General features: G+C 65.9%; 56 protein-coding genes and 1 tRNA gene (1 of these 57 running past the window's edge). 31 read left to right on the top strand and 26 right to left on the bottom strand.

The genetic code is table 11. From position 1 onward, the window contains the following. Positions 1–160: 160 nt before the first annotated feature. The 6 genes from trmB to JWQ81_RS27045 form a co-directional block, all read right to left on the bottom strand. Positions 161–871, bottom strand: coding sequence for a tRNA (guanosine(46)-N7)-methyltransferase TrmB (gene trmB, locus JWQ81_RS27020; protein ID WP_297545943.1), 711 nt, complete (start codon positions 869–871; stop codon positions 161–163). Positions 872–920: 49 nt separating this feature from the next. Further along, positions 921–1,415, bottom strand: coding sequence for a hypothetical protein (locus JWQ81_RS27025; protein WP_297545811.1), 495 nt, complete (start codon positions 1,413–1,415; stop codon positions 921–923). Between the two features lie 295 nt (positions 1,416–1,710). Further along, complete coding sequence (locus JWQ81_RS27030) at positions 1,711–2,457, bottom strand: hypothetical protein (RefSeq protein ID WP_297545813.1); 747 nt, start codon at positions 2,455–2,457, stop codon at positions 1,711–1,713. Beyond that, complete coding sequence (locus JWQ81_RS27035; protein ID WP_297545815.1) at positions 2,454–3,374, bottom strand: ATP-binding cassette domain-containing protein; 921 nt, start codon at positions 3,372–3,374, stop codon at positions 2,454–2,456. The genes JWQ81_RS27030 and JWQ81_RS27035 overlap by 4 nt, the downstream gene beginning before the upstream one ends. Positions 3,375–3,506: 132 nt before the next feature. Beyond that, positions 3,507–4,274 carry an ABC transporter permease gene (locus tag JWQ81_RS27040; RefSeq protein ID WP_297545817.1) on the bottom strand — a complete coding sequence of 256 codons (768 nt, stop codon included), beginning with the start codon at positions 4,272–4,274 and terminating at the stop codon, positions 3,507–3,509. Positions 4,275–4,307: 33 nt separating this feature from the next. Continuing rightward, on the bottom strand, positions 4,308–5,252 hold the full coding sequence (locus JWQ81_RS27045) for an ABC transporter ATP-binding protein (protein WP_297545819.1): 945 nt from the start codon (positions 5,250–5,252) through the stop codon (positions 4,308–4,310). A 284-nt stretch (positions 5,253–5,536) separates the two neighbouring features. Between JWQ81_RS27045 and JWQ81_RS27050 the strand changes: the two genes are divergently transcribed. The 3 genes from JWQ81_RS27050 to JWQ81_RS27060 all read left to right on the top strand — a co-directional run bounded on the left by JWQ81_RS27050 (position 5,537) and on the right by JWQ81_RS27060 (position 8,174). Then, positions 5,537–6,112, top strand: a complete 576-nt coding sequence (locus JWQ81_RS27050; protein WP_297545821.1) for a TetR/AcrR family transcriptional regulator — start codon at positions 5,537–5,539, stop codon at positions 6,110–6,112. Continuing rightward, the gene (locus JWQ81_RS27055; RefSeq protein WP_297545823.1) at positions 6,112–7,047 is read left to right on the top strand and encodes an SDR family oxidoreductase; all 936 of its coding nucleotides are present in this window, start codon (positions 6,112–6,114) and stop codon (positions 7,045–7,047) included. Before JWQ81_RS27050 ends, JWQ81_RS27055 begins: the two co-directional genes overlap by 1 nt. A gap of 212 nt (positions 7,048–7,259) precedes the next feature. After that, on the top strand, positions 7,260–8,174 hold the full coding sequence (locus JWQ81_RS27060; RefSeq protein ID WP_297545825.1) for a DUF559 domain-containing protein: 915 nt from the start codon (positions 7,260–7,262) through the stop codon (positions 8,172–8,174). 38 nt (positions 8,175–8,212) lie between these two features. Here the strand turns inward: JWQ81_RS27060 and JWQ81_RS27065 are convergent, their stop codons facing one another. Both JWQ81_RS27065 and JWQ81_RS27070 read right to left on the bottom strand, forming a co-directional pair. Continuing rightward, positions 8,213–8,869 (bottom strand): response regulator transcription factor, encoded by a 657-nt coding sequence (locus tag JWQ81_RS27065; protein ID WP_297545827.1) that lies wholly within the window; start codon positions 8,867–8,869, stop codon positions 8,213–8,215. Continuing rightward, positions 8,866–10,005, bottom strand: a complete 1,140-nt coding sequence (locus JWQ81_RS27070) for a sensor histidine kinase (RefSeq protein WP_297545944.1) — start codon at positions 10,003–10,005, stop codon at positions 8,866–8,868. The genes JWQ81_RS27065 and JWQ81_RS27070 overlap by 4 nt, the downstream gene beginning before the upstream one ends. Before the next feature lie 173 nt (positions 10,006–10,178). Here JWQ81_RS27070 and JWQ81_RS27075 point away from each other — a divergent pair, with 173 nt between their 5' ends. The 11 genes from JWQ81_RS27075 (at position 10,179) to JWQ81_RS27125 (ending at position 22,499) form a co-directional block, all read left to right on the top strand. Then, positions 10,179–11,756 carry a dynamin family protein gene (locus JWQ81_RS27075; RefSeq protein ID WP_297545829.1) on the top strand — a complete coding sequence of 526 codons (1,578 nt, stop codon included), beginning with the start codon at positions 10,179–10,181 and terminating at the stop codon, positions 11,754–11,756. 39 nt (positions 11,757–11,795) lie between these two features. Then, complete coding sequence (locus JWQ81_RS27080; RefSeq protein ID WP_297545831.1) at positions 11,796–12,374, top strand: hypothetical protein; 579 nt, start codon at positions 11,796–11,798, stop codon at positions 12,372–12,374. Positions 12,375–12,458: 84 nt separating this feature from the next. Beyond that, a complete protein-coding gene (gene grpE, locus JWQ81_RS27085; protein WP_297545945.1) occupies positions 12,459–12,977 on the top strand; it encodes a nucleotide exchange factor GrpE in 519 nt (172 codons plus the stop codon). Continuing rightward, a complete protein-coding gene (locus tag JWQ81_RS27090) occupies positions 12,974–14,803 on the top strand; it encodes a dynamin family protein (RefSeq protein ID WP_297545833.1) in 1,830 nt (609 codons plus the stop codon). Before grpE ends, JWQ81_RS27090 begins: the two co-directional genes overlap by 4 nt. A gap of 112 nt (positions 14,804–14,915) precedes the next feature. Continuing rightward, entirely contained in the window at positions 14,916–15,629 is a 714-nt protein-coding gene (locus JWQ81_RS27095) for a hypothetical protein (protein ID WP_297545835.1), read from the top strand. A 356-nt stretch (positions 15,630–15,985) separates the two neighbouring features. Further along, a complete protein-coding gene (locus JWQ81_RS27100) occupies positions 15,986–17,809 on the top strand; it encodes a phosphoenolpyruvate carboxykinase (GTP) (protein ID WP_297545837.1) in 1,824 nt (607 codons plus the stop codon). Between the two features lie 139 nt (positions 17,810–17,948). Then, positions 17,949–18,824, top strand: coding sequence for an LLM class F420-dependent oxidoreductase (locus JWQ81_RS27105; RefSeq protein WP_297545839.1), 876 nt, complete (start codon positions 17,949–17,951; stop codon positions 18,822–18,824). A gap of 70 nt (positions 18,825–18,894) precedes the next feature. Further along, entirely contained in the window at positions 18,895–19,830 is a 936-nt protein-coding gene (locus JWQ81_RS27110) for a catalase family peroxidase (protein ID WP_297545841.1), read from the top strand. A 56-nt stretch (positions 19,831–19,886) separates the two neighbouring features. Beyond that, positions 19,887–20,507, top strand: coding sequence for an ATP-binding cassette domain-containing protein (locus JWQ81_RS27115; protein ID WP_297545843.1), 621 nt, complete (start codon positions 19,887–19,889; stop codon positions 20,505–20,507). After that, positions 20,504–21,862: a hypothetical protein gene (locus JWQ81_RS27120; RefSeq protein ID WP_297545845.1), complete on the top strand. Its 1,359-nt coding sequence runs from the start codon at positions 20,504–20,506 to the stop codon at positions 21,860–21,862. The genes JWQ81_RS27115 and JWQ81_RS27120 overlap by 4 nt, the downstream gene beginning before the upstream one ends. Before the next feature lie 61 nt (positions 21,863–21,923). Next, on the top strand, positions 21,924–22,499 hold the full coding sequence (locus JWQ81_RS27125) for an EndoU domain-containing protein (protein ID WP_297545847.1): 576 nt from the start codon (positions 21,924–21,926) through the stop codon (positions 22,497–22,499). A gap of 52 nt (positions 22,500–22,551) precedes the next feature. Here JWQ81_RS27125 and JWQ81_RS27130 read toward each other — a convergent pair whose 3' ends face one another. After that, entirely contained in the window at positions 22,552–22,815 is a 264-nt protein-coding gene (locus JWQ81_RS27130) for a helix-turn-helix transcriptional regulator (protein ID WP_297545849.1), read from the bottom strand. A 155-nt stretch (positions 22,816–22,970) separates the two neighbouring features. Next, complete coding sequence (locus tag JWQ81_RS27135) at positions 22,971–24,575, bottom strand: alpha/beta hydrolase (protein ID WP_297545851.1); 1,605 nt, start codon at positions 24,573–24,575, stop codon at positions 22,971–22,973. A 214-nt stretch (positions 24,576–24,789) separates the two neighbouring features. Between JWQ81_RS27135 and JWQ81_RS27140 the strand changes: the two genes are divergently transcribed. The 5 genes from JWQ81_RS27140 (at position 24,790) to JWQ81_RS27160 (ending at position 29,261) form a co-directional block, all read left to right on the top strand. Further along, positions 24,790–25,068: a DUF3311 domain-containing protein gene (locus JWQ81_RS27140; protein WP_297545853.1), complete on the top strand. Its 279-nt coding sequence runs from the start codon at positions 24,790–24,792 to the stop codon at positions 25,066–25,068. Then, entirely contained in the window at positions 25,065–26,771 is a 1,707-nt protein-coding gene (gene mctP, locus JWQ81_RS27145) for a monocarboxylate uptake permease MctP (RefSeq protein ID WP_297545855.1), read from the top strand. The genes JWQ81_RS27140 and mctP overlap by 4 nt, the downstream gene beginning before the upstream one ends. 37 nt (positions 26,772–26,808) lie before the next feature. Further along, the gene (locus JWQ81_RS27150; protein ID WP_297545857.1) at positions 26,809–27,390 is read left to right on the top strand and encodes a peroxidase-related enzyme; all 582 of its coding nucleotides are present in this window, start codon (positions 26,809–26,811) and stop codon (positions 27,388–27,390) included. A 130-nt stretch (positions 27,391–27,520) separates the two neighbouring features. Then, positions 27,521–27,593 (top strand) — tRNA-OTHER (locus JWQ81_RS27155). Between the two features lie 84 nt (positions 27,594–27,677). After that, positions 27,678–29,261, top strand: a complete 1,584-nt coding sequence (locus JWQ81_RS27160; protein WP_297545859.1) for a TROVE domain-containing protein — start codon at positions 27,678–27,680, stop codon at positions 29,259–29,261. 44 nt (positions 29,262–29,305) lie between these two features. Here the strand turns inward: JWQ81_RS27160 and JWQ81_RS27165 are convergent, their stop codons facing one another. The 5 genes from JWQ81_RS27165 to JWQ81_RS27185 all read right to left on the bottom strand — a co-directional run bounded on the left by JWQ81_RS27165 (position 29,306) and on the right by JWQ81_RS27185 (position 32,805). Continuing rightward, positions 29,306–29,662, bottom strand: a complete 357-nt coding sequence (locus tag JWQ81_RS27165) for a VOC family protein (RefSeq protein WP_297545861.1) — start codon at positions 29,660–29,662, stop codon at positions 29,306–29,308. A 10-nt stretch (positions 29,663–29,672) separates the two neighbouring features. Further along, positions 29,673–29,969 carry a hypothetical protein gene (locus JWQ81_RS27170; RefSeq protein WP_297545862.1) on the bottom strand — a complete coding sequence of 99 codons (297 nt, stop codon included), beginning with the start codon at positions 29,967–29,969 and terminating at the stop codon, positions 29,673–29,675. 4 nt (positions 29,970–29,973) lie between these two features. Beyond that, positions 29,974–30,906, bottom strand: a complete 933-nt coding sequence (locus JWQ81_RS27175) for a helix-turn-helix domain-containing GNAT family N-acetyltransferase (protein WP_297545864.1) — start codon at positions 30,904–30,906, stop codon at positions 29,974–29,976. Between the two features lie 256 nt (positions 30,907–31,162). Further along, the gene (locus JWQ81_RS27180; protein ID WP_297545866.1) at positions 31,163–31,312 is read right to left on the bottom strand and encodes a hypothetical protein; all 150 of its coding nucleotides are present in this window, start codon (positions 31,310–31,312) and stop codon (positions 31,163–31,165) included. 296 nt (positions 31,313–31,608) lie between these two features. Continuing rightward, positions 31,609–32,805 carry an ATP-binding protein gene (locus JWQ81_RS27185; protein WP_297545868.1) on the bottom strand — a complete coding sequence of 399 codons (1,197 nt, stop codon included), beginning with the start codon at positions 32,803–32,805 and terminating at the stop codon, positions 31,609–31,611. A gap of 227 nt (positions 32,806–33,032) precedes the next feature. Between JWQ81_RS27185 and JWQ81_RS27190 the strand changes: the two genes are divergently transcribed. Then, positions 33,033–33,545, top strand: coding sequence for a DoxX family protein (locus tag JWQ81_RS27190; protein ID WP_297545870.1), 513 nt, complete (start codon positions 33,033–33,035; stop codon positions 33,543–33,545). Between the two features lie 57 nt (positions 33,546–33,602). Here the strand turns inward: JWQ81_RS27190 and JWQ81_RS27195 are convergent, their stop codons facing one another. The 3 genes from JWQ81_RS27195 to JWQ81_RS27205 all read right to left on the bottom strand — a co-directional run bounded on the left by JWQ81_RS27195 (position 33,603) and on the right by JWQ81_RS27205 (position 36,754). Next, on the bottom strand, positions 33,603–34,406 hold the full coding sequence (locus tag JWQ81_RS27195) for an ABC transporter permease (protein ID WP_297545873.1): 804 nt from the start codon (positions 34,404–34,406) through the stop codon (positions 33,603–33,605). Then, on the bottom strand, positions 34,403–35,368 hold the full coding sequence (locus tag JWQ81_RS27200) for an ATP-binding cassette domain-containing protein (RefSeq protein WP_297545875.1): 966 nt from the start codon (positions 35,366–35,368) through the stop codon (positions 34,403–34,405). Before JWQ81_RS27200 ends, JWQ81_RS27195 begins: the two co-directional genes overlap by 4 nt. A gap of 96 nt (positions 35,369–35,464) precedes the next feature. Further along, positions 35,465–36,754 carry an acetyl-CoA C-acetyltransferase gene (locus tag JWQ81_RS27205; protein ID WP_297545876.1) on the bottom strand — a complete coding sequence of 430 codons (1,290 nt, stop codon included), beginning with the start codon at positions 36,752–36,754 and terminating at the stop codon, positions 35,465–35,467. 111 nt (positions 36,755–36,865) lie between these two features. Between JWQ81_RS27205 and JWQ81_RS27210 the strand changes: the two genes are divergently transcribed. Next, on the top strand, positions 36,866–38,206 hold the full coding sequence (locus tag JWQ81_RS27210; RefSeq protein ID WP_297545878.1) for a 3-oxoacyl-ACP reductase: 1,341 nt from the start codon (positions 36,866–36,868) through the stop codon (positions 38,204–38,206). 4 nt (positions 38,207–38,210) lie between these two features. Beyond that, positions 38,211–39,077, top strand: a complete 867-nt coding sequence (locus JWQ81_RS27215) for a MaoC/PaaZ C-terminal domain-containing protein (protein WP_297545880.1) — start codon at positions 38,211–38,213, stop codon at positions 39,075–39,077. On the opposite strand, the gene JWQ81_RS27220 is transcribed toward JWQ81_RS27215, so the two are convergent. Continuing rightward, positions 39,060–39,725, bottom strand: a complete 666-nt coding sequence (locus tag JWQ81_RS27220; RefSeq protein WP_297545882.1) for a TetR/AcrR family transcriptional regulator — start codon at positions 39,723–39,725, stop codon at positions 39,060–39,062. The two genes, JWQ81_RS27215 and JWQ81_RS27220, sit on opposite strands and share 18 nt — an antisense overlap. Positions 39,726–39,853: 128 nt before the next feature. On the opposite strand from JWQ81_RS27220, the gene JWQ81_RS27225 reads away from it, so the two are divergent. Both JWQ81_RS27225 and JWQ81_RS27230 read left to right on the top strand, forming a co-directional pair. Then, positions 39,854–40,525 (top strand): SCP2 sterol-binding domain-containing protein, encoded by a 672-nt coding sequence (locus JWQ81_RS27225; protein ID WP_297545884.1) that lies wholly within the window; start codon positions 39,854–39,856, stop codon positions 40,523–40,525. A gap of 127 nt (positions 40,526–40,652) precedes the next feature. After that, entirely contained in the window at positions 40,653–41,198 is a 546-nt protein-coding gene (locus JWQ81_RS27230; protein WP_297545946.1) for an SCP2 sterol-binding domain-containing protein, read from the top strand. 60 nt (positions 41,199–41,258) lie between these two features. On the opposite strand, the gene JWQ81_RS27235 is transcribed toward JWQ81_RS27230, so the two are convergent. Next, on the bottom strand, positions 41,259–41,477 hold the full coding sequence (locus JWQ81_RS27235) for a hypothetical protein (RefSeq protein WP_297545900.1): 219 nt from the start codon (positions 41,475–41,477) through the stop codon (positions 41,259–41,261). Positions 41,478–41,825: 348 nt separating this feature from the next. Then, positions 41,826–42,476, bottom strand: coding sequence for a hypothetical protein (locus JWQ81_RS27240; protein WP_297545902.1), 651 nt, complete (start codon positions 42,474–42,476; stop codon positions 41,826–41,828). 477 nt (positions 42,477–42,953) lie between these two features. Between JWQ81_RS27240 and JWQ81_RS27245 the strand changes: the two genes are divergently transcribed. The 4 genes from JWQ81_RS27245 to JWQ81_RS27260 all read left to right on the top strand — a co-directional run bounded on the left by JWQ81_RS27245 (position 42,954) and on the right by JWQ81_RS27260 (position 47,916). Beyond that, a complete protein-coding gene (locus JWQ81_RS27245) occupies positions 42,954–43,598 on the top strand; it encodes a hypothetical protein (RefSeq protein ID WP_297545904.1) in 645 nt (214 codons plus the stop codon). A gap of 48 nt (positions 43,599–43,646) precedes the next feature. Beyond that, positions 43,647–45,086, top strand: a complete 1,440-nt coding sequence (locus JWQ81_RS27250) for a transcriptional regulator (protein WP_297545906.1) — start codon at positions 43,647–43,649, stop codon at positions 45,084–45,086. Positions 45,087–45,341: 255 nt separating this feature from the next. Beyond that, on the top strand, positions 45,342–46,913 hold the full coding sequence (locus JWQ81_RS27255; protein WP_297545947.1) for a DEAD/DEAH box helicase: 1,572 nt from the start codon (positions 45,342–45,344) through the stop codon (positions 46,911–46,913). 49 nt (positions 46,914–46,962) lie between these two features. Then, a complete protein-coding gene (locus JWQ81_RS27260; RefSeq protein WP_297545908.1) occupies positions 46,963–47,916 on the top strand; it encodes a NaeI family type II restriction endonuclease in 954 nt (317 codons plus the stop codon). Position 47,917: 1 nt separating this feature from the next. Here JWQ81_RS27260 and dcm read toward each other — a convergent pair whose 3' ends face one another. Further along, positions 47,918–49,195 (bottom strand): DNA cytosine methyltransferase, encoded by a 1,278-nt coding sequence (gene dcm, locus JWQ81_RS27265; protein WP_297545910.1) that lies wholly within the window; start codon positions 49,193–49,195, stop codon positions 47,918–47,920. An 83-nt stretch (positions 49,196–49,278) separates the two neighbouring features. Here dcm and JWQ81_RS27270 point away from each other — a divergent pair, with 83 nt between their 5' ends. After that, the gene (locus tag JWQ81_RS27270) at positions 49,279–49,743 is read left to right on the top strand and encodes a very short patch repair endonuclease (protein WP_297545912.1); all 465 of its coding nucleotides are present in this window, start codon (positions 49,279–49,281) and stop codon (positions 49,741–49,743) included. 170 nt (positions 49,744–49,913) lie between these two features. Here JWQ81_RS27270 and JWQ81_RS27275 read toward each other — a convergent pair whose 3' ends face one another. Next, positions 49,914–50,378, bottom strand: coding sequence for an FxsA family protein (locus tag JWQ81_RS27275; RefSeq protein WP_297545914.1), 465 nt, complete (start codon positions 50,376–50,378; stop codon positions 49,914–49,916). Positions 50,379–50,512: 134 nt separating this feature from the next. Between JWQ81_RS27275 and JWQ81_RS27280 the strand changes: the two genes are divergently transcribed. Continuing rightward, on the top strand, positions 50,513–52,264 hold the full coding sequence (locus tag JWQ81_RS27280) for an AAA family ATPase (protein WP_297545916.1): 1,752 nt from the start codon (positions 50,513–50,515) through the stop codon (positions 52,262–52,264). A 3-nt stretch (positions 52,265–52,267) separates the two neighbouring features. Then, positions 52,268–53,119, top strand: coding sequence for a hypothetical protein (locus JWQ81_RS27285; protein WP_297545917.1), 852 nt, complete (start codon positions 52,268–52,270; stop codon positions 53,117–53,119). 216 nt (positions 53,120–53,335) lie between these two features. On the opposite strand, the gene JWQ81_RS27290 is transcribed toward JWQ81_RS27285, so the two are convergent. The 3 genes from JWQ81_RS27290 to JWQ81_RS27300 all read right to left on the bottom strand — a co-directional run. Then, positions 53,336–55,273, bottom strand: coding sequence for an ABC transporter ATP-binding protein (locus JWQ81_RS27290; protein WP_297545949.1), 1,938 nt, complete (start codon positions 55,271–55,273; stop codon positions 53,336–53,338). Positions 55,274–55,302: 29 nt separating this feature from the next. Continuing rightward, positions 55,303–55,896, bottom strand: a complete 594-nt coding sequence (locus tag JWQ81_RS27295) for a TetR/AcrR family transcriptional regulator (protein ID WP_297545918.1) — start codon at positions 55,894–55,896, stop codon at positions 55,303–55,305. Between the two features lie 152 nt (positions 55,897–56,048). After that, on the bottom strand, positions 56,049–56,075 hold the 3' portion of the coding sequence (locus JWQ81_RS27300; RefSeq protein ID WP_297545919.1) for a dihydrolipoamide acetyltransferase family protein. The gene runs 1,329 nt beyond the window's last position; 27 of the gene's 1,356 nt are visible here — the last part of the coding sequence; its start codon lies off the right edge, out of view; the stop codon is at positions 56,049–56,051.

Raw genomic sequence — 56,075 nt, forward strand, 5'->3', positions numbered from 1 at the left:
CTACCAACCCCTCACCCCGAGACGTCCTGGGCCGGCCCAAGGGCCGACCCAGGACACACCGGTATGAGAAACTGTTCACGATGTCGTGGGACACATGTGTTCACGAAGTCCTGAGACAGCACAGCCGCTTAGAGCCGGCCGCAACGCTCACGAGCCCTGGTCAGCCCACGCGCTCGAAGATGAGGTCGTGCGAGACGCGGCCGTCCACATCGGCACGGTTCTCGAACTTGGTCACCGGGCGCCACTCGGGCCGTGGGGCCCAGCCGCCGGGCTCGTCGGCGAACTGGTTGCGCAGCGTCGGCTCGGCGGAGGCGACTTCGAGCATCTGATCGGCGTACTCCTCCCAGTCCGTCGCCATGTGGAAGGTGCCGCCGGGCGCGAGCCGCGACGCGACGAGTGCGACGAAGTCCGGCTGTACGATCCGGCGTTTGTGGTGCTTCTTTTTCGGCCACGGATCGGGAAAGTAGAGCCGCACCCCGGCCAGCGACCCGGGCTCGATGTGCTTGGTCAGCAGGATGACGGCGTCGCCGTGCAGCAGCCGCAGGTTCTTCAGCCCGAGGGTTTCCGCGCGGAGCATCAACTGCCCGAGACCGGCGTCGTACACCTCGGCGGCGACGTAGTTGGTCTCGGGCGCGGCGGCGGCGAGCTGCGACGTCGTCTCGCCCATTCCGGACCCGATTTCGAGCATGACCGGCGCGGACCGGCCGAACCAGGCGTCGAAGTCGACTGGCCCGGCCTCAAGCGAACCGACCTTCCGGCCGAGCTGCGGCCAGAGCTGCTTCCAGGCGCGCTGCTGGCCGACGGTCATCCGGCCACCGCGGTGCACGTAGCTGACCACACTGCGCAGGCGTGGCTGGTCCTCGTTTTCCAACACTCTCAACTTCCCGGTGAAGCATATGGTCAGGAAGTCGAACCTTACTTCAGCGGATCGCTTCGAACTCTCCCAGCCGCGACCGCAGCCCCGCGAGGCCGGCGACGGCGATCGGCTCGGGCGTGGTCCGGCTGTGTGCCGGGAGCAGGTCGATCCAGCCGGTGTGCCGGTCGGTGTTCAGCACCGTGGTCGGGATGGCGTGCCCGGACTTGCCGTTCTCGGACGGCATGAACTCCCAGTAGCCGGATTCGCCGTCCGCGGCCCATGGCACGTACTCCCAGCCGGGACGCGGGCCCAGCAGCTGGGCGATGCGGTCCTCGATGCGGAAGCCGTCGCGGCGTGAGTCCAGTTTTCCGGCCGACATCGCCCGGAGCCACCACGGCGCCGGGACGGGATCACCGCTGCCGCTCGACGCCCTGAACAGCGCGAGAACGTGATCTTCGGGCGCTCGATGCACCCAAGCCCGGCGGATTTCGGCGGGCCTGGTCGCGAATCCTGCGACTCGCGGTAGTTCGATCGCCTGCGACCATTCAAGGCCGAGCATGGGCTCCAACCGGGGCTGGTTCGAGGCCGTGCGGGCGGCGGGTATGGAACTTTCGACTCCTCGGCCGGCATCCACCGTCAAGAGTCACCTCCGTCTGAGCTCCGCTCCGGGAGCTATCGTCCGTGACTGCGGTTCTGACTACCCCTCTACCCAATAATGCCTGGTGAAAACGGTGAAGCTGCCTCCTGTGAGAGAAGCCACAAGCTCTTAACGTGGTCTTAATCCCCCGTCGTGAGCTAGTACACAAATTCACATCGGCGTGATCTTCACTTTTGTTACTTCGGGCAAAACGGACTCAGGCGTCCCGGCGCTGGGTCAGCAGCAAACCCGCTCCGAACAGCACGAAGCAGATGGCGGCGAAATACAGCACGTAACCGACCGGGCCCAGCGGTAGCGTCCCGAGGCTGAGCGCGTTGGTCACCAGGCTCCCGCCGACGAACTGCTGTCCGGCGAACATCGGCATCCAGACGTAGAGGTGGTGCCCGATGCCAGGGATGAGGACGGTCAGCCCCTCGACCAGCTGCGTCCACACCAGCGTCACGGCGAGGGCGGCCGCCGTGCTCCGCAGCAGCATCCCGACTCCGACCCCGAGGACTCCGGTCAGCAGGAACACCACGCCTTCACCGGCGACGGACCGCCAGTCGGCCGCGGTGGCCAGCGTCAGGTTGGCCTCCGGTTTGACCAGCATGCCCACGCCCCAGGAGCCAAAGCCGACCACCAGGCCGACCAGCCCGCACCACACCCCGACGACGGTGACCTTCGCCAGCAGCGCGGGCGCTCGCTTCGGCACCGCCTGGAAAGTGGTGCGCATGGTTCCCCAGTTGAACTCCGACGTGGCCGCCAGCACCGCGAACACCAGCATCACGGTGCGGCCGAGCGAGCCGGCGCCCTGGGTGTCGCCGACCGTGACGTCGGCCTGTTCCCCGTTAAGGCCGACCAGCGCGATGGTGAAGGCGAGCGACGCCACGATCGCGAGCCCGGTGCAGATCCACGGCGTTCGGGTGCTGAACAGTTTGATGCGTTCCGCCCGGAGGAGACTCATCGAGCGACCTCCTGGTTCTGGTTGCCGGTGTATTGGACGGCATTGCCGGTCAGCTGCAGGAAGGCCGTCTCGAGCGAGCCGCTGTCCGGCTTCAGCTCGTACAGCGTCGCGCCCGCCGCGAAGGCGAGTTCGCCCAGCGCGTCACTGTCCATATCGGACACAATGAGCGCGTCTCGGTCCTCGCTGAACTGGGCGTCACGGCTGGTGAGCGCGTCGCGCAGCTTCGGCAGATGCGGGCTGCGCACGCGGACCGTCTTCTTCGTTGCCCGCGCGATGAAGTCCTCGGTGGTGCCCTGGTAGATCAGCTCGCCGCGGCCGATCACCAGGAGGTCCTGCGCGGTCTGCGCCATCTCCGGGAGCAGGTGGGACGAGACGAACACCGTGCGGCCGTCCGCGGCCAGCCCGTGCATGAGCTGCCGGATCCACTGGATGCCTTCGGGGTCGAGGCCGTTGACCGGCTCGTCGAACAACAGCACCCGCGGGTCACCGAGTAGGGCGCCGGCGATGCCGAGGCGCTGCAGCATGCCGAGGGAGAACCCACCGGCCTTTTTCTTCGCGACGGTCGTCAGGCCGACCAGGGCCAGTACCTCGTCGACTCGGGCGTCCGGCAGGTTGTTGGTCGCCGCGATCCAGCGGAGGTGGCTACGAGCCGAGCGGCCAGGGTTGCGCCAGGTCGCGTCCAGCAGCGCGCCGACCGTCTCAAGTGGACGGTTGAGCTGCCGGTACGGCTTGCCGTCGATCTCGACGTGTCCGGAGGTGGGCGTGTCGAGGCCGAGGATCATCCGCATCGTCGTCGACTTGCCCGCGCCGTTCGGGCCGAGGAAGCCCGTCACCCGGCCGGGGTTGACCGTGAACGTCAGGTTGTTCACGGCCAGTGTGTCGCCGTACCGTTTGGTGAGCCCCTCAGCTTCGATCATGGTAGCCATCCTGCCAGCACTCGCGCACGAAAAGAGGCCCGGGCCGCCCCCCGACAGGCGTCCCGGACCGCTCTCCCCCATTTCCCCTACCGGCTCACGCCGCACCCCGATCGGCGGCGCTCACCGGAATCTTCAGGCGTCCCGCTTCTTCGCCACGGTGATCGCGATGAACAGCATCACCAGCGAGAAGCCGGCGAAGTAGGCCAGCGCCCAGCCCGGGCTCAGCGGTGAGTCGGACAGCGGCGGACCAGCGTCGGCACCGCGCACGCCGTTGGATGCGCCGTTCCCGGTAAGGAACTTCTCGGCCACGTTGAACGGCAGCCACTGGTGGATCTTGGGGCCGACGGTCGGGATGATGCTGATGAGGCCTTCCACGGCCAGCGAGTAGATCAGGATCAGCGAGAGCGCACCCGCGCTGTGCCGGATCAGGATGCCGACGGCCACCGCGATAACCGCGGCGAAGGCGAAGACGACCCCGATACCGGCGACGTTGGTCCAGTCCGCGGCGCTGTTCAGCGCCAGGTCGGCGCCGGGCTTCATCAGCTTCGAGATGCCCAAAGCACCGAAGGCGGCCAGCTCGCCGATGACGAGCGCGACCAGCGCGACCAGCGTGGTCTTGGCCACCAGCGCGGAGCCGCGGTGCGGGACGGCTTGGAAGGTCGTCTTGATGGTGTTGTAGCGGTATTCGGTGGTCACCGCGAGAGTCGCGAGGACCATGATCACCGCCATCGCGAAGGTGTGGCCGAACTCGGTGCCGGACACGGAGATGGTGTCGATCTGGTTGGACGTGCCGGTGAACAGCGCGCCGAAACCGATCGAGATCACCAACGTGATCAGCGCACACCACCACGGTGACCTCGTGGTGAACAGCTTGATGCGTTCAACTGCGAGCAGAGTCATCGTCTTCTCTTATCCTCGAATGGTCGCTGGTGGTCAGTTGGTGGGCTGCGCGAGCGGGAGCTCGGCCACGGAGTTGCCGGTGTGATATTCGACCGAGTCGCCGGTGATCTGCATGAACGCCTGCTCCAGCGAACCCACGTGCGGGCTCAGCTCGTGCAGCACGATCCCGTTGGCGGCAGCCAGTTCGCCGATCTTGTCACTGTCCATACCGGACACGATGAGCGCGGCTTCCTTGACGGCGTCGACCACCGAGGCACTCGCGGTCTGCAGCGCGGCACGCAGTTGCGGCAGTTGCGGCGACCGCACCTTGACCGTGTTCTCGGCCGCCCTCGACACGAAGTCGGTGGTGGAGCTCTGCGAGATCAACTGTCCCCTGCCGATGACGATCAGCTGCGTCGCCGTCAGCGCCATCTCCGAGAGGAGGTGGGAGGAGACGAACACCGTGCGGCCGTCGTCGGCCAGCTTGTGCATGAAGTTCCGGATCCAGAGGATGCCCTCCGGGTCGAGGCCGTTGACCGGCTCGTCGAACAGCAGCACCTCGGGGTCGCCGAGCAGCGCGGCGGCGATGCCGAGGCGCTGCGACATGCCGAGCGAGAACCCGCCGGCGCGCTTGGTGGCCACCGAGGTGAGGCCGACGGTGTCGAGGACCTCGTCGACACGGCGTGTCGGGATCTTGTTGGACTTCGCCATCCAGGCGAGGTGCGCCCGTGCGGAGCGGTTGGGGTGCACCCATTTCGCGTCCAGCAGCGCGCCGACTGTGCGCAGCGGCTGCTTGAGGTCGTGGTAGAGCTTGCCCCCGATGGTGACCTTGCCCGCGGTCGGATTGTCCAACCCGAGAATCATTCGCATAGTTGTCGACTTGCCCGCGCCGTTCGGCCCGAGAAAGCCCGTCACCTGGCCGGTCTCGACGCTGAACGACAGGTTGTTCACTGCCAGCGTCTTGCCGTAGTGCTTGGTGAGGCCGGTTGCCTCGATCATGTCTTCTCCTCGTCGTGCGGCTTCCCTCAGTGAATCCGCCGTGGTGAAGCTGGTCTCTGGTCCGCCGCGAAGCGTGTAATCGCTCGACCCCTCGACTCGCGGCTGACTCATCATGGCTGATGCGGGGCCTGGGCGCGTCATCCTCAAGGCCGAATCCGCACCCGACTTCAGACGTAGTTTGACGTGTTTCGTCACTTGCCGCGATCGGTGACAACCCTGAGGTAACCCTGATTCACCCTCGGGGTTCCTTGCGTCCATTAATGAACCGTGGTTCGATAACTCGGGTGGCCCGCCCTCGAAGCATCAGCGACGAACGTGTCCTGGCCGCCGCCGGAGCGGTGATCGCCGAGGTCGGGCCGGGGTTCACGCTCGCGCAGGTTGCGGCCGAGGCCGGGATCTCGGTGGGGACCGCCGCGCAGCGGTTCGGCTCGAAAAGCGGTCTCTTGCAAGCGCTCAGCATCGCGGTTACCCAGGACACGGTCGACCGGATGCGGGCCGCGGGGACCGGGGTCGACGGTCTGCGCGCGGCGCTCGTCGCCGTCTACGACGGGCTCGGTGACGCGGAGGCCGCCGCGAACAACCTCGGACAGCTGGGGGTCGACATCGGTGATCCGGTGCTGCGCAAGTTGCTTGGTGAGCACTTCACCGCCGTGGAAGCCGAGATTCGTTATCTGATCACGGGTTGCACCGCCGAACTGCCCGGGGCACCGGGGCCGGTGCGGGCCGCGCGGACGCTGCTGGACGTCGTCAATGGGGTGGCGCTGGACTGGTCGATCCGGCCGCGTGGACGGCTTGTCGACCGGCTGGAACAGGACATCGACGCGGTGCTGGTGGGCTGGCGCCGGGAACGGGAGGGGTAATGGCCGGAGAACTCGCCGGAGAACTCGCTGGGAAGGTAGCGGTCGTGACCGGCGCGACCAGGGGCTGCGGCCGGGCGATCGCGGTCGAGCTGGGGAGGCTGGGAGCGACGGTGTTCGTCACCGGGCGGACCACGCGCGCGACGGCGTCGCCGATGAACCGCGCGGAGACCATCGAGGAGTCGGCGGAACTGGTGGACGCCGCCGGCGGACGCGGGATCGCGGTGCGGTGTGATTTCACCTCGGTGCCGGACGTGGACGCCCTGCGGGCTCGGATCGAGTCCGAAGTAGACGGTCGGCTCGACATTCTTGTCGACGATGTCTGGGGCGGGGACCCGTTTGTCGATTTCGAGGCGTCGTACTGGGAGTCCGATTTGGACAACGCGCTGACGCTCGTGCGCAACGCCGTCGACACGCATCTGATCGCGCTGCACCGCCTGCTACCGCTCGTGGTGCGCCGTGAAGGCGGGCTCGTCATCGAGGTCACCGACGGTGACAACGACGACTACGTCGGCGCGGGGATCCCGTATTACCTGGCCAAGTGCAGCGTGCGCGCGATCGGCCGCGGTTTGGGCGCGGAGCTCGCGAAGTACGGCTGCACCGGGCTGACGGTGACGCCGGGATTCCTCCGTTCGGAAGCGATGCTGGAGCTCTTCGGCGTCACGGAAGCGACCTGGCGCGACGCCGTCGCCGCCGACGGTGGGCCCGACTTCGCCGTATCGGAATCCCCGAGCTATCTCGGCCGCGGGGTGGCCGCGCTCGCGTCGGACCCGAAGGTCGCCCGCTTCGCCGGGAAGGCGCTGGCCTCGTGGACGCTGATGCACGAGTACGGCTTCACCGACGTCGACGGCACGCGCCCGGACTTCGGCCGCTGGTTCGCCGAAGTGCACCTCGCCGGCCTCGATCCCGCCACCACCTCCCCCACCCCCTATCGATAACCCCCACCCGCAACTCGCCGTCGACTTGCTGTCTCTTAGTTTTCGAGACACCGCAACTCGCCGTCGACTTGCGATAGCTCAGAAATCGAGACATCGCAAGTCGCCGTCGAGTTGTGGTGGACAACTCGGCGTTTTCGGGGGGCTTGTGGATAGCTGACGGTTTGTTGATCTTGGAACCCTCTTCGCGGGACCCGGTTGTGCATTCTTGGATCATGATCCAACTCGACGTCATTGAGCCCGGAGACATCTCGGGGCCGTTTCTCGGCAGCCACGCCGTCAGTGAAGGTGTCCTGTCGGCGGCTCAACTCCGCTCGCCCATGTTCCGACGACTGTTTCAGAACGTGTACCTGCCAACCGGCATCCCGCTGACGCACGAGGTGAAAGCACGCGCGGCGGCTTTGATAGTTCCGGTCGACGCCGTCTTGACGGGGTGTTCGGCTGCCGCTGTGCGCGGTTTCGCCTTCGCCACGCCGGAGGATCAGGTCGAGTTTGTTGTGCCGGAGAAGGCGAAATTCCTGTGTCAGCGCGGTATGAACATCTGCCGTACGACGATCGGTGAGATCGACAGCGAATCCTGGGGAGACAACCGTATTGCCACTGACCTCAGGATGACGCTCGACATCTTGACGAATACTCGGCTTCGTCGATCGTTACCCCGGGTCGTCGGTTTCCTCGATGCCATTCTCCGTGCCGGGAAGGTTGATGTGGACGTTCTTCGTGTCCAAGTGGATTCACGTCACGACCATGGCATTGTTCGGGCCCGCCAGGCGGTTGGGCTGTCCGATCCTCGGGCGGAGTCCGTTCCCGAGTCCGAGGTTCGCGTTTGGTTGACGCTCAATGGCATGCAGCCGGAGCCGCAAGTAAACGTCTTTCACCGTGGGAAGTTCCTCGGCCGGCTGGATCTGGCTTTCCCGGAATGTAAGCTCGCCGTCGAATACGACGGTGCTTGGCACCAGGAAGACGACCAGCCCCTGCTCGACGCTCGACGAAGGGCTGCCTTCCTTGCTGCCGGTTGGGACTTTGTCGTCATCACCAAAGATCAGCTCTACGAGGATCCACAAGGCATGGTCGAGGCGGTTCGCCGTCGACTTGACATCGCAACTCGCCGTCGACTTGCGGTCTCTTAGTTTTCGAGGCATCGCAACTCGCCGTCGACTTGCGAGGGTTAGGCGAGGCCGGGGCGGGTTAGGCCGGTTTCGTAGGCGAGGACGACGGCTTGCACGCGGTCCCGCAGCCCGAGCTTCGACAGGATCCGCCCGACATGCGTCTTCACCGTCGCCTCGGACAGAAACAGCGTCTCCGCGATCTCGACGTTCGACAGTCCCTTCGCGATCAGCACCAGCACCTCGCGCTCGCGATCGGTCAGGACGTTGAGGGTCGACACGTCGCGAAGCGGCTTCCCACCCGCGCCGACGAACCGGTCGAGCAGCCTGCGGGTCACCGACGGCGACACCACGGCGTCCCCGCTCGCGACCGCACGCAGGGCCGACACCAGGTGGCTCGGCTGCGTGTCCTTCAGCAGGAATCCGCTCGCCCCGCCCTGCAACGCCGAGTACACGTACTCATCGAGGTCGAACGTCGTCATGACGAGCACCCGCGCGGTGCCCGCGTCGACAATGCGCTTTGTCGCCTCGACGCCGTCGAGCACCGGCATCCGGACGTCCATCAGCACGACGTCCGGCCGCAGCTCCTCGGCGAGTTTGATCGCCTCCTCGCCGTTGGCGGCTTCACCGACGACGTCGATGTCCTCTTGCGCACCGAGCACCATGCGGAATCCGACACGCATCAGCTCCTGGTCGTCGACGACGACAACACGAATCACTGCGCCAACCTAACCGGCAGCTTGGCGAGTACGCGCCAGCCGCCACCCGGAGCCGGTCCGACGTCGAGGGTGCCGCCGAAAACGTGGGCGCGCTCGCGCATACCGATCAATCCGTTCCCGCCGGAAACCCTGGTCAGACCGCGTTTCGGCACCAGCTCCCGGCCGGCTCCATCGTCGGTGACTTCGATCAGCACGGCGTCGGCGTCCCGCCGCAGCCGGACGGACGCGGACGCCCCACGCCCCGCGTGCTTGAGCGTGTTCGTCAGCGATTCCTGCACGATCCGGTAGACCCCGAGCGACACCCCGATCGGCAGCTCGCCGAGGTCCTCGTCGATCTCGAGCCGCACCTCGACCCCGGCCGTCCGGACGCGCTCGGCGAGCTCGCCCACCGAAGCCGCGTTGGGCTGTGGAACGCGCGGCTCCCCGCCGGGGTCGTCGTTGCGCAGCACGTCGAGCAGGCTGCGCAGCTCGGCGAGCGCGCCGCGGCCGGTGTCGGAAATAGTCCGCACCGCGCGTTCGGCGAGTTCTGGGTCGGACCGGATCGCGTAGGACGCTCCGTCGGCCTGGACGACCATGACGCTCACCGCGTGCGCCACGACGTCGTGCAGCTCCCGCGCGATGCGGCTGCGTTCGTCGTTGACGGCGATCTTGGTGGCTTGGTCGCGTTCGGTCTCCAGCAGGTGCAACCTGGCCTCCACTTCGACGTCGTACGCGCGCCGCGCGCCGACAAACTCGCCGAGCACCCAGCACAAGGCCAGCCCGAGCGCGATGACGATCGCGCTGAGCACGATCTCGTTCTCCGGGCCGAGGACGACCTGGATCCCCGTTTCGACCACCAGCACCAGCAGGAACCCGAGCCCGTTGCGCCGCCCGGAGTAGACCAGCACCGTGTAGAGCGCGATGATCTCGGCGAACGAGCTGGCGAAGCCGACGGTCAGGATGGCGTGCGGGATGCTGATCGCCAGCAGCAGGTACGCCGTCAGCACCGGTCGTCGGCGGCGCCACACCAGCGGCGCCACGGTGGCGATGTCCAGCGGGACGATGACGAACCACGGCGTGGAATGCCCGCTGTCGCCGAGGGAGAACAGCAGGTCGAAGAGTCCGAGTAGGACGGCGATCAAGCTGTCCCCAGCCATGGGGTGTGCCCGCATCCACAGGCTGAGCCGTCTCACCACCTCACAGTAGGTCGTCACCCGGCGTCCGCGCGTCGTCCGGCGGTAGCACCTTCGGTGCGACCAGAGGATGACTGGCATGGCACGATTCGTGGAGGCGTGAAATACGCGTACGCATTCGAGGGGGCACGACGGCTGTGACTTCGGGGACTTCGGCGACCGATCAGGGGCGGCTGGCGGGTCCGCTGTCGCAGTCGGTCGCCAACCTGTGCCTCCGCCTGCAGCCGCAGGTGTCCCCGCGCACGGCCGCGGGCTTCGCCGAAGTGCTGCGCCGGCTGGGCGGTCCGCTGCAGGTCGCCGTCGCCGGGCGGATCAAGTCCGGGAAGTCGACGCTGGTCAACGCCCTGATCGGACGCCGGGTCGCGCCGACGGACGTCGGTGAGTGCACCCGCCTGGTCACCCGGTTCCAGTACGGCACGGTCGACCGGGTCGAGGTCGTCTTCAACGACGGCCACAAGCAGGTGCTGCCGTTCGCCGCGGACGGGATGATCCCGGCAGAGCTCGGCGTGAACATCGAAGAGGTCTCCCACATCGAGGCTTACCTGACCAACGCCGTGCTCCAGGGCATGACCGTGATCGACACGCCCGGCCTCGGCTCGCTCGACGCCGCATCGGTCTCCCGGACCGAGGAGTTGCTCGGCGCGGCGAAGCACCGCAAGGACCCGGACAGCGACGACCCGGAGAGCGAAGACGACCTCGACGACACATCGCGCAGCGCCGTCGCGGGTGCCGAAGCCGTGCTCTACGTCGTGACCCAGGGCGTCCGGGCGGACGACCAGCAGGCGCTAGCCGCGTTCACCGCCGCGACGGCGAGCCGCGAAGCGGGCCCGGTGAACGCCATCGCGGTGCTGAACAAGGCCGACACGATCGCGCCCGAGTCCGTGCCCGGCTCCGACGGCGACATCTGGAAGGCTGCGACCCTGCTCGCCGGCAAGCAGGCGTCGACCCTCAAACCCCGCGTCGCCGACGTCCTGCCGGTGATCGGCCTGATCGCCGAGTCGGCGGAGTCGGGCGGGTTCACCTCCGCCGACGCCGAAGCGCTCAAGAAACTGTCGACAATGGACGACTCGATCCTCGAAATGATGTTGATCTCCGCGGACATCTTCACCACCTGGGAATGCGAAGTGCCGTCGGGCACCCGCCAGCGGCTGCTGGAGAAGCTGGACCTTTTCGGCATCAGCCAGGCGGTGAAGACGATCAGGGCGGAGCCCGAGATCACCGCCGGCTCGCTGCGGCGGGTGCTGCTCGACGCCTCCGGGCTGGCCGCGGTCCGCGCCCGGCTCGACATCGTGTTCGCGGCCCGCGCGGACGGCATCAAGGCCGCTGCCGCGCTCGCTTCGGTGACGGCGTTGGCCCACGCGTCCGGCGATCCCGGCGAGCGCCAGCGCGTGCACGACGCGATCGAGGTCCTGCTGGCGAAGCCCGAGGCACACCAGTTGCGGCTGCTCGAAGCGCTCACGCTGGTGGCATCGGGGGCGGTCGACATGCCGGAGGACCTGACCGAGGAAGTCCTCCGGGTCGGCAGCAACGCCGACATCGGCGCGCAGCTGGGCAAGCCGGGCGGAAGCCGGGCCGAACTCGCCCCGTTCGCGCTCGAACGGGCCGGCTGGTGGCGTTCGTTCGCCTCGTTCGGCGCAACGCCGGCGCAAAGCCGTGTCGCCCATGTAGTCCATCGGGCTTATTTCTTGATCTGGCAGCAGATCAGGGAAGTTTGACCACTCTTTCGCCGCGCCCGTTCTGGTTATTCTGGACCCATGCGGTTCAAGGGCGGGGTGGCGTGGGAAGTGCGCTGGGGTCGCGAGCTCGAAGTCGACACCGCGCTCTACATCCGTGATGCCCTCGCGCTGCCGGTCGAGCCCGATCAGTGGCTGCCGCCGGTCGAGCCCGCCGTCCCGGTCAGCGTTCCGCCAGGGGTCGACCGGGCCGGTGTCCAGCGGGAATGGCCGGCCTGGTGGGCCGAGGTGCTCGAGTTCGCCCGGTTCCAGCGTGACGTCGAGCCCGCCCGGCTCCTCGGCGCGCGACCCAGTCAGGCACTGGTCGAGGGATCCGCGCTGCACACCGCCATCGCCGCGTTCCAAGGGCAGGCCGCCCGGCATTCCGACGGCGCGCATCCACCCCGGCTCTCGATGAACATCACCGACCTGGTGCGGGAGTTCGAGGGCATCCGCGGCCGTCGGGCGAACCCGTTCAAACTCGTCGTCACCGAAGTGTCGGTGGCCGGGCACGTCTGGCGTCGCCTCGCTGAAGATCACGTCCTCGTGTCGGTCCGCTTCGCCGATGACGAAGGCGTATTCGGTACCGCCTTGCGGAGGCTGCTTCGCGAGCTTGTTTGAGCATTTCGCCCCCCGATTCCGGCCCACTCGATCACACTGGTGGAATTCAGGCAGCGGAAACAGGAGGTTTCCGGCGGGGACGGGGTGGTAGCGGTGGCTTCCTGGAGGCAAGGCGACGTCGAGGAGCCGGAGAACCCGGACGACGTGCCGACCGGGCAGATCGCGGCCGCCAGCATCGCTCAGTTCATCAAGGAGACAGACGGAACCGCGACCGAGCCCGTCGCGTCGGAACCCACTGTGGAACCCCTAGTGGCTGTCTCCGTTCCGGCAAACCCCGAGGCCGACTCCGAGCAGGGTGAGCTGGACAAGGCCCTTGCCGACAGGCGGGCGCTGATCCACCTCTGCCTCTACGCCCTCGACCGGGCCCGCAGCACCGGGGTCGTCGAGCGCCTCGAACACGGCCTCGCCGAGATCGGCGTGCGCGCGCTGCGTCCCGATGGTGACCGGTTCGATCCCGCCGTGCACGAGGCCGGCGGCGCGATGCCGACGGACGACCCGGCGCGCGACGGCACGGTCGCCGAGACCGAGGTCGTCGGCTTCGCCGATCAGGACAAGCTGCTGCGCGCGCCGATCGTGATCGTCTACACGAAGCGCTCCGCGTGAGCGCCCCCACCGGCGTTCCCAGCCTGCCCGCGCAGGTCAAGAACGCGCGTGAGCAGCTGCTCACGGTGTTGCGCGACGCCGATCCGGACGCCGCCAAATGGGTCGACGACGTCCGGCGCGCCCGGCCGAAGAAGCCGTCCGTGGTGGTCGTCGGCGAGACCAACCGGGGTAAGAGTTCGCTGGTCAACGCGCTGCTCGCGACACCTGGGCTGTCCCCGGTCGACGCCGACGTCGCGACCGCCACCTACCTCGTTTTCTCCCACGCCGAGCATTGGGGCGCGCAGGCTTGTTACCCCGGGCAGTTCGCTCCGGTGCCGATCAACCTCGCCGAGCTGGTCAACTGGGTGTCGGTCGGGCACGACCTGCCGGAAGGGCAGCTGCCGCCGCGCTACGTCGAGGTGTCCGGCCCGGTGCCGCTCCTCGAACGGGTGTCGATCGTCGACACGCCTGGCGTCGGCGGCCTGGACTCGATGCACGGCGAGCTGGCGATGGAAGCCGCCGCGAACGCCACCGCGCTGCTGTTCGTGGTCGACGCGTCCGCGCCGTTCACCTCCGGTGAGCTCCAGTTCCTGCGCAACGTCGGCGACCGCGTCGAAACCGTGCTGTTCGCGCTGTCCAAGACCGACGGTTTCCGCGGCTGGCGGGAGGTGCTCGAGGCGAACAAACTGCTGCTCGCCGAGTACGCGCCGCGGTTCGCCGACGCCGTGTTCCACCCGGTTTCCGCGCGCATGTTCGAGATGGCGTCCTTGCAGGCCAACCAGCAGGCCGCGACGATGCTGCGCGAGCGGTCCGGCATCGGCGCGTTGCAGGGCGCGCTGCAGGAGATGCTGGTCGGGCGGTCGGCCATGCTGGGTGAGGCCAACACGCTGCGCGCGCTGTCCAGCGCCTTGGGCGAGCAGAAAGCCAAGCTGCAGGCCGAGAGCCGCGCGTTGTCGGCGGGCGAGGCCGAGGCCGAGAAGCTCCGCGAGCGCCGGGACAAGCTGACGGCCGAGCGCCGGACGTCGACCCGCGGCTGGCAGCTGAAACTGCGCAGCGAGATCCAGCGGACCCGGCTGGAGGTGGGGCACGAGTGCAGCCGGCAGATGCGGGACGCGCAGACCCACTTCCGGCAGGTGATCGAGGCGGCGAAGCGCGAGCAGCTGCAGGCCTTGCCGCAAGAGGTCGACATCGCGTTGCAGACGACGTCGCAGCGCGTGTCGATGCTGCTGTCGGAGCGCCTCAACCGCGTGACCAACGTGGCGTTGTCCGAGCTGTTCTCCGCCGAGGAGCTCGACGTCATCCGCGCGCAGTTCGCCAGGGCGGGTGGGCCGCCGGTGGTGCTGCGCCCGCCGGAGAAGAAGCCGCCGACCGCCGAGGACAAGCTCCTCGTGTTCATGGGCATTTCGGGCGGGGTCGGGGCGGGCAAGATCGCCGCGCTGCCGCTGGCCGGGATCGCGATCCTCAACCCGGTGGTGCTGCCTGCCACGATCATCATCGGACTGGGCGCGGGCTGGTGGATGGCGCGCACGCGCAAGCACGCCGCCGACAAGCAGCACACCAAGCAGTGGCTGGTCGAGGCGATCGCGGACGCGCGCAGCATGCTGGACCAGCTGGTCGCCGAGCAGCTGATCGAGGCCGAGCAGCAGCTGTCGATGGCGCTCGACGAGGCGCTGGGGCGCCGGATCGAGGCCATCGAGACCGAGCTCAAGGAAGTCGACAAGACGATCAAGATGGACGCGCAGGAGCGGTCGAAGAAGATCTCGGTGGTCAGCAAACGTTTGCGCGAGGTGTCCGACGGCCGGGACCGGGCGGAGTCCTTCCTCGGGCGGATGCGGTCGCTCAGGTAGCACCGGGCGAGTGTTGTGGGCGGGAACCGAACGGGCTTACGGTGAGTCATAGGCTTTGACAGGACCGGCGGAGGCTGGGTCTCCAACCGGCAAATCAGAGGGGAAGTTCACCGTGTGGGTCGACGACAGCAACGGAACGGACGCTGACGCCAGCAGTACGGCGGGGATGGAAGTCCACGTCGACGGCCAGGACTACCACGCTGACGTCAACTACGACTCCGACCACGACGGGGTGAACGACACCGCCATCGTCGAGCACGACGACGGCACCGCGCAGGAGTTCATCGACACGAACCACGACGGTGTCGCCGACGAGTACATCCACCTCGACGCCCAGGGCAATACCGACGTCGACGCGCACTACGACAACGCCAGCGGTCAGTGGGTCGGTGGGTCGAGCGGCGGTACCGGTGGCGACTCGGGCGGCACGGACACCTCCGCCGGCCAGGCCGGGGACATGCACGCCGACCTGCCGGACGGCTCGGCCGACGTCGGGCACGCGACGGTGGACACGAACAACGACGGGGTCGCGGACACCGCCATCGTGCACTTCGACGACGGGTCCGTCGGTTCGTACACCGACAAGGACGGCGACGGTCAGGCAGACGTCATCGTCGAGCTGTCTCCCGACGGCACGACGACGACCTACGAGCACACCGGCGACCACCAGTGGACCGAGGTCGGCGGCGCCGGTGGTGCCGTCGCCGAGACGCCCTCCCACGTTGCCGCCGACAGCGACGCTACGTGGGGCAGCGGCGGGACGGACGTCCTCGAAGGCGTCGCGAAGATCGATTCCGCGACGGGTCAGTGGATCAGCCAAAACTAGCCACGCTTTGGTAAAAATGTAACGCAGGACACTCGCGCGAGGGCCCGTCACGGATCCGTGACGGGCCCTCGCGTCTTTCCGGACTACGTCACGTGAGACCCCGGTCACCGGAGGATTTCCACTGATGGAGCATTCGGACGAGAACTGAATCGATTCCTTTATCGTTCTTGTGAGAGAACTGACAGGACAGCTCTCGGCTACCTGCTGGTCATCGGGTTACGCTCGGGGAATCCCAAATTCAGCACACCGGTTTTTCCGCCGGTGTGCGAAGCCATTCGGTCGCCGGCAGAGTCGCCCGTACCAGGACAGCGTCGTCTCAGGTGCGGGTTTTTGTCGTCGGAGTCAGGAGAAGAGAGATGACTGCAGTAGCCATCCCCGGACTGGACATCGCGCCGACGACGCACAGTCGCGTGCTGTCGTGGGTACGGGAGGTCGCCGAGCTGACCAACCCCGACCGTGTGGTTTGGGTGGACGGCTCCGACGAGGAAGCCGCACGGATCAACGCGGAACTCGTTGCAGCCGGCACTTTTGTGCCGCTGAAGTCGAAGCCCAACTCGTTCTGGGCGACCTCCGACCCCAATGACGTCGCCCGGGTCGAGGACCGCACCTTCATCTGTTCGAAGGACGAGGACGACGCCGGCCCGACGAACAACTGGATGCACCCGGCCGAGATGAAGGCCACCATGACCGAGCTCTACCGAGGCTCGATGCGTGGTCGCACGATGTACGTCATCCCCTTCTGCATGGGCCCGCTCGCCGACGAGAACCCCAAGCTGGGCTTGGAAATCACCGACTTCGCCTACGTAGTCGCCTCGATGCGCGTGATGACCCGCGCGGGTGCCGCCGCGCTGGAGAAGTTCATCGACGCCGACGGCAACGAGCGTGACTTCGTGCCCGCGCTGCACTCCGTCGGCGCGCCGCTCGAAGAGGGTCAGGAAGACGTCGCCTGGCCCTGCAACACCACGAAGTACATCAGCCATTTCCCCGAGGAGCGCCTGATCTGGAGCTACGGCTCGGGTTACGGCGGAAACTCCTTGCTGGGCAAGAAGTGCTACTCGCTGCGCATCGGTTCGGTGATCGCCAGGGACGAGGGCTGGCTGGCCGAGCACATGCTGATCCTCAAGCTGATCTCGCCCGAGGACAAGGTCCACTACGTCGCGGCCGCGTTCCCCAGCGCCTGCGGCAAGACGAACCTCGCGATGCTGCAGCCGACGATTCCGGGCTGGCGCGCGGAAACCCTTGGTGACGACATCGCGTGGATGCGGTTCGGCGAGGACGGCCGGCTCTACGCGGTCAACCCGGAGTTCGGTTTCTTCGGCGTCGCCCCGGGCACCGACTGGCACACCAACCCGAACGCGATGCGCACCATCGAGAAGGGCAATACGGTCTTCACCAACGTCGCGCTGACCGACGACGGTGACATCTGGTGGGAGGGCATGGAAAACAAGCCCGCCCACGCCACTTCCTGGAAGCACCAGGACTGGACGCCGGATTCGGAAACCCCCGCCGCCCACCCGAACTCGCGGTACTGCACGCCGATGTCGCAGTGCCCGATCCTCGCGCCGGAATGGGACGACCCGAAGGGCGTGCCGATCTCGGCGATCCTGTTCGGCGGCCGCCGCAAGACCACCGTCCCGCTGGTGAACGAGGCCCGCGACTGGCAGCACGGCGTGTTCATGGGCGCCACCATGTCTTCGGAGACCACCGCCGCCGCCGCGGGCGCGGTCGGCAACGTCCGGCGCGACCCGATGGCGATGCTGCCGTTCCTCGGCTACCACGCCGGTGACTACTTCAAGCACTGGCTGGACCTCGGCAAGAACGCGGACGCGGCGAAGCTGCCGAAGGTGTTCTACGTGAACTGGTTCCGCCGCGGCGACGACAAGCGCTTCCTGTGGCCTGGATTCGGTGAGAACTCCCGCGTGCTGAAGTGGGTCATCGAGCGGGTCGAAGGCAAGGGCAACGCCGTCGAGACCCCGATCGGCTTCTCGCCGACCGCGGCCGATCTCGACACCGACGGCCTGTCGGAGCCGATCGCGGACATCCAGGCCGCGCTCGACGTCGACCCGGCGGAGTGGCGCCAGGAGATCCCGCTCATCGAGGAGTGGTTCGCGAAGATCGGCGACCGCGTCCCGTCCGCCCTCCGCGACGAACTCGAAACCCTGAAGCAGAACCTCGCCTGACGCTGTACCTCGCCTGACGCCGTACCGACGTTCCCTCGGGGCCACCCCCGTGGCGTTCAACGCCACAGGGGTGGCCCCGAGGGGTCTTTGGACCCCCAACCCGCGCGCGGAACGTCATCCCATCGTGTAGTCAGGAGTCATGACCGAAAAACCGTTCCGCTTCGGAGTCAACCTGGTTGTGCCGTCCTCTCGCGACGAGTGGGTGGCGAAATGCCGCAGAGCCGAAGAGCTGGGCTACGACGTCATCGGGGTCGCCGACCACCTCGGTATGCCGGCCCCGTTCCCCGCGCTGATCCTCGCCGCTGAGGCGACCGAACGCCCACGGCTCACGACGTACGTGCTCAACGCGCCGTTCTACAACCCGACCCTGCTCGCCCGCGAGGTCACCAGCACCGACCAGTTCACCGACGGGCGGCTCGAGCTCGGCCTCGGCGCCGGGTACGTCAAGGCCGAGTTCGACGAGGCCGGCTTGCCCTTCCCCCGCGCGGGGGAGCGGGTCGACCACCTCGAACGCACGGTCCTGGAGCTGCAGCGCCGGTACGCCGATCCCGAGCACCGGCCGCAACCCACGCAGAAGCCCGGTCCGCCGCTGTTGCTCGCCGGTCGCGGCGACAGGCTGCTCAGCCTCGCCGCCGAACACGCCGACATCATCGGGTTCACCGGTGCCGCGCCCGGCAACGAGGGCGGCAGGCCACGTTTCGCCGCCGCCGAAGCGCTCGACGAGCGGGTCGAGTTCGTCCGGAACAGGCTCGGCGGTCGCGAGGTGGAGTTCAACGTCATCGTCTTCCGCGTAGTGATCACGGACAACCGCGCGGCCGCGCTCGACGAAGCAACCGCGATGTTCGCCGGCCTGACCGCTGCCCAACTCGGCGAGATGCCCATCGTGCAATTCGGCACCCCGGAACAAGTCGCCGAGCAGATCCGGGTGAACCGAAAGCGTTTCGGCTTCACCTACCTGACCGTTTCCGAGTCCGACCTTGAAGCGTTTGCCCCGGTCATCGGGCTACTGCGATGACTTTTCGGGCAAAGAAGTCTGCGTTTTTGCATACCCTGCGCGAACCCCGAATTGATCTAGGATCAGCCTTGTGACTGCCGAAACCACCGAAACCTCCTTTGCCACCACTGTCGTCGATGCCATGGAACAGACCACCGGGAAATATCCGGGCTATCGCCGGGCGCATGCCCGGGGTGTCTGCTTCCAGGGCACGTTCACCCCAAACGGTGAAGCTTCCCGGCTGACCACCGCCGCGCACCTGCAGACGTCCCCGGTCCCGGTGACCGTCCGCTTCTCGAACTCCAACGGCAGCCCCAGCGTCGCGGACGGCAACCGCGCGGGCCGCGGCATGGCCGTGCGCTTCCACCTTCCGGACGGCACGGACACCGACATCATTTCGGTCAACCTGCCCGTTTTCATCGCCTCTTCGCCGGAGCACTTCCTCAACCTGCTCGGCGCGCTGCAGAAGGACCCGGTCACCGGCGTGGCAGACCCGGCCAAGCTGCAGGCGTACTTGGGCGCGAACCCGGAGGCCATTCCCGGCTTCGGCGAGGTCGCCCAGATGCCGATCCCGGTCAGCTACGGCACCGCGAAGTACTGGGCCATCCACGCTTTCAACTTCGTCAACTCGGCCAAGCACCAGGCGATCCGGTACCGCTGGGAGCCGGACCTGGGCCTGCAGGAGCTCTCCGAGGCCGAGGCCGCGACGAAGTCGGCCGAGTACCTGACCGAGGAGCTCCCGGAGCGTCTCGCGAAGGGCCCGGTCGGGTTCACCCTGCGGATCCAGCTCGCCGAGCCGGGCGACCCGACGAACGACGCCACGAAGCAGTGGCCCGCGGACCGGACCGAGCTCGTCGTCGGCCGCCTCGAGATCGTCGAGCCGGTCGAGGACCAGGCGCACTGGGCCGCGCAGGTTTTCGACCCCGCCCGGATCACCCCCGGCGTCGAGCTCGGCGACGACCCGATCCCGGCGTTCCGCAGCCTCGCGTACGCCGTCTCCTTCGGACGTCGTTCGCACAACGAGTAAGGCCAGCCGAATAAGCCCAGAGCCAGCTGCCGATTGTCCTTGAGTATGTTCAGTTCATGGGGACCAGCAGCGGGATAGTCGTTAAGAACCTCGGTGTCCGAGTCTCCGAGCAGTGGCTCTTCCAAGGCCTGGACATGGTTGTCGAGCCCGGTGAAAGCGCCGCGATCATCGGGCCGAACGGCGTCGGCAAGTCCACCGTGCTGCGGTGCCTGTACGGCGTGCAGGAACCGCAGCACGGCACCGTTTCCGTGGCGGGCGCCGCGCCGGACGAGCGGGACGTCGAGTTCCGGCGCAAGGTGTCGGTCCTGCTCGACGACTCCGACTTCTTCGCCGAGCTGACCCCGATCCAGCACCTCGAGCTGCTGGCGGGCTCCTTCGGCATCAAGCTCGGCGACGTCGGCGAGCTGCTCGCGGACGCAGGGCTCGCCGAACGGGCCACGCTCACCGCCGGTCGGTTCTCCGCCGGGCAACGTCGTCGCCTGCTGCTCCTCGGCGCTACAGCCCGCCCGCACCAGGTCCTGCTGCTCGACGAACCCGAGCGCGCGCTCGACACCGAGGGCAAGGAGTGGCTGACCTCCCTGGTCACGCGGTCGACCAAGGCGGGCGCCGCCGTAGTGCTGGCGACCCACCATCCGGCGCTGCTCGACATCGTCGACTCCGTGGTGGAGTTCGCATGACGGTCACCGCCGCCGTGCGGGTACCCGGCAGGCGGCGGTTCGCTGGGCTGCTCTCCGGGGACACCCCTACGCTGCTGGCGCTGTTCGCGATCGCCATCCTCGTCAACGCCTTCGCCAACCTCGAGTGGTGGCGGCGTTTCCTCATTGGACAGTCCGCGGTGGACGCCAACGCGGCACTCGGTCTGCTGGTCGTCTGCTGCGCGTTGAGCTGGCGCGCGATGCTGCGGCGCGGGTTCGTCTGGGCCGAGCCTGCCGCGCTGACTTGGCTGGACTACACCGGCGCCGACCGCGTCCGCGTGATCGGCAAGCGGCTGTGGGCGGTGTGGCTGGGTGGGCTGATCGCCGTCGGTTACGCCGTCGCGCTGGTCGCTGCCGCTTCCGGGCTGACCCATCCGGTGTGGCTCGCGGCGGCCGGGTTGCTGGTCGGGAGTTCGGTGCTGTCGCTGGCCACGGTCCGGCGGGCGCCCGCGGCAGCGCGCGTCGAAGTAGCCGGGCCGATCCTGTTGGCGCTGGTCGGGGTTTTCATCGCCGTCGCGGGCCTCGCGCCGCAGTGGCTCATGGGTGCGGCTGCCGTTTTGCTGGTCGCCGGCTGTGTGCTGTGGGTCCGCTCGGGGACGCCGAACCGGCCGGCCATTGCCGCCGGAGTGCGCCGGGACGGCCTGGTCGACGGCTGGAACGAGAAGCTCGTCCGGTCGGTCGCGGTGACCTTCCTCGACCCGACCATGTTGTTTCCGGCCGCACACGCCGTCGGCGGGCACTCGCTCGCCAAGCCGACGACGTTGCGGTTCGCGGTGCTGGGTGTCCGCGGCCGCTCTCGATACTTCGGCGCCGCCGCGTTGCTGGCGATCGCCGTCAGCACCGCCCATGCCGCCCTGCCGGGGTTGCACAGCGTGGTGCTCGTCGCGATCGGCGGATACGCCGCGTTGATGCCCTTCGCCGGCGGCATCGGCGAGCTGTGGGGCAACGCGGGACGTCGTCGCTGGGTCGGCACGCCCGAGGTCGAGCTGCGCCTGGTCCACGCGCTGGTGCTGGCGGTTGTCGCGCTCGGCTGGGGGCTAGCGGTCGCGCTGGTGGACTGGATCCTGGGCACGCCAGTGGATGGGATCGCGTGGTTGGCGCTGCCGCTGGTGGTCGCGAGCGTGCTCCGGACGGCCGTGCGCCCGCCGCCGACCTTCGAGGACCTTGGCATCACCGACTCCCCGTTCGGCCAGCTCCCGACCCGGTTGATCAAGCAGTTCGTCCGCGGTCCGGACCTGGGGATCATCGGCCTGGTTGTGCTTTCGCTACTGCCGGTGACCAGCCCGGTGACCTGGCTTGTGCTGGCTGGGCTGATCGGCTGGTGCTTGATCAGGTAGTTCGTTCGAGCAGCTCTGAGCTTGCCTACGCACTAGGCTCCACGCAGCGAAGGGAGATCGAGTGGGCGGCGGACACGCACCGGGTACGGGACGTAGGGCGACCAGCGAATTTCCGCGCGGCTGGACGGACGAACAGATCATCGCGGTGATCAAGGACGTCGCCAACGATCCCGGCGAACCCCGGCGCCGCCAGTACAACGGACGCTGGCGCGCGGCGGGCGAACGCTACGGCGTCCAGGTCGTGGTGATCGTCGAGCAGGACGGCCAGGTCCACATCGCCTACCCGGTCGGCGGGGACGGCGTCGTCCGCAACCCGGACACCGCGCGCGACCCGGCGAACCCGACGGTCGCCGACCTGGCCAAGGGTCGGATCAGCTACTTCGTCGACGTCCTGCTCGACCAGCTCGCGAGCCGCTTGCCCGACGAAGACGTCGCCCACTACCGCGGGCTGCTGTGGGCGGGCGAGTGGGAAGAGCTCGTCGACACCCTCATCGCGCACCTCAGCGCGGCGCGGATTCCGCTGACCGTCGACGAATACGCCGACCTCGAACGCCTGTTGAACACCTACGACCTGCCGATGGCGGGGTACGCGTTCCTCAACGACCGCCCGCACATCCTCGCGCAGCTCAAGCCCTAAGACTCGTGAGCGTTCCGGCCGGTTCTAACCGGTCCAGCCACTCACGAGCTCTTTAGCTGGCGCGAGCGAGCGGCCCTGCTGTCACGGCCGCGAGGATAGCTTCCAGCGGAATCCCTACGGCTTCGGCGATGGCGGCGACGGTGAAGAACGCCGGTGTCGGGATGCGCCCGGTTTCGATCTTGCGCAGCGTCTCCACCGAGATCCCGGCAACCGCGGCCACTTCGACCATGCTGCGCGTGCCCCGCGCCTGCCTGAGCACCGCGCCCAGCCGCTCGCCGCGTTCACGCTCTTCGTCTGTCAACGGCACTCGCACCATGAGCCAATACTAATACCGGTGCCCCAGAGTTGTGCTCCAGAGTTGCGCACCGAGTTACCCACAACCTGTGGATAACCTTGTGCACAGGTTGTGACTCCTGGGGACAACGGGGCCCCGCCCGGAAAATCCGGACGGGGCCACAAGCGGTTGGGGTGTCAGGCGCCGGGAGGCACTGGAAGCGGCATTCCGGGCACAGTCTGGTCGTTCGGGACCTTCCCATCGATGAGGAAGTCCTCCACGATCTTGTCCACAGGCTTGTTGCCTGCCGCGTAGATTCCGTGATCGCCTTCGCCGGTCACCGTGATCATCCGCGAGTTGGCGAACGCGTGGTGGGCACGAGTGGCGCCCTCGATCGGCGTCGCCGGGTCGTGCTCGGACTGGACGATCAGCACCGGTGGCACACCGCGCCCGTCCAGTACTGGCAGTGGGGCCGGCGGGGTCTTCCAGAAGATGCACGGCTGGATGAGCCAGCCCGCGCCGAGCAGCGGCAACTGCTTGTCGATCAGCTTTTGCGACTGCTTGATGACACTGGCGCGGTTGCCCGTCCAGGGGCCCTCGTTGCAGGGGATCGACCAGAAGCTCGCGTCGTAGGCGTCACCGTCGACGGGCACCATCAGTGGTTGCGGACCGACCGCGGGCGTCACTGTGTTGGTGGCCTTGACCTGCTGCTTCGCGGCGAGCTTCTGCTGCTGCGACGCGCCGCCCTGGGTCAGCGTGTGGACGTTGGCCAGATACTTCGCCAGACCCGGGAACGCGGACTTCGCGTAGATCTGCGACGCGATGTATCCGTCGAACCCGTTGGCCGACAACGGCGAGCCGTCGACGTCGACCGGGTTCCGGGTCAGCGCGTAGCGGATCTGCTCGTAGGTCTGCCGCGCCGCTTCACCGGTGTTGCCGAAGTGGAACACGTTGTCGTACTTGCCCAGCCACGGCAGGAAGTCCTGCCGGAAGCGGCGCTCGAAGCCGAGCGGCTGCGTGTCGAACGACTTCTGCCAGGTCGTGGTGAACTCGGTGCTGGAGTCGAGCAGGAAGTGGCCGGTGCGGCTGGGGAACGCCTGCGCGTAGTGCGCGCCCATCCAGGTGCCCGCCGAGTAGCCGACCCAGTTGATCTTCTCGCGGCCGAGCAGCACCCGCAGCAGGTCGATGTCGTGCACGGTCTGGTCGGTGTTGATCAGTGGGCCGAGCTCGCCGGACTTCACCTGGCACGAGTTCGCCGCGTACTTCGTGGCGTCGAGGATCAGGTCGAGGTTGCCCTTGCTGCGGTCGCGTGGGTCGAGGTTGGCCCCGGTGCCGATTGCGCCGCCGCAGGTGATGTTGGTGCTCTTGCCGGTGCCGCGCGGGTCGAAGCCGACGACCTCCTGGCTGACCCGCAGCCGGGTCTGGTTGCGCAGCCGCGCCGGGAAGTTGCGGCCGGGCGCGCCGGGGCCGCCGGGGTTGACGATCACGCTGTCCGTCGCCTGGCCGGTCGCCTTGAGCCTGCTGACGGCGATCGTGAGGTCGATCTGTTCGCCGAGGCGGCCCCAGTCGCGCGGGGTGACATAGGTGGCGCACTCGATGCCCTCGGCGCCCTTAGGCGGCGGCGTGGGCAGTTCGGACGTCGTGCACCCGTGCCAGGCGAGTGCCTGACCGGCGTAACGCGCCGGGATGTTCGTCGAGTTCAGCGGCGCTTTCGCCGGCTGCCCGGCCATCGCGGGCGTGAACCCGGCCAACATGGTCCCGGCGATCACCGGGATCACCACCGCGTAGCGGAGTCGTTTCATGCGTATGCCCCTTGGGTGTTAGGTCGTTCCGGTTATTGTTAGCCGCTCCGGGCAACCGGGAGCAACCACCCTTAGTAGGCAAAACACCCATCCGTGTCCGTGTGTCGGGCAAGTGAACTGATCAAATCGATATCGGACACGCGTGACGTGACCCGACGGAAGTTCTAAGGTCAGCGGCACCGAAGCGTGTTACAGGAGTGTTAGGTGAGGTCGGATGTCATCTCGTAAGTCCAACGGGAAGGTGACGGGGTTCCAGTTCAGCCCGTGGAACCTGCTCCTGCTGGTCCCCCTGTTGATCCTGGTCACGCCGTTGTTCAACTTCGACAAACCCAGGCTCTTCGGCATGCCGTTCTTCTACTGGTTCCAGCTGGCCTTCGTCTTCGTCGGGGTGATCTGCGTCGGCATCGTTTACGTGATGACGAAGAAGGTCGGCATCAACCCTGGGCCGGACAAGCTGACGGTCGACGATCTCGACGAGAGGAACGCCCGGTGAACGAGACCCTCGCCGCCACCGTACCCGGCGTCGGTCTGCAGTGGACCGAGCTGATCATCTTCGTGGTCCTCTTCGGACTGGTGACCGTCCTCGGGTTCGTCGCCGCCCGCTGGAAGGCCGGCAACACCCTCGACCACCTCGACGAATGGGGCCTCGGCGGCCGCAAGTTCGGCTCGTGGATCACCTGGTTCCTGCTCGGCGGTGACCTCTATACGGCTTACACCTTCGTGGCCGTTCCCGCGCTCGTGTTCGGCGCCGGCGCGATCGGGTTCTACGCACTGCCGTACACGATCCTGGTCTACCCGATCGTGTTGCTGCCAGCCCTGCGAATGTGGTCGGTTTCGCGCGTCCGCGGTTACGTGACGCCCGCCGACTTCGTGCGGGCGCGGTTCGGCTCGCCCACGCTGGCGTTCCTGATCGCGATCACCGGCATCGTCGCGACCATGCCGTACATCGCGCTGCAGCTGGTCGGCCTGGAGTCGGTCCTGCGGACGATGGGCCTCAACGGCTCCGGCATCGCAGGCCACCTGCCGCTGCTGATCGCCTTCATCATCCTGGCGTTCTACACGTACAAGTCGGGCCTGCGCGCGCCCGCGCTGATCGCGTTCGTCAAGGACATCCTGATCTACATCGTCATCCTCGTCGCGATCATCTACCTGCCGATCCACCTCGGCGGCTGGTCGCACATCTTCGACGCGGCCGCGACGAAACTCGCAAAGGTCAATCCCACCACGCACGCGCCGGCGGGGTCGATCGTGCTCGGGCCGAACAACCAGCTGCAATACATCACCTTGGCGCTCGGTTCAGCGCTCGCGCTGTTCCTGTACCCGCACTCGCTGACCAGCGTGCTCGCGTCGCGCGGCCGCAACGTCATCAAGCGGAACATGGTCGCGCTGCCTGCCTACTCGTTCGTGCTGGGCCTGCTCGCGCTGCTCGGGTACGTCGCGATCGCCGCGACGAACAGCAGCACCGGCAAGGCGATCACGCCGATCACCAACGCCGCCACCGGCAAGCCGGACACGAACACGATCATCCCGGTCCTGTTCGACACGCAGTTCCCGTCCTGGTTTGCGGGAATCGCCTTCGCCGCGATCGGGATCGGCGCGCTCGTGCCGGCCGCGATCATGTCGATCGCCGCGGCGAACCTGTGGACACGCAACATCTACAAGGAGTACTTCAAGAAGAACGCCACCCCGGCGCAGGAAGCCAAGCAGGCCAAGCTGGCCTCGCTGGTCGTCAAGTTCGGCGCGGTCGCGTTCATCCTGTTCATCGACCCGCAGTTCTCCATCGACCTGCAGCTCATCGGCGGGGTGCTGATCCTGCAGACGCTGCCTGCCGTGGCGATCTCGCTGTACACGCGGTGGTTCCACCGCTGGGGCCTGGTCGCGGGCTGGGTCGTCGGCATGGGCTGGGGCCTGATCATGCTGTACGGCATCGGCAACCCGGCCAATGGAAAGCAGCACTTCGGCGGCTCGGCGCTCCCGCTCGGCAAACTGTCGATCTTCGGCTGGCACCCGTTCTCCGGCTCGCTGCTGCAGATCTACCCGGGCTTCGTAGCGTTGATCGCGAACCTCGTGGTCGCCGTCGTCGTCACGATCATCGCCCGCCGCGCGAAGGTCTTCAACGGCACCGACGACACCAACCCCGAGGACTACCACGTCGACGAAGACGACAAGGACCTCCGTCCCATCGGCATCCACTAGGGCTCTGCCTCCGAGTGTGAGGGCTAGCGTGGGAACCATGACTGAACCCGTGAGCCGGTTCCCCGTGGTGGAACCGGAAGACCTGCCGGCGGACCTGCGGGAGCGCGTCGACGAGATCGCCGGCAAGTCCGGTTTCGTGCCCAACATCTTCCGCGCGCTGGGACATCGGCCCGCCGAGCTGCGGGCGTTCCTCGACTACCACGACGCCGTCATGGAACACCCCGACGGACTGTCGAAGGCCGAGCGCGAGCTCGTTGTGGTCGCCACCTCCGGCGCGAACCACTGCACCTACTGCATCGTGGCGCACGGCGCGATCCTGCGCGTCCGCGCGAAGGACGCCGAACTGGCGGACAGGGTGTCCAGCAACCCGTGGCAGGTCGAGTTGGACGAGCGCGGCCGCGCGATCATCGACCTCGCGCTCGCGCTTTCGCACGACTCCGCCGCGTTCGGCGATCCGGACCTCGAAGCCGCGCGCGAAGCCGGGCTCACCGAGGAAGAGATCTGGGACGTCGGAGCCGTCACCGCGCTGTTCGCGATGTCGAACCGGCTCGCGCACCTGACGGCGTTGCGGCCGAACCCGGAGTTCTACCTGATGGGCAGGCTCCCCCGGGAACGCTAAAACCGTTCGCCTCGCGCATTCCTTGCTTGCTAACGTAATCGAGCACTCCCGGTGCGAAGCCCCACAGCTACTTCCTCACACGAAACGACGCTGCAGGGCGGAAATGATCTCGGGAGCCACGGATTTCAGCAGTGCCCGGTGCGCAGGCGAGGGTTACTTCCACTGGTAATGGGCAGTCACGGGTTCGAGTCCCGTCCGGACTTCGGGTTCGGTAGCTCAGTACCTTCACCGACTTCGATCTCGGGCCACTGCTGAATTCGCGTGCTCCCCCTTTGGGGGCACCAGAAATGAGCAAGTTCAACGTCCGCGCGGCCAAGCCGGCCGCCTTCTCTCCGGTCACCACCGAGCGCGTTCCCAGCGGCGTCAACCACGAGGGTGGGCCCGGCTATGCCCGCGACGCGAAGTCTGAGCTCTTCCTGCTCGCGGTGTCCAACATGGTGGGAGAGCAGACTTTCTACGAGTCAGTCGGCGAACGCGACACGCGCTACGCCGAGCTCGTCCGCGAAGCGACGCTCGCCGATCCCGAGTGGACGTCCCGTTTCCTCGTCTGGCTTCGCACCGACGCGAACATGCGGTCCGCTTCGCTTGTCGGCGCGGCAGAGTTCGCGAAGGCGCGTCGTGACGCAGGACTCGACGGCATGTCACGTCAGGTCGTCGACTCCGTCCTTCAGCGTGCGGACGAGCCTGGCGAACTGCTCGCGTACTGGATTTCTGTGCACGGCAAAGTCGTTCCGAAGCCGGTGAAGCGCGGCGTCGCCGACGCGGCCGTCCGGCTGTACGACGAGCGCTCTTCGGTGAAGTGGGATTCGGCTGCCGCCGGTTTCCGGTTCGCCGACGTCCTCGAGCTGACTCACCCGGTGAAGCGTGCCGACTGGCAGGGCGACCTGTTCCAGCACGTCCTCGGCGAGCGGCACAAGCGTGGCAACGACATTCCCGGATCTCTCGGGATCCTGCGCGCTCGTGCCGAGCTGATGGCTTGGGACGTCGAGCAGCGGCGCGAGCTGTTCACGCGCGGCGACGCGGTGTCCGACACCCTGCGCCAGGCGGGGATGACGTGGGAGTCGGTCGCGGGCTGGCTGCAGGGGCCGTTGGACGCCGCGGTGTGGGAGGCGCTGATCCCGACCATGGGTTACATGGCTCAACTCCGGAACCTCAGGAACTTCGACGAGGCCGGCGTGTCCGACGTCGTCGCGGAACGTGTCGCGGCGCGGCTCGCCGACCCCGAGCAGGTTGCGAAGTCCCGTCAGTTCCCGTTCCGGTTCCTGTCCGCCTACGAGCAGGCACCTTCGCTGCGGTGGAGCCACGCGCTGGACACGGCGCTTGGCCATCCGCTGCGGAACCTGCCCGCGCTGCCTGGTCGCTCGCTGATCCTCGTCGACACTTCGGGGTCGATGACCTCGACCTACTCGGCGCGTTCCAAGGTCACACCAGCGAAGGCCGCGGCCGTGTTCGGTGTCGCGCTCGGTGCGAAGGGCGAGCAGGTCGACGTCGTCGGCTTCGCGAGCGGCACGTTCCGCCACCGCATCCGCAAGGGCGCGTCGGTGATCCGCGAGGTCGAGAACTTCATCGGCCGTATCGGTGAAGTCGGCCACGGCACGGACATCGTGGGCTCGCTGCGCAAGACCTACCGCCGGCACGACCGCGTGTTCATCATTTCGGACATGCAGACCATCGGCGGGCCGTACGGCACCGGCATCGACGACGTCGTCCCGCACAACGTCCCGGTGTACGGGTTCAACCTGGGTGGCTACCAGCGCGGCGCGTTCGCGACCGGTGGCGCCCGCCGGCACGAGTTCGGCGGGCTGACGGACGCGACGTTCCGCATGGTGCCGCTGCTGGAAGACGGCCGGAGCGCGAGCTGGCCGTTCTGAGCTGCTGGGTGTCCGTCCGCCGAAACTGGGCGGACACCCGGTTTTTAGAGGTCGTAGGCCACCGGATGCCGTGGCTGGTAGAGCCCCAACTCGGCTCCGCTCGGCAGCTTGATCGACGCCAGCAGCCCCCAGCCCGCATTCGTGACCGCCCCCACGACCTCGACGCCTTTTCCGGTCAGCTCCGCGAGCGTGGTCTCGATGTCGTCGCACATCAGGTAGAACCCGTGCTGCTGCTGGGGTTCGCCGCTTGCCGGATGTACTCCGAGCTCGGCTGGTGGGAGCTGGAAGATCAGCCAGCCGTCACCGGCGTCGACGTGCGCGAACCCGAGCACGTCGCGAAGGAAGCCCCGATCGGCCTCCGCGTCTTGGCTGTAGATGACCACATGCGAACCGTTGATCACGATTGCTCCTTCAGTACCGGTAGTACGTCTCCGGCAGGTCCCGCCCGCGTGGGAACTTGCCGGCGAGTGCGCTGAACAGGTCGCCGAGCCGTCGCATCGGGCGGGTCCAGATCCTCGGTGCCGGGCCGTAGTGGCGCGGGTCTTTGTGCGGGGTGAACCTTTCGCCGGTCAGCACGGCGACGTCGTGGCCGCGCGGGCAGTGGCCGGAGACCGAGATCATCCCGGGGGCCAGGTTCTCGACCCAGTCCACTTCGTCGACGCCGAGCAGCATCCGGCGGTCGCAGACAGGACAGTAGACGCCAAACACGGCGTCACAGCTCCCGTCGCCAGGTCTGGCCGACGAGGTCGTGCCCGAAAGCGCGCCGGGGTTCGGCCGCGACGAGCCGGAACCCGGCGCGCTCGTAGATCGACCGCGCGGCGGTGAGCAGGTCGACAGTCCACAGCTCGATCGCGGAGTAGCCGCTCGAACCGGCGAACTCGAGGCATTCGGCGACGAGCCGTTTGCCGACGCCGAAGCCGCGAGCGGTCGGCTCGACGATGAGCAGCCGCAGCTTCGCGGTGTCCGGATCGGGGCCGGGCATGCAGAACACGCTGCCGGCCCGTTCGCCGTCCACTTCGGCGATCCACCCGGCCTGACGCGCGGTGTCCTTGCTGTCGACGAAGTCGGCGGCGATTCGGGCGACCATCGCTTCGAAGCTTTCGTCCCAGCCGTACTCACGCGCGTAGAGCACGCCGTGGCGATGCACGATCCAGCCGAGGTCGCCGGCGCGCGGCGGCCGCAACACGAGCGCGGGATCGGCGCCGCGCTCGCCGACGAGATCGGAGATCGTGCCCATCGCGCCGAGCAGCCGCCGTTGCTCGGTTTCGTCGAACCGCTGCAGCAACGAGCCGATCTGCGTGGTCGACCGGTTGTTGAGCAGGGTGAACGCCGACTTACCCGCGTCGGTCAGCCGCACCACCTGGCAGCGGGCGTCGCTGTCGAGGCGGTCGCGGATCAGCAGTCCGCGTGATTCGAGCTTGCCGAGCAGCCTGCTGGCATACCCGCCGTCGAGGTCGAGGCGTTTGCGCAGGTCGGAGACGAGTGTGGAGGCGCGTTGGGACAGCTCGAACAGGACGCGCGCTTCGCTGAGCGAGTACTCGGCGTCCGCCGCCGGTCCCTCGTCGAGTACCCCGATGACACCCGTGTACAGGCGATTGAAAGCGCGGACCTGGGCTACCCGCTCGGCCAGTAACGCGTCGTTCATTGACCACCTCAACAAACTCGTTGACGAGGTCAAGCATTACCCCGGAGCGCGGCGATGGCAAGGAATTTCCGAGGGGATGGTCCAGCATTCGGACAAATGGAAACCCCGTGATGCTGCCAGGTCGGGGGTCCGCCAGCATCACGGGGTCATAAGAGGTATCGACGCTGGCTTTCGCCGCGTTACACCTCGGGTACTTTGTGTTCTATATCACCCTTTCGGGTGCACTTTTGGGCGTTCGGGTCGAACCGCGTTCAGGTTAGCGCGGGAGGCTCTGGCGGGCCTGCGCGATCGCCAGCAGCTCGTGGCGAACGGTCGAGGTAGCCGCGGTGTCGATCGCGCGGTTGAGGGCACGCTGGGTGCGAGCCTCTGCGCGGCGGGCACGGAACTTGGCGGCGAAGTTGTTCATCGGTACTGCATCCCCTTTGGAAGTGCTCGGTGGCTTATGAGTCAAGTATGCACCTTTTTTCACAAGGATGCCAACGATTGTCCGGTGATCTGGCACACCAGCCGATGAATCATCGGAAGATCTGCGTTAAATCCGGCTAAACCTCGTGTTCTCGGTCACTTCTGGCTAACGGCCGGGAATATCGAACCCTCCATACCGCTCTCTAGATCTGGTGCTAGAGAGCGGTATGGACGACGAGACGCTCGTGTGCGTTGCAGGCGGTTAGAACCGGCCGGGCCACTCACGAGACCAGGTGCTTAGTCCTCGTTCCGGCTCAGCAGGTAGTGGCCGAAGTGGGGCACGGTGAAGGCGATGTGGCCGCGCTCGGCCGAGTAGACCAGGCCCTTCTTCATCAGGCTGTCCCTGGCCGGCGAGAGCGACGACGGCTTGCGGCCCAGGTAGACGGCGACGTCCGCGGTGCCGGCGGATTCGTCGCGGCCCTGCGTCAGTTCGGCCATTCCCAACAGGTACTCGCGCTCTGCCGGCGTCGCGCGTTCGTAGCGGGAGCCGAAGAAGCCGACGGCGAGTTCGGACTCGGCCTCTGGCGCCGCGACCTGGACGTCTTTGACGGTGATCGGGTCGGCGGGGGCGGCGTCCCAGGCCGCCTTGCCGTAGGCCTGGATGAAATACGGGTAGCCGCCGGAAGCGTCGAACAGGGCGTCCAGTGCCTCTGGCTCGATGCCGGCGTCTTCGCGTTCGATCGGGGCCATGACCGCGAAGTCCGCGTCCTCGCGCTCGAGCCTGTCGATGCGGGCGTAGCGGAAGAGCCGTTCCGAATAGGACTTCGACGCCGACAGCACGGCCGGGACGTGCGGAAGACCGGCGCCGACGACCACGAGCGGCGCGCCCGACTGGGACAGCTCGTGACAGGCCGCGCACAACGCCGAGACGTCCTCGGGCAGCAGATCCTGGATCTCGTCGATCAGGATCGCGACGCCGGTGCCGACGTCCGCGGCCAGTTCGGCGACTTCGGTGAACAGCTCCACCAGGTCGATCTCGATGTCGCCGGAATCCGCGCGGCCCTGTGCGGCGGGTACGTCGATGCCGGGCTGCCAGCGGTCGCGCAGCTTCGCGTCCGGCTTGTTGGCGCGCAGCGCAAACGCTTTCAACACGGCCAACACCTCGTCGACCCGGTCCGGCGCACGATGGCGCACGGCGAGGTCGCGGATGGCTCGGTGCAGCGCCGCGGACAGCGGACGCCGCAGTTCGACGTCCGGGCGGGCTTCGATCTTGCCCGCGCCCCAGCCGTGCTTGACGGCCATCGAGCGCAGCTCGCCGAGGAGGACGGTCTTGCCGACCCCGCGCAGTCCGGTGAGCATCAGGCTGCGTTCAGGGCGCCCCCTCGCGACTCGTTCGAGGACGATTTCGAAGGCTTTGAGCTCGCGTTCGCGTCCGGCGAGCTCGGGCGGCCGCTGACCGGCGCCCGGGGCGAAGGGGTTGCGGATGGGGTCCACTCTGCCAAGCTATCGACGTTTCTAGCGCCATTCCGATATTCGGCGATAAACGACTAGGCGTGTCGAGTGAACCAGGTGAGCTGGTCCCGGCCGCATCGAGCGCTTTATACTTCTCTCTAGCCTCGTCTCTAGAGAGTCGGATAGAGGGCTAGGGGGTTGAGCTGCCCCGGGAACGGGCAATCTGGGCGTACCTTCGATTTCACCGGCCCGGTTCGCTCAGGAAGGCTATGACCGTGATTCTCCGTCGAGTGGCGCGTCCACTATTGGCTTCGATCTTCATCTTCGGCGGGATCAACGCCCTCCGCGACTCTGCCGCCCACGCGAAGGCCGCCGGACCGTTCCTCGATTCGACGCTCGGCAAGCTCGATGACGTGCTGCCTGACGCTGTCCCGCGTGACCCGGTCACGCTGGTGAGGATCGATGCCGCGGTGAAGGTGGGTGCCGGGCTGGCGCTGGCCACCGGTAAGGCGCCTCGGTTCGCTTCGCTGCTTCTGCTGGGCAGCCTCGTCCCGACAACGTTGGCGACGCACCGGTTCTGGGACGTCAAGGAGCCTGGTGAGCGTCAGGCTCAGACGGCCCAGTTCATCAAGAACGCCAGCATCGCGGGCGGTCTGCTGATCGCGTCCGGGGACACCGCGGGCAAGCCGTCGCTTGCCTGGCGTACTCGCCGGGCAGCGAAGAGGGCGGGCAAGCAGGCCGAAAAGGTCGGCAAGCGCGCCGAAAAAGCCCTCCCCACCTAGGAACTCACCACGCAACTCGTCGCCGACTTGTCCTCGCAAGTCGGCGGTGAGTGTGGTTTATCGGCTGGCGACCCGCTTGTAGCGGGCGGTGGCCAGCGGGGCGAAGATCGCGATGATCGCGACGCAGCACAGGACCGAGTACAGCGCCGCGTGTTCGGCGGGCCAGCCCGTCGGGGCCGCGCCGAACTTGTTGCCGAACAGTTCGCGCGCGGCGTTGATCACCGCGGTGAACGGGTTCCAGTCGGCGATCGCCTTCAGGAACGGCGGCAGCTTGTCCGAGGGCACGAACGCCGACGAGATGAAGCTCAGCGGGAACATCCAGATCAGCCCGGCGCTCTGCGCGACCTCGACACTGCGGGCCAGCAGCCCGATCAGCGCGCCGACCCAGGACAGCGCCCAGGCGAACATGAGCATCACCAGGTAGCCGAGCACCGCGTCCAGGAAACTGCCCCGGATGCGCCAGCCGACGATCAGCCCGCACAACGACATCACGATCAGCGCGACCACGCTGATCAGCAGGTCCGACGTGGTGCGGCCGAGAATCACCGCGAGCCGGGAGATCGGCAGCGACCGGAACCGGTCGATGATGCCCTTCTGCAGGTCGTTCGCGAACCCGATAACGGTGAACGCCGAGTTGAACGCGACGGTCTGGGCGAAGATGCCGGCGATCAGGAACTCGCGGTACGCGGCGCCGCCGGACGCGCCCCCGATCGCGTTGCCGAAGACGTACGCGAACAGCAGCACGAACATGATCGGCTGGATCGTCGCGGCCATCAGCCAGTCCGGGTTGCGCTGGACGTTCTTCAGGTTCCGCCAGGTGATCACGCCACCGTCGGAGAACCCCTTGAGGATCGCGTTCACGCTTCCACGCCCTTTGCTTCGCTCGTATGCCCGGTCAAGGAAAGGAACACGTCGTCCAGGGTCGGCCGGTGCAGCCCGATGTCGAGCACGGTCACGTCGCGCGCGTCGAGCTGGCGCAGCGCCTCGATCAACGCCTTGGTGCCGCCGTCGACCAGCACGTCGACGGTCCTGGTGTGCTCCTCGACGGTCGGCTTGTCGATACCGACCTCGGTGAGGACCTCGACGGTGGCCTGGAGGTCCGCGGGCGAAGCCACCACGAGCTCCAGGCGTTCGCCGCCGATCTGGGCCTTGAGCACGTCCGCGGTGCCGCGGGCGATGACCTTGCCCTTGTCGATCACCACGATGGTGTCGGCCAGCTGGTCGGCCTCTTCGAGATACTGTGTGGTGAGCAGCACGGTGGTGCCGTCGGAGACAAGCTCCCTGATCACCTGCCAGGTGTCGATGCGGCCGCCCGGGTCGAGGCCGGTCGTGGGCTCGTCGAGGATGACGACCGTCGGCTCGGCGACGAGCGCGCCGGCCAGGTCGAGACGGCGCCGCATGCCGCCCGAGTACCCCTTCGCGGGCCTGTCTGCCGCGTCGTCCAGCCGGAACCGGGACAGCAGTTCACGCGCGCGGGTTTTCGCCGCGGCCTTCTTCTTCCCATACAGCCTGCCGACCATGTACAGGTTCTCGAACCCGGTCAGGTTCTCGTCGACGGCCGCGTACTGCCCGGATAACCCGATCGAGCGACGCACCGCATCCGGATCGGTCAGCACGTTGTGCCCGGCGACCGACGCCTCGCCGGAGTCCGGCTTCAGCAACGTCGTCAGAATGCGGACCATCGTCGTCTTGCCCGCGCCGTTGGGCCCGAGCAGCCCGAGCACCTCGCCGGCCGGGATCTCGAGATCGACCCCGTCCAGGGCTTTGGTTGCCCCATAGGTCTTTACCAGCGCTTTCGCGCTTACCGCTACCCCAGTCGCCATGTGCACAGGCTAACGGCGACCCCCGACAAAAGCGCCCCATTTCCGGCACTTGTGAGTGTTGCGGCCGGTTCTAGTCGGCCGCAACGCTCACGAGTCTCAGCGCTCCAGGATGGCCGTGACGCCCTGGCCGCCGGCCGCGCAGATCGAGATCAGGCCGCGCCCGGAACCCTTTTCCGCCAGCAGCTTCGCCAGCGTCGCGACGATCCGGCCGCCGGTCGCGGCGAACGGGTGCGCCGCCGCCAGCGAGGAGCCGTTGACGTTGAGCTTCGTCCGGTCGATCGAGCCCAGCGGCGCGTCGAGGCCCAGCTTTTCCTTGGCGAACGCCGGGTCTTCCCACGCCTTCAACGTCGCCAGCACCTGCGACGCGAACGCCTCGTGGATTTCGTAGAAGTCGAAGTCCTGCAACGTCAGTCCGGCCTGCGCGAGCATCCGCGGCACGGCGTACGCGGGTGCCATCAGCAATCCCTCGTCACCGTGCACGTAGTCGACGGCCGCGGTCTGCGAGAACGTCAGGTACGCGAGCACCGGCAACTTGTGCGCCACCGCCCACTCCTCGGTCGCGAGCAGCACCGTCGACGCGCCGTCGGACAGCGGCGTCGAGTTGCCGGCGGTCATCGTGCCGTCAGGACCGCCGAACGCGGGCTTCAGCTTCGCGAGCTTCTCGACGCTGGAGTCCGGACGCAGGTTCTGGTCGCGCGAGAGCTTGAGGAACGGCGTGACCAGGTCGTCGAAGAACCCGCGGTCGTAGGCGGCCGCGAGGTTGCGGTGGCTCGCCGCGGCGAGTTCGTCCTGCGCCTCCCGGGTGATGTCCCAGATCTTCGCGGTCAGCGCGGCGTGCTCGCCCATCGAGAGGCCAGTGCGCGGCTCAGAGTTGCGCGGCATGTCCGGCACGATGTGGCCGGGGCGGATCTTCGCGACGAGCTTGAGCCGGTCGCCGAGGGTCTTCGCGGCGTTGAGCTGCACGAGGATCTGCCGAAGGTCGTCGTTGACGGCCAGCGGCGCGTCGCTCGTGGTGTCGACCCCGCCCGCGATCGCGGAGTCGATCTGCCCGAGCGCGATCTTGTTGCCGACGTTGATGATCGCCTGCAGCCCGGTGCCGCACGCCATCTGCACGTCGGACGCTGGGGTCTCCGGGGCCAGTGTGCTGCCGAGGACGCATTCGCGGGTGAGGTTGAAGTCGCGGGCGTGCTTGAGCACCGCGCCGGCGGCGACCTCGCCGATGACCTCGCCCTGCAGCGAGAACCGGCTGACCAGCCCGTCGATCGCGGCGGTGAGCATGTCCTGGTTCGACGCCTTCGAGTAGGGCCCGTTCGACCTGGCGAACGGGATCCGGTTGCCGCCGAGGATCGCGACCCTGCGGACTGACGGGACGTTCTTCGTGGCCATCTACTTCCTCCAACGACTAGCGACGTGATGTGCAGCCCACTGCATAGTCTAACCTACTCGCTAGTAGGTTAGACTATGGGAAGTGACGCAGCAGGCACAGGAGGGAATCTGATGGCCGACCGGTACCAGCAGTTCACCAAGACCCCGGTGGGGAAGTTCGTGGTGCCCAAGCTGGGCCTGCCGAACCCGGCCACCTTGCGGCGCTACAAGCCGGGTCAGCCCGCACTCGAGGGTCCCGCACTTCTCGGCGCGGCGCCCGGCGGACGGCTCGAGAAGACACTGAAGAGTCAGCTCGCCGACGCCGGTATCGAGGTCATCGCCACCCCTCTTGACCAGGGCAAACACGCCGCGCTGGTATTCGACGCCACCGGGATCACCGGCCCCGAGCAGCTGCGCGAGCTGCACAATTTCTTCCAGCCGGTGATCCGGAAGGTCGGTTCGAGCGGCCGGGTCGTTGTGCTCGGCACCCCGCCCGAGCTGGTCGAAGGCCGCGAGCGGATCGCCCAGCGCGCGCTCGAAGGCTTCGTCCGGTCGGTCGGCAAGGAGCTCAAGCGCGGCGCAACCGCCCAGCTCGTCTACGTCGCCGAAGGCAGTGAAGAAGCCGCCGAGTCCACGCTCCGGTTCTTGCTCTCGGCCAAGTCCGCGTTTGTCGACGCCCAGGTCATCCGGGTCGGCACCCACGGCAAGACGGCGTCGGCCCCGGCAAGGTGGGACAAGCCGCTGCAGGGCAAGGTCGCGCTGGTCACCGGCGCTTCCCGGGGCATCGGCGCCGCGATCGCCGACGTCCTGGCTCGCGATGGCGCCCACGTCGTCGCGCTGGACATCCCCGCGCAGGGGGCGGACCTGTCCAAGGTGGCGAACAAGGTCGGCGGCTCGTCGCTGCAGCTCGACATCACCGCGCCTGACGCGCCGGAGAAGCTGGCCGAGTACCTCACGACGCGTCACGGCGGCGTCGACATCGTCGTGCACAACGCCGGTATCACCCGCGACAAAACGCTCGGCAACATGACCGAGAGCGGCTGGGATTCGGTTATCTCGGTGAACCTCGCGTCGCAGCTCGCGGTCAACGACAAGCTCCTCGCGGACAAGGTGCTCAACTCCAACGGCCGGATCATCGGCGTCTCGTCGATCGCCGGGATCGCCGGCAACGTCGGCCAGACCAACTACGGCACCAGCAAGGCGGGCGTGATCGGCATGATCGACGTCGGCGCGCCGCAGCTCGCCGAGTACGGCGGCACGATCAACGCCGTCGCCCCCGGGTTCATCGAGACGCAGATGACCGCGGCGGTGCCGCTGTTCATTCGCGAGGGTGGCCGGCGGTTGTCCAGCCTCGGCCAGGGCGGCCTGCCGGTCGACGTCGCGGAGACCATCGCCTGGTACGCCAGCCCGGCGTCGGCCGCGGTCAACGGCAACGTCGTCCGCGTGTGCGGGCAAGCCCTGCTGGGAGCGTGACGTCGTGGCCGTGAAGGAACTCAGCAGCGCGCCGAGTCTGGCGACGCTGTACCCGAAGGCGCTGCTCGGCGGCCTGCTGCCCGGCGGCGGCAAGGGCGGGAAGTCGTTACCGGACACGGAGTTCGTGCGGTCCGGCGTCGTCATCGATCCCGCGCATCTGGCCGCGTACAACCAGGTCTGCGGGTTCCGGCTGACCGACGACCTGCCCGCGACGTACCCGCACATGCTGGCGTTCGGTCTGCAGATGGCGTTGATGACCGAGGCCGACTTCCCGTTCCCCGTGCTCGGCATGGTGCACGTCGCGAACCGGATCACCCAGCTGCGCCCGCTCCGCCTCGGCGAGACATTCACCGTGCGGGTCCGTGCGGAGAACCTGCGTCCGCACGAGAAGGGCACGCAGTTCGACATCGTCAGTGAACTCGTCAGCGAGCTGGTCACCGACGGCGACCCGGTGTGGATCGACGTCAGTACTTACCTGCGTCGCGGCGTCGGTTCCGAGCCGTCGGGCACGCGCGAGCAGCTGGCCGCGCCGACGCCGAACGCGCTCTGGCGGGTGCCGGCCGACATTGGCCGCCGGTACGCGGAGGTCTCCGGCGACCGCAACCCGATCCACCTGCATCCGCTGACCGCGCGGCTGTTCGGCTTCCCGTCGGCCATCGCGCACGGCATGTGGACCAAGGCCCACAGCCTCGCGGCGTTCGAGGGGCGGCTGCCGGACGCGTTCACCATCGACGTCCGCTTCAAGCAGCCTGTGTTGCTGCCGGCGAAGGCCGCCTTCACGAGCTGGCACACCGACGACGGCTGGGCGTTCGAGCTGTGGAACGCCCGCAAGCCGAAACCGCACCTCGAAGGGTCAATCCGAGGTCTCTGACGGCTTCCAGACCTGACCTTCGATGAGGTCGTTGAAGCCCAGCCAGACGAGGTTCATCAGCCAGGACGCGAGGACCCCGTCGGAGACTTCGGGGTGTTCGAGTGCCCAGTCGGCAAGCGATTCCGCCGCACCGACGAGCGCGGCGGACAACCCCTCGCCGGAGAACTCGGCCTGTTCGCCGAGACCCTTGCGCGTGCCGGCCGTGACGACCAGCGCCGCCACCAGCTCGATCGCGCGCTGGCGCATGTCGACGACTTCCGCGGCGAACGAGCCGCCGACGGTCAGCGCTTGGCGGTGCAGCACGGTCCACGACTCGCGGAACTCGCCGACGAACCGGTAGAACGAGCGGAGTCCGTGCCAGAGCTGCATGTCCGGCGGCAGGTCGGGCTGGACGCCCGCCTGGATCGCTTCGAGCAGCCGCGTGGCCTCGCGGCGGATGCACTGGCCGAAAAGGTCCTCTTTGGACCCGAGGTAGGTGTAGATCATCGGCTTGGAGACGCCCGCGACCTCGGAGATCTCGTCCATCGACGCCGAGTGGTAGCCGTAGCGGGAGAACACCTGCACCGCGGCGTCCAGGATCTGGCGCTCGCGGACCGCTCTCGGCAGCCGTCTCGCCCGTTCGGCCGGACGCTGTACTTCCTCGGACACTTGACGACCTCCCCTTCGGGAGGAAACGCTACCGGGCGTCGACGTTCACGCACCATTTCGACCCACTTGCCGCCTAACCTACTGGAGAGTAGCCTTACGGTCGAGTAGGTTCGAGGTGGGAGGGGACCATGGCCGACAGTGCCGGAGTGCAAGGTACCGATTCGAGCGCCGCTTTCGGCGGCCTCACCGGCACCGCGCTGATCGACGCGCTGGAGCGGCTCGATCCCGCCGGTGTCGAAGCGAGCACGATCGACGTCAACGAGCTCGCCGCGAGGATCAAGCTCAAGGACGTCGGCCAGGACGACTTCCGACGCCTTCTCGCCGCGCTCACCCGTGTCGCCGAAGGCGCGCCGTCGCTCGATCTGGGCAAGGTCGACCCGGTGCACTTCGCAAACTTGGTCGCCACGGCGTCGCGCGCGCAGCTCGAAGGCGTCGTCGCAGAGCCGAAGGTGCGAGAGCGGCTGCTCGGCGAGATCTTCGCCCGCATGGGCGCACACATCCGTGCGGAGCGTGCGCGGAACGTCCACGCCGTGGTGCACTGGCGGCTTTCCGGTGGCGTCGGTGAGGGCGGCTACGACCGGTACGAGACCGTCATTTCGCACGGCAGCTGCACGGTCGGTACCGAGATGCGGGAGAAGCCGCGGGTCACCATCACAGTCGGCCCTGTCGACTTCTTCAAACTGATCACCCACCAGGCCACACCGGCCGTGCTATTCGTCACCGGAAAGATCAAAATCAAAGGCGATCTGGCTTTCGCGGCTGGCCTGATCGGCTTCTTCGACCTCCCCAAGCCAGGATGACTGGGTAGACTCGTTTCCCGTGTCCCCGAAACCCCGACCGAACCCCTCAGCGCGAAGATGGCGAGAACGTTTCCGCTTCTCCCGTACCCTTGAATCGCGGAAGAACGGATCCGGTTCCGGTCACGTCATCAACGGGTTCGCCGACAAGCTCGACCTGACCAAGCTCAGCGTCGAACAGTTCGTGCAAGTGTTGGAAACCCTGCACATGCTGGGCACCGTCGGCGCCGGCGTCGAACTGAGCTCACTGTCCACCGAGATACTGGTGGACCTCGTGCAACGCGCGTCGAAGGACCAGATCAAGGCCATCGCCGACCACGCCGAACTCCGGTCGGTCTTCCTCGACGAGATATTCCGCCGAATGTCCGAGCACTTTCTCCCAGAAAAGGCCAAGTACGTCGATTTCGTCGTCTCATGGCGTTTCCTGGGCGGCACCGGCGAAGACGGTTTCGACCGCTTCCAAACCGTCATCGAGGACGGCGTCTGCGTTTCCAGCATCGACCTGGCCCGTTCCCCCGACACCACCCTCACCCTTTCCGTGGACGATTTCATCAGAATGGCCACCGGCAACGCCGCCGTCGCCGCGATGTTCGTCACCGGCAAGGTGAAGGTGAAGGGCGAGTACACCCCAGCCGTCCGCTTCTCCAGCTACTTCGACATCCCAAAACCCGGCTAACTCTAGGCTGGGCGGCAAGGGCAGTACGCCCTTGCCGCCCAGCAGCTGGTTAGTAGCGGATCACATGTACTTCGCGATCCAGCCCGCAGCGCCAAGGGAGATCAACAGCCACATCACGCCGCCCTTGATTACGATGCCGCCGGCCGCGCGGGCAGCTCCGGCAACGAAGGATTTCAAGGCGAGCTTTCGGTAGTGGGACCGATGGCGCTTCTCACCGTCAACACCCCGCGAGTGGCGATTCACGTTCTGTCCGCGGACCCCGTCGAACAGTCGCCCCAACCAGTTGGGCGTAGAACCCGCAGGCGAGTCAGAGGACGGGCGATTACCATGCATGTAGGAACTCCTTCGTGGACTGATGTCGCGTGGGGATGTTCTGAAGGGGGAAGGCCCGCCGGCGTTGGTTTGCAGCCCTGTCCGGCGGGGTCTTCCCCTGAAATGGGGTCGGTTGGATGGTGCAACCTGCATGCAGCAAGTCGTGGTACGCGGTTCAAGGCGCTCTCGCGGGGTGGTGCATTTTGGCAAACGTTCAGCCTCTCCTGACCAGCGTGGCTCTAGTCGTCTTCCTGGGTCGTACACACATCGACTTCGGTTGACGAAGCTCAGGCACACCAGTTCGTCACCGTCAGTTCACATCACCTCCCCAACCAAGACTTTGGCGCCTTCTCGCTGGTCAGCGTGCAGCAGGTACCTCACGATGCCTAGAACTTCGTCGGGAGGCCTTCTGCGGGCGCTGCGCAGGAGCAGATCCGACGCATCGGGCAACTGGGCGTCAGTGAAGAACTGCGCGGCCCCAGCTACCTCAGCGGTCGTGAGCTCACCGCCTGCCGCCCAAAGAAGACTGAACGCGTCCTGCAGTTTTCCCGCATTCAGTAAGACCAGGACGATATCGAGTCCTGGCGGCGGCATTGGCGAGTGTGGACTGTTGCGCCGGTCGAGGACGTTGGTGCTGGTCGCATCTGCGTTGCGCCGGTCCACTTCCGGATCCTCTGCCGCCGTCAGGAATTCTGACGCCGTCATGGTCGATGCGCAGTTCCGGCATAGGTAGACTTTGTTGCCAAACTTGGCTGCTTCGCGCAGCATGAGCAGGTCGGCCAGGGGCAACGGTGTATCCATTGAACCGCGGCTGAGTAAATCTTTTGTTGCTAGCTCGTGCATCAGCGTAAGGGTCTTGACCGCCGGAATCCTGCGGCCGTGCAGCCAGTGAGACAGAGACGCTTCTGAGCTGCGAAGCCGTTTGGCGTGCTCGTACAGGGGTCCTCTGTTGAACTGGTAATACACGGTTTTCACTGCTTCTGCCAGGGCTTTCTCCCTCGGTGAGATCCCTTCTGGGTATACGGCTCCCAGCTGGCCAATAGACGGCATCCCCGGTGCAACCCCTCTCTGTCGACGAAGACGGCTACGCCACCTTCGCGTGCTTCAGTGCTTTCGCACCGTGAAGCCACTGTAGAGCAACAGGGGGGCGTAGGCGGCGAAGCGGGGTCGAAAAATCTACGTGTTACTCCTGGATCGATTCAGTACCAATAATTACCGAATAAATAGGCAACAATCCCTACATTTAATGTAGTCACTACCTATAATGTAATGATTCTTCTTTGCTGGAAGGTAACGAGAGTCCGTGTTATAAAGGGGGAGGTTGCTCGTGGCGGGATGTGTGCACCCGGCGGGCGGCGCTCTCTTGATTCCGCCTGAAGCGATCGCAGGGAAGGGGACCGCATGCGTCCATCCTGGAGGGATCCCAAGCCGATGCTGGGAACCATGAAGCGTGTAGCGTTGTGGTTGCTCGCAGAGGTTGGTGAAGGACATGAATTTACAAAGGATGAACTACGGCAAGCCTTTCCAGGTGTATCGCAGATCGACAGGCGGATGCGTGACTTGCGTGATTTCGACTGGCGTATCGATACTAACCGCGAAGATCCGACTCTGGACATGAACCAGCATCGCTTTGTTAAGGCAGGTCTCCCAGTGTGGGAGAAGGGGCAGGCGATCCGGACGGGTGCGTCTGCTGCGCTGGGAGCTGCACGGCGCCGTGAGGTGATTTCGGCAGACGGCAACATGTGTCGATCTTGCGGAATCACACCTGGGCAAACCTACGCCGGCACCTACGAGACGGCGCAGCTTGACATAGCTCGCCGGGAGGTCAGGCTTCCCGGCGGGGCAACGGAGGTTCAGCTCGTTACTGAGTGCAACAGGTGCAGGGTGGGTGGCAAAGAACTTGTCGCTGACCTTGATTCGTTGCTTCGGAACATGAAGGCTCTTAGTGAGTTTGAAAGTCGAGTGCTTGCCGGCTGGGTGGTAGCGGACAAGCGCGACTTCAGTGCTGTTGAGCAGCTTTGGAGTGACTACAGGTCCCTTCCCGCGGAGGCCCGTGCTGCTGTCAGCGACAATCTTAAGCCGAGCTGAGGTAGGGGCTACAGTCCTAATCGATGCAGATCCGGGGCGGAGATCGGCATGGCGCAACAGGAGAGAATTGTGACGACGGACTATGGTAGGCCGCCGCGCGCGGCGGAGAATCAATCGTTGGTTGAAACCCGGCTTAAAGAAGCCCTGGGTGCGGACGGTGCGCGGGAGACTCTGACCGTCGATTGGCGAGGGCAGCCAGCACATTTCGATGTTATCCATCTTCCTGTCGGCAATCTTTACTACAACCCGGCAACGCACCGCGTTCGGGCACAGCGTAGTCACGATCCGGCGAAGGACACTCTCCTAGATGTGGACCCCTGGAGTCCGCAGAGCCAGGAGTACCTGGATCATCTGCTTAAAGCCTTGCCCGCGGATCCGTCAAAGCCAGATCCGGAATTTGAAGGCTTGGCGGAGAGCCTTAAGGAGTACGGACAGAGCGATCCAGGGCTGGTCACGCGTGATGGGATCATTGTCAACGGCAATACTCGCCGTGCTGCACTGCTGCAGATTTCCGGACCAGCTCAAAGTATGCGGCTCGCTGTTCTTCCTGAGTCATGTAGCTGGACCGATATTACTAATGTTGAGCTATCTCTTCAGCTGCGCCGGGATCATCGGCGGGACTACTCGTATATCAACCGGCTATTGGCTATCGATGAATTAGTCGTTCAAGGCGTTCCGCTAGGTGTAATCGCGGCTACCTTCCGCACTACAGTCGCCTCCTGCAAGCAAGACCAGTGGGTGCTTTCCTGTGTCAGGTCTATGATCGAAAGAAGTGAAGCTCAAGGGATTAAGCTCTCACTGCTTGCCTTCGAGGAGCGAAGCGAACGACTCAAAGAGTTGCATCGACGCTATATGAAGGATCTGGCGGTTGACTCAGACAAGGCTGAACTGACCAAGGAGTCACGGCTGGCTGCGATCATGCTTGACTACGCGAAGACAGACGTTCGGCTCATCGAACCAGAATTCCAGAGTCGTTATCTTGCCAAGGTGATTCCCGAGGAACTGCGTCCCCACGTTGCGGAGTCCGCCCCCGTTGCAATCCCAGGGCTGGGTCGTTCTGTTAAGGGAGCGTCGCAAGAGCTCGCCGCAGCCAAGGCGCTTACCGACTCGATCCTGAAAGCAAAAGCTGTAGCGGAATCATCGTCGTCCCTGCCTAGCGCGGTGGTGACCGACGCGTCGCAAAAATGGAATAGCCTGCGAGAAGCCATGGGGGAGGCACTTGAGCCCGCTGGTAAGGATGAGAGAATTCGAAAGCGCAAGCAGGCAGCCCCCGGGCGGCTGTTGGATGCCTGTCAGGACATCGATCAGTGCGTTACCGACTTGGTCTTATCACGTGGGACAAGAAGTTTGGATGAAGAATCGTTCGACGAAGCCGTTCTTAAACTCAAGGAGAGTCTCAGAACGCTAGCATTGGAGACCCGGCGAACCATCGCTGCGCCGGGCGACGGCGTTAACTGGCTGCTTGAAGCCCTAACCGTGAGGCCCTGAGTGTCTGCCGCGCCGGAGGCCAGTCTTACTATCGGCTTCGATGTCACTCGAACTCAGGCGCTGCTACGTGTGTCGCCAGAGTTCGAATCAGATTTCGCTCGTCTACTGGAGCGATTCCCAGGTGGAGGTCTGACGGAGTTCCTCACGGCGTCGATCCCGCTCGAGGTGTTCCTCGCTAGCTTGGACGCACTGGGAATCTGGCCTGATTCTGGTGAGGTCGTGTGGGAGGAACCCTTCCGCTCGGTCGTCGTGGACATGCTGAACGATGCCGAGAGCGTTGAGCACTTCCTTGCCGGCGCGGATGAAGGGCGCGTCAAACCAGTTGACCTGCCAGACATGTTCGGTGGGGACTGGTGTGGAGATCTAACCGCCTTTCAGCAGCGAGATATTGCACATCTTTTATCGCTGGGGCATAGTGCAAACTTCAGCGTCCCGGGTGCTGGTAAGACCAGAGTCGCACTAGCCGTGTTTTCTGCACTGCGCCAGCGTGGGCTCGTTTCTCGGTTACTTGTTGTGAGCCCAAAGTCTGCTTACGAGGCTTGGCAGTACGAGAGCGACATATGTTTCAGTAGGCCGCTCAGCGTGGGAATCGTCGAGAAGCGACTTCCCGCCTCCACTGACGTTCTGCTGGTCAACTACGAGCGGCTGCATCGCTCCCTAGCCGGGCTTGCTATCCGGCTTGAGACAGCTCCTACCATGATGATTCTTGACGAGGCACATCGGATGAAGCTTGGCTCCGCGGGGATCTATGGGGCCGCATGTATGTCGTTGGGACCGCTCAGCCCAGTGCGGATGATTCTTACTGGCACGCCGGCACCCAACGGAGCAAAGGATCTGGAGAGCCTGCTCTCTTTTGTTTGGCCGGGCCGTGGACGCCGGGTAGTCAAGCAGGCGGTGGGCGGTGGGGATCTCGCTTACGCCAGTCGTGTGCTGGAACCTCTCTACACCAGGACAACCAAGCTGGAACTAGGACTCCCACCCGTGGAGACTAGAGTCAGAAAGATCGAACTCGAAGGTTTGCACCGAGAGATCTACGATGCGATGGTTGGTCAGTTCTCGGCCAGGGCGGCAAAGAGCCGATCAGATTTCGAGGCTTTAGGGAAGGCGGTACTCCGGCTGCTGATGGCGGCGACCAGCCCGGCACTTCTCACCGAAGGTGCATCCAGGTACGAGCCCTTGTCGTTCCAAGTGCCGCCACTTGAGGTGCCGCAGGGTGATCCGCTGTATACGCTGTTGAGGAGGCTTCCGCAGTATGAGATGCCACCTAAGTACCGAGAAACTCTTGCGATTGTTGCTGAAAACGCTGCAAAGGGTCGAAAGACCCTTGTGTGGGCGAGCTTCGTGCGAAGCATTATGTCTCTGGAGGTGTTGCTGAAGGATCTCAATCCAGCCGTAGTTCACGGCGGTACCGCCGATCGCGCAGAAGAACTTCGTAGGTTTCGTGAGGACCCTCGCTGTGGAGTTCTCATATCGAATCCCGCCACCTTGGGTGAAGGCATCAGCCTTCATCAGGTTTGCCATGATGCAGTGTATGTCGACCGTGATTTCCAAGCGGGCCGTTTTCTCCAGAGCCTCGACCGGATTCATCGCCTCGGGCTTGAGCCTGGTACCGAGACTCGAGTAACTGTGCTCACTGCGATGGGAACAGTTGATGAGATCGTGGCCTTGCGTTTGAAAGAGAAGTTGGATTTCATGGGAAAGATTCTAGATGATCCGTCTGTTCAGCAGTTAGGTGACCCAGAAAATGAGCCTGCGTTCGCCGGAGGAATGGATATGGGCGACCTTAGAGCAGTACTAGGGCAAATAGGTGCGCGTTATGACGAGTAGTTCGGTGATTTTCTAGTTAGGTATTGAACTGCGAATGTTAGGATATACCTTGGCTGATGAAATTCCCGCGTACCAGCCGACGCTTCGGTTGGAGGAGCGGCCGCAGGACGCAGAGTTGGAAGCCGTTGCTGCGGCGATACTGAATCTGGATCCGAACGGCGGCCGGTTCTCTAGCGCTGTTCGACGGACCATTGACATGTTGCTCGATGGGCAGCATACAGGTCGTTTCCGTTGGGGCCAGCTATTCAAAACCGAGAAGACGCATGCCGGGACTCTGATCGAGATCAATCTCCAGCGAGAGTTTGTTTTCGGGGATGGCCTCCGTATGGACTACAAAATCGCCGGTTGTGAAGTTGATTGCAAGTTCTCGCAGAGTCGAGCTGGGTGGATGATCCCACCTGAGGCAGTAGGTGAACTGCTGTTGGTCGTGTGGGCCAGCGATGAGGAGTCATTGTGGTCTGTTGGGCTCGTCCGTGCTCTGCCTGAACTGCTGAACGCCGGCGGGAATCGGGACGCTAAGCGTACGCTTAACAATAGAGGTCGCCAGGCAGTGCGTTGGCTGTTTCGGGATGCGCCACTGCAGCAGAACATACTACTTAGGCTTCCACCCGGTGATATTAAGGCCATTTTTTCGTCCCAGTCTGGGCAGCAGCGTGTTGATGAACTGTTCATTCGGGCGCAAGGCGTCCGGATTAGTCGCGCCGTAGTCGCAACAGTGGCTATGCAGGAGGACTACATGAAGCGAGTGCGCTACAACGGTGGCTCCCGATCCCGGCTGCAGCACCGGGGCATAGTCGTCCTAGGTCACTATGCCAACCATAACCGGGTTGGTCGATCGCTGGAGTTGCCAGAACTACGGAGTGGGGAATCGATGAGCGCACGTCTGGTGAAGTGGAAGCCTGAACGTGGTGGCCGGCAGTGGGCTGAACTCGACGGCCAGCGCTGGACGCTCGCCGCGCAGGGGGACCCAGAGGAGCCTGTGCCGAAGCTCCCGGAAGTATGAGTTAGCTTATCTTCGCTCGGTTCTTGAGGAAACTTTCGTGTCGCGCGTGGTCCTTCTGGCCGGTAAATGCCTTGAAGTCTCCGAGCTTATAGAAAGTTTTCCGGCCTCGGCCTTCGATTTCAACCTCGAAGTCCTGACGGAGTAGGTTTACGCGATTTTCCAGGTCGGTCACCTCAATGTCTAGATTTGCCGATTTGATAAGGTTGGTAGCTTCGATGAAATCGCCAGCCTCGCGCAGTGCTTTGTAGATAGCATCATGGCTGACATCGTCACGTTTTTGTGCGATCTCTTCGTGCTTAAATGCGCTTATTATGGATTCGCCGATCTTGTGCGCCATTGGCGGAGGAAATGCGTTTCCTATCTGCCGGTATAGCGACGTCTTCTTGCCAGTAAATTTCCAAGGGTAATCCGATGACCACCCTTGGATCCTGGCAACCATTTTATTGGTAAGTTTTGGCCCGCAAACGTCAAGGTCGAATTTGTCGCCTCGGCCAGGAGCCTCATTCGCTACGCCGTGCGCGTCAACACCTAGAAGCTGCCATGCCTTTTTTGCTCGAGTGGGACCTAAATCGGCCCCGCCGTGCTTTTTGGATCCGCCGACGATAGTGGGCCCGATGTTGTCAGCTTTTTTTACCCAGGCCTTCAGTTGTGCCCATTTATTTTCATTCATAAGCTCTTCAAGCGCTTTGCCAACTGTTAGATATTCGTTGGACTCTTCTGGCCAAGAGAAGTATTTCGCATCCTTCTCTTCCATAGCCACGAGCACGAATCGTGGCCGGAGTTGGGGAACGCCGAAGCCTGAGGCATGCAGTAGTTTCCATTCGGCCACGTAGTTTAGTTCAGTAAGGCGGTCGAGAACATGTTGGCGGTATCCTGCGAATCGTGGCATGCTCAAGCCGCGAACGTTTTCGAGTAAAAGTGCTCGCGGCCTGATAACTTCCACTTGTTCGACGGCCCAGGCGAAAAGATCTCGCTCGTCGTTGGCGCCGAGTTGCTTTCCGGCGATGGTGAAGGGAGGGCAAGGTACTCCGCCCGCAAGTAGCGAGACCTGACGAACGTTGTTCTCTTTGTCCTCTGCGTAGTCTTCGGGCTTCCAGGTGTCACGATCGGCGACGTCACCTTCGGCAACGACTCCATTCGGGAGGTTCGCTCGCAGCGTCTCGCAGGCGTTGGCGTCGAGCTCGACTGCGAGCTTGTGGGTGAAGCCCGCCTTCTCCAGGCCGAGGGCCTGGCCGCCTGCTCCAGCGCAGATCTCAATGACCTCGAAGGTCTCACTCATGGTTGGTCCTCCGAGGGTGGCACGGTACGCGGGCTGTCGAGGGGGTATCTTTCCCCACGTCTTCCGTAAGGGTGTCGGGTGGTATGAGTGAGCTGAACCGTGAGCGACGTGACGTGGCTCATAAGCGAGGTCTGTACCCTGCTCCGGCCACGGAGGGGCGGTCTCGCAACATGCGTGCCAATCGGCGAACCGACACCAAGCCTGAGGTCACCCTCCGCAAGGCGTTGCACCGGCTGGGTTATCGATACCGCAAGGACTTGCCGCTGGTGCTCGAGGGTGGCGTCCGGGTTCGGCCAGACATCGTCTTTACCGCACGAAGGATCGCGGTGTTCGTCGATGGGTGCTTCTGGCATGTCTGTCCGCAGCATGGCCGTCAGCCCACTAGCAACGAGTGGTACTGGACGCCCAAGCTCCGTCGCAACATGGATCGCGATCAACTCGTCACGACCGCACTGAAAGAAGCAGGCTGGCAGGTCGTGCGCATCTGGGAGCACATGCCGCTGCCTGACGCGGTGACTGCGGTGACGGATGCCGTCGATCAAAGCTGAACACATGTTCGATCATATCGGCTATGGGTCAAGAACGGTACGCAGCTTGCCTCGTGTCGCGATGTTTTGCCCGGCTTGGTGAGGGCGGAGGTCACTGATGAGGTGTTCTGCTTTTGGATCTTGGTATGTAGCTCGGTCCGCGATTGGGGTACCGACGGCTCGGCTGGTGATCAGCCTTCGACGATGGTGCCTTCGATGACCGGGTGCGGGCGCTGGGACTTGTCCTCGCTGACGACCTCGCTGTCGACGACCATCACCGGTCCACGGGCGCGGTTCGCGTACATCACGGCGCGCTTTTCGGCGCGGCGGAGCCAGGACTTGCGGGCGATGGCCCGGGTGGGCGGGAGCAGCAGGAGCAGGCCCAGCAGGTCGCTCACGAAGCCGGGCACCATGATCAGCACGCCGCCGAGCGCGACGAGCATGCCGTCGGTGACCTCGGCCTGACCGTTGCGGCCGAGCCTTGCGGACTCCACGAACGCGCGCGCGGCTTTGACACCCTCTCGGCGCGCGAGCCAGGAGCCGAGCATGGCGCCCCCGATGAGCAGGGCGATTGTTCCGAGCACGCCTACCGCCGAGCCCACGGCCCAGATGGCGGCGACCTCGGCGACCACATAGAGCAAGAACGCGACAGCCATACATCCTTCAACGTACGAGCTGTCTGATTTGCTCCCGAGCCGTTCCGGGCGTCTGGCCGGAAGCTGCAAGCCGGGACCGGTCCCGGCTCCTCCTCCCTAACATCCGCGTAGGGCGGAACCCATCTGGAGGGGCTGTGCGGGATAGTTTGAAACAGGAGTTCGCCGAGATCTCCGAAGCCACAGCTCGTGAGGTGTTCACGCGCAGCGGGCTCCTGGACGAGGTCGCCCGCGAGGTGCACGGCCGCCTACCGGCCACTATCCACCAGCACGCGCAGGCGATTCTGCCCAATCTCGCCCAAATGGCGGTCAGGGCGTCCACCCCCGATCCGGCCGAAGCGCGGGCCAGGCTCTTGGAAGAGCTGCGGCTGGCGTTCGACACCGAAGCGCGGGACCTGGTCACCGGCGCCGCGAACGGGTTGCTGCCCGAGTTGGCCGCGGACGCGGTGCGGGGAGCGACCCCGGATCCGGCGAAGGTGCGCGCGGAGTTGGTCGAGACGGCCACGGCCGACCTGGCCGACCTCATCCGCAGCGGGACCGCGGACGCCCTGGTGGCCGTGGTCGAGCAGGGCACTGAGCAGGTGCGCGGCGCGGTCGCCGAGGTCATCGAACGCGAGACGAGCCGGATGATCCCCGAGTCGGTCCGGGTCGCCGTCGTCGAGGCCACGCCGGACACTGACGAGATCCGGGCGGAGCTGGTGCGCGGGGCCTCCGACACGGTGATCGAGGCGGTTCGCAAGGCAGTCGCGGACGCCGCACCGCAAGCGGTGGCGGAAGCGGTCGAGGCCGTCCGCGGTTCGCTGACCGAGGCCGTGACCACGACGGCACGTGACGTCCTCCCGAATCTTGCCCGCCGCGCGGTCGAGCGGTTCACCCCCGACGTCGCGGAACTCCGCGAGCTGGTGGCCAACCACGCGCGGGTCAGCGCGGCCAAGGCCGTCGACCGCGAAACCGACAAGGCCGTTCCCACCGTGGTGAAGGCCGCCGTCGCCGACACCGTGACGCAGATCCGCGACGCCGTTGACAGCGCGCAGCAGGAGGCTTGCGAGGCGATCGGCAAGTCCGTCAACGAGGCCGTGGACCGGAAGCTCGCCGAGTTCACCCCGAACCTCGTCATGGTGACGCTGCCGACCGGTAAGCGGGTCGAGGTCGGCACCGACTCCCACGAGGTCCTGCCCGAGTTGCTGGTGGCCCTGCACGCGCACTGCCACGTGCTGCTGGTCGGCCCGGCGGGGACCGGGAAGTCGATGCTGGCCAAACATGCCGCGCTGGCACTGGACATTCCGTTCCAGGCACTGTCTCTGGGGCCGACCACCCCGATGAGCAAGGTGTTCGGCTACTACGACGCGCACGGCAACTACCACGACACCCCGTTCCGGCAGGCCTTCGAGCACGGCGGCGTCATGCTGCTGGACGAGCTGGACAACGGCCACCCCGGGTTGCTCGCGGAGCTGAACCAGGCGCTCGCGCTGGGCACCTGCGCGTTCGCGGACGGGATGGTCGAGGCGCACGAGGACTTCCGCCTCGTCGCCACCGGCAACACCTACGGCGCCGGCGGCGACCGCCAGTACGCCGGACGGCAAACACTGGACTCGGCCACGCTCGACCGGTTCGTGGTCATCGACGTGGAGATCGACGAGAAGCTCGAGGAACGCATCGCCCTGCGGCACGCGCCTTCGTACGAAAAGGGCGTGCGCGACCTCCTCGCCAAGATTCGGGAACTTCGTAAGGCGGCCGCGGAGAAGAATCTGCCGATTCTGTTCTCGCCCAGAGCGAGCATCGACGGCGCCAAACTGCTGTCGGCCGGTGCCACGTTGAAGCAGGTGATGCAGTGGCGGGTTATTCGTGGCCTCTCCGCCGCGCACCGCAAAGCGCTCGGGCTGGACTGAACCGTGCTCCCTCTTTCCTTGCCGCCGCTGCTTTCCTGGCGGGATTTCATCGACGCGGCCACTGCGCCGCCGTCCACCGACCGCGCGGACAGCAGGGACCCCGCCGAAACAGCGTGGGCGGGCGCGTCCTGGGAAGACGCCGTCCAACTGGCCATCGACGGCTGGCCGCTGGCGCTGGAGGAGGCCGACGTGACCGTCGCGCAACTCAGGGATGCCGCCGGGCTTTCCGACAGCGTCGTCATGCTGGAACCCACTTGGGACGTCACCGGCTCCGAAGTCGACGTCGGGGCGTACCTGTCCGGTATCCCGGAATGCATGGTCGACGCGGTCCCGCGTGAGGTGTCCCGGCGGGGCAAGGTGATCACTTTCCTGGTGCCCGCCGGCTACGTCCACACCGTCGAACACCAGGTGATCATCAACCGGGGACTGGCGCTGGCCACCCTCTGCACCGCGATCATCGACGCGGGCCACAGTGTGGAGATCTGGTCCGGTTTCACCGGCTGGTTGCACCTGCCCGAGGTCGAACAACGCTTCCACGGGGTGGCCAGGGTGATCGAGGCCGGTGAACCGTTCGACATCGGCAGGCTGATCTTCGCCGTCGCCCACCCGGCCATGCTGCGGCGGCTGTGGCTCGGCGTCTGGGACGCCCAACCAGCTGAGGTCGCCACGGCGATGATGTCCCGCAATTACGGACGTGCGCCGTACGCCTGCGAGCCCACCGACCTGCCGGACGAGATCACCGAGCCCTACGTGTTCCCGTATCTGTCCTCATCGGACGAGCGCTGGAACGACCTGGCCACGGCGCTCTCCTGGTGCCTCACCACCTTCACCGAACTCGGCCTCATCCACGAATGACGGCTGCACGCTGTCCGCCGATCCGTACTGGAGAAGTACGGCTACCGCCCTGGGGTGGTCGGCGGCGTTTTGTTGGCCTTCTTCGGATGGTCGGAGCTCAAGCTGTCCGGGTGATCACGAAGCGGATCGGGCAGCCGGGCTTCAGGTGAGCCGGTGCGGACGTTCCCTCGGGGCCCCCGTGGCGTTGAACGCCACAAGGGTGGCCCCGAGGGGTCTTTACCCAGGCACCTCGTCGAGGTAGGCGGCGGCTTGGAGGGTGAACAGCGTGGCGTAGTCGCCACCCTTGACCATCAGCTCCTCGTGCGTGCCGGCCTCGGCGAGCTTGCCGTGGGCGAACAGCAGGATCTTCTCGGCCTGCCGCACGGTCGAGAACCGGTGCGAGATGTACAGCGTGGTCCGGCCGGCGGACAGCTCACGCAGCCGCGAGAACAGGTCGTTCTCGGCTTGGGCGTCCAGCGCCGACGTCGGCTCGTCGAGGATCAGGATGGGGGCGTCCCGCATGAACGCACGCGCCAGCGCGATCTTCTGCCACTCCCCGCCGGACAGGCTGACGCCCTGGTCGAACCAGCGGCCGAGTGGGCTGTCATAGCCCTTCGGCAGGCGCTCGATGCGTTCGTCGGCGCCGGCTCGGCGGGCCGAGTACTCGATATGCTCACGGTCCTCAAGCCGTCGCAGGTCACCGAGTCCGATGTTCTCCGCCGCGGTGGCCTGGTAGGTCACGTAGTCCTGGAACATCGCGCTCATCTTCAGGCGCAGCTCGTCCGGGTCGAACTCGCGGATGTCGATGCCGTCGAGCAGGATGCGGCCGTCGGTCGGGTCGTAGAGCCGGCACAGCAGCTTGAACAACGTCGACTTGCCGGCGCCGTTGCGCCCGACGACGGCGATCGTCTCGCCGGGCAGAATCTCGAAGCTCACGCCGTCGAGCGCGCGTTCGTCCGAGCCCGGGTACGCGAACGAAACGTTGTCGAACACGATGTGCCCGCGCACGATTTCGGGCAGCGGGCGCGGCTCCGGCGGAGCCTTCACTTCGGGTTCGGTGTCAAGGAACTTGTACAGGTTGTCGAGGTACAGGTTGTTCTCGTACATCCCGCTGAACGCCGTGAATAGGCCTTGGACGGACGACTGCACCGACGTCGCCGCGGCCGTGTACAGCGCCAGGTCGCCCAGCGTGAGTTTGCCGTCGACGGCCTGCAACGCGATATACAGCGCGATTCCAGAGCCGACAGCCGTGCTCAGCATCCCCCACGCCGTCGCGCTCAGGTTCCGGTTCCTGGTCAGTTTGACCTGCCGCTGGTACGAAACCTTGCCGAGCTTCCAGAACCGGTCGACGAGGTACGGGCCGAGGCCGAACAGCTTCGTTTCCTTGGCGTACGTATCGGTCGTGACCAATGAGTTCAGATAGTCCATCCGGCGTTTGATCGGCGACATCATGAACGTCAGCCAGAACGCGCGGGCGCCGTACTTCGACTGCGAGATGAACGCCGGCACCGGCGCCAGCAGCGCGACCAATGCGAGCAGCGGGCTGATCGACACGAGCAGCGCGATCATGCTGCTGAACGTGATCGCGGTCCTGACCAGGCCCAACGCCGAGGTCATCATCGACAGCGGCCGCGTCGGCGCCTCCTGGGAGGCCTGCCTCAGCAGGTCGTAGGACTCCGAGCCTTCGAAGTAGGACAGGTGCAGTTTGCTGGCGTGATCCATCACCTGGTGGCGGATCGTCAGCGTCATTTTCTCCTGCAACAGAGCCTGGCTGATGGTCGTCAACGTCGTCGCGATCGCGGTCAGCGCGAACAGGCCGAACTGGAACACCGCCACGCCGACGATTTCGGATTTCGTGCCGCGATGCTGGATCGCCGCGACTACGGCGTCGAGCAGTAGCTTCGCGGCGTAGGCGGTGACCGTCGGCAGCAGGCCCGAGACCAGCGTGACCAGAGCGATCGCGATGGTCAGCCACGGGCTCGCCTGCCACGTCAGCCGCGCGACCTTGGGCAGCCCGCGCACGGTGCCGCCAACGGATTCGCGCAGGCGCCTGAGCCGCGAGCGCAGGTCCTTGGGCTGCTGCTCGGGTTGTGGTTCAGGAATGTCGATCGGCCCGGTCAGCCCACTGTCCGGCACGCTGACCGCCCGGCGGCCACGTCGCCCGCGGCCACGCATGAATTCGAGGCCGCCTCCCCCACCCGGGATCATGCAGTCTCCAGTTCTGGTGCCACGGCACCGTTCAAGAACACGTCGACGATCTGCCGGGTCGTCGGCGCGCTTTCGTCGTCGACACGGGCGCCACCGAAGAGCAGCGAGAGAAACAGTGAGGAGACCTGCTCGGCGGGCAGCCGCAGCTTGTCCTGCTCAGGTTCGAAAAGGTCGGCCATCGCCGCGCGCATCGCGGTCATGGTGTCCCGGCGGCCGCCGCGGCCCTGCGACTTCCGCTTGGCGCGGTCCTCGGGATTGCGGTGGGCGCGGCCCGACGCGTGCATGGCGGACATGACCGAGCCCATCCGCTGGAGGTGCGCGGCGAGCGTGTCCGCGGCTTCGACGAGCCTTTCGGACAATGGCTGGTCGAGCGGGATTTCGGCGATCGCGGCGAGGGCGTCGTCCGGCTTGATCGCCTCGGCCACACAGGCGTCGAGGAGCTCGTCCTTGTCCTTGAACGCGCGGAAGATGGTGCCTTCGCCGATGCCGGCGGCGCGGGCGATCTGGTTGGTGGTGACCGCGGCGCCATGCTCGAGGACGAGCGGCAGTACGGAACGCACGATCATCGCGCGGCGGTCTTCTGGACGCATTCCCGGCGCTCTCTGCCGGGCAGGTAGGGCTTCTGTCATCCTGCGAGTATGCGGAGTGAGCACTCACTCCGTCAAACGAATATGCGCGCGACCGGACGTGAAGGCCACCTTCATTGCGCAATTCGTTGTGAAGGTGGCCTTCACGTCCCTGGTCAGAACGTAAAAGCGACTGCCGGGTC

The sequence above is a fragment of the Amycolatopsis sp. genome (assembly GCF_025464955.1).
GTDB lineage: Bacteria > Actinomycetota > Actinomycetes > Mycobacteriales > Pseudonocardiaceae > Amycolatopsis.

What these genes read in the sequence shown, in the direction of transcription:
- JWQ81_RS27025 (WP_297545811.1), bottom strand. Translation starts at nt 1,415, where the DNA reads ATGCTCGGCCTTGAATGGTCGCAGGCGATCGAACTACCGCGAGTCGCA.
- JWQ81_RS27030 (WP_297545813.1), bottom strand. Translation starts at nt 2,457, where the DNA reads ATGAGTCTCCTCCGGGCGGAACGCATCAAACTGTTCAGCACCCGAACG.
- JWQ81_RS27035 (WP_297545815.1), bottom strand. Translation starts at nt 3,374, where the DNA reads ATGATCGAAGCTGAGGGGCTCACCAAACGGTACGGCGACACACTGGCC.
- JWQ81_RS27040 (WP_297545817.1), bottom strand. Translation starts at nt 4,274, where the DNA reads ATGACTCTGCTCGCAGTTGAACGCATCAAGCTGTTCACCACGAGGTCA.
- JWQ81_RS27045 (WP_297545819.1), bottom strand. Translation starts at nt 5,252, where the DNA reads ATGATCGAGGCAACCGGCCTCACCAAGCACTACGGCAAGACGCTGGCA.
- JWQ81_RS27055 (WP_297545823.1), top strand. Translation starts at nt 6,112, where the DNA reads ATGGCCGGAGAACTCGCCGGAGAACTCGCTGGGAAGGTAGCGGTCGTG.
- JWQ81_RS27060 (WP_297545825.1), top strand. Translation starts at nt 7,260, where the DNA reads ATGATCCAACTCGACGTCATTGAGCCCGGAGACATCTCGGGGCCGTTT.
- JWQ81_RS27070 (WP_297545944.1), bottom strand. Translation starts at nt 10,005, where the DNA reads ATGGCTGGGGACAGCTTGATCGCCGTCCTACTCGGACTCTTCGACCTG.
- JWQ81_RS27080 (WP_297545831.1), top strand. Translation starts at nt 11,796, where the DNA reads ATGCGGTTCAAGGGCGGGGTGGCGTGGGAAGTGCGCTGGGGTCGCGAG.
- JWQ81_RS27100 (WP_297545837.1), top strand. Translation starts at nt 15,986, where the DNA reads ATGACTGCAGTAGCCATCCCCGGACTGGACATCGCGCCGACGACGCAC.
- JWQ81_RS27105 (WP_297545839.1), top strand. Translation starts at nt 17,949, where the DNA reads ATGACCGAAAAACCGTTCCGCTTCGGAGTCAACCTGGTTGTGCCGTCC.
- JWQ81_RS27115 (WP_297545843.1), top strand. Translation starts at nt 19,887, where the DNA reads ATGGGGACCAGCAGCGGGATAGTCGTTAAGAACCTCGGTGTCCGAGTC.
- JWQ81_RS27120 (WP_297545845.1), top strand. Translation starts at nt 20,504, where the DNA reads ATGACGGTCACCGCCGCCGTGCGGGTACCCGGCAGGCGGCGGTTCGCT.
- JWQ81_RS27130 (WP_297545849.1), bottom strand. Translation starts at nt 22,815, where the DNA reads ATGGTGCGAGTGCCGTTGACAGACGAAGAGCGTGAACGCGGCGAGCGG.
- JWQ81_RS27135 (WP_297545851.1), bottom strand. Translation starts at nt 24,575, where the DNA reads ATGAAACGACTCCGCTACGCGGTGGTGATCCCGGTGATCGCCGGGACC.
- JWQ81_RS27140 (WP_297545853.1), top strand. Translation starts at nt 24,790, where the DNA reads ATGTCATCTCGTAAGTCCAACGGGAAGGTGACGGGGTTCCAGTTCAGC.
- JWQ81_RS27150 (WP_297545857.1), top strand. Translation starts at nt 26,809, where the DNA reads ATGACTGAACCCGTGAGCCGGTTCCCCGTGGTGGAACCGGAAGACCTG.
- JWQ81_RS27160 (WP_297545859.1), top strand. Translation starts at nt 27,678, where the DNA reads ATGAGCAAGTTCAACGTCCGCGCGGCCAAGCCGGCCGCCTTCTCTCCG.
- JWQ81_RS27175 (WP_297545864.1), bottom strand. Translation starts at nt 30,906, where the DNA reads ATGAACGACGCGTTACTGGCCGAGCGGGTAGCCCAGGTCCGCGCTTTC.
- JWQ81_RS27180 (WP_297545866.1), bottom strand. Translation starts at nt 31,312, where the DNA reads ATGAACAACTTCGCCGCCAAGTTCCGTGCCCGCCGCGCAGAGGCTCGC.
- JWQ81_RS27190 (WP_297545870.1), top strand. Translation starts at nt 33,033, where the DNA reads ATGACCGTGATTCTCCGTCGAGTGGCGCGTCCACTATTGGCTTCGATC.
- JWQ81_RS27200 (WP_297545875.1), bottom strand. Translation starts at nt 35,368, where the DNA reads ATGGCGACTGGGGTAGCGGTAAGCGCGAAAGCGCTGGTAAAGACCTAT.
- JWQ81_RS27205 (WP_297545876.1), bottom strand. Translation starts at nt 36,754, where the DNA reads ATGGCCACGAAGAACGTCCCGTCAGTCCGCAGGGTCGCGATCCTCGGC.
- JWQ81_RS27210 (WP_297545878.1), top strand. Translation starts at nt 36,866, where the DNA reads ATGGCCGACCGGTACCAGCAGTTCACCAAGACCCCGGTGGGGAAGTTC.
- JWQ81_RS27225 (WP_297545884.1), top strand. Translation starts at nt 39,854, where the DNA reads ATGGCCGACAGTGCCGGAGTGCAAGGTACCGATTCGAGCGCCGCTTTC.
- JWQ81_RS27245 (WP_297545904.1), top strand. Translation starts at nt 42,954, where the DNA reads ATGAAGCGTGTAGCGTTGTGGTTGCTCGCAGAGGTTGGTGAAGGACAT.
- JWQ81_RS27250 (WP_297545906.1), top strand. Translation starts at nt 43,647, where the DNA reads ATGGCGCAACAGGAGAGAATTGTGACGACGGACTATGGTAGGCCGCCG.
- JWQ81_RS27255 (WP_297545947.1), top strand. Translation starts at nt 45,342, where the DNA reads ATGCTGAACGATGCCGAGAGCGTTGAGCACTTCCTTGCCGGCGCGGAT.
- dcm (WP_297545910.1), bottom strand. Translation starts at nt 49,195, where the DNA reads ATGAGTGAGACCTTCGAGGTCATTGAGATCTGCGCTGGAGCAGGCGGC.
- JWQ81_RS27270 (WP_297545912.1), top strand. Translation starts at nt 49,279, where the DNA reads ATGAGTGAGCTGAACCGTGAGCGACGTGACGTGGCTCATAAGCGAGGT.
- JWQ81_RS27275 (WP_297545914.1), bottom strand. Translation starts at nt 50,378, where the DNA reads ATGGCTGTCGCGTTCTTGCTCTATGTGGTCGCCGAGGTCGCCGCCATC.
- JWQ81_RS27290 (WP_297545949.1), bottom strand. Translation starts at nt 55,273, where the DNA reads ATGCGTGGCCGCGGGCGACGTGGCCGCCGGGCGGTCAGCGTGCCGGAC.
- JWQ81_RS27295 (WP_297545918.1), bottom strand. Translation starts at nt 55,896, where the DNA reads ATGCGTCCAGAAGACCGCCGCGCGATGATCGTGCGTTCCGTACTGCCG.